The sequence below is a fragment of the Bacillus sp. CIS52 genome, assembly GCF_053545315.1.
This window is the reverse complement of sequence record NZ_JBIUFR010000005.1, coordinates 57,672-113,776: the sequence shown is the minus strand read 5'-3', so window position 1 is coordinate 113,776 and position 56,105 is coordinate 57,672. Positions and strand designations below refer to the sequence as shown.

Here is a 56,105-nt window from a genome sequence, read left to right as displayed (position 1 = left end):
AAGTGCCGGGTCTTCCCCCTCTCGTCGGACTGCCGGTCTGCCGTTCAGTCGCTGCCCTGTTCAGGACGGCTCCCTTTTTCACCTCTTCTGTGATAAAAGAAAAGACATCTTCATTCCAGCTGTTTTCTTCTCCGAGCTCTCCCATGACAGATAAATGCCAGCCGATTCCGAGAGCAACAGCCGCGTCTCCCCGGGCCAGCCGTTCCTGAAACAGCACCATATCATAAACGGAAATGCCTGCACCGCCGAAGGCCTCAGGTACCGTTAACGCCGTATATCCCGCGTCCCGCAGTCTTTCAATTTTCTCCGCGGGAAAACGGCCCTCCTCGTCATCAAGCGCGGCTGTTTTTTGAAATTCGTCTGCAAGCAGGCCGATTTTTTCCATCCATTCTCTCTGCCGTTCGTTCTGTATCCATAAAGACACTGGAATCCCCCCATTATAATTCCGATAAAGTTAATAAGTATTATAGAGATTCAAGTCCCGTTTCGCAACTGTAAGGCTGTACAAAAAAACACGCTATTCCATAGAATAGCGCGTTCAGACTGCTTCGGGGCCGCGGTCCTGCTTGAGCCCGAGATAAATCAGCATATATGTGAGGTAACCCATCGTCATCACCAGCCCGCCAAAGAAAAAGCTTGAGAAAACCGGCTCTTCAAACGCGGTAACCGCCGCAAGCACGATCCAGCTTGCATACAGGTAGATGATGAAATAACGGAATCCCGTCTTCATTTTATATAAGAGAAACAGACCCACTGTAGAAAACAATCCCAGCGCAAGCCTGAAATAAACAAGATGTTCGAATTGGAACATGAATGACACAAAGGAAAAACCAAGCAATAACACAATCGGTAATGCGGTAATAAAATTTCTCAAGTGAGCACCTCCGTCATTACCTTTATTATAAATCAAAATAGCATAAATTATTGATTTATCGTGATCTTTTTCACAAAAATGTCATTCCTTTACTTTATACCCGAACATCGCGTTTGCAAAAGCTCCACCAAGCGACGGCTAAGAAGAAGACGATATGGATAATGATAATGCCTGTCGAAAATAACGGCGTCATTCCCGCAAACAGCGGTTTCGCCCCGCTCATGTATTGCGTCAGGTCCGTATTCGCGAACAGCAGGAAGCTTCCCCATTTGTTTTGGAAGACTGACATAATCGTCACAAGTGATTTCGCGCCGTACAGGACGATAAATGACAGAATGACGGCCGTTGCGCTGTTACGGAATAAGGAAGAGCACAGCAATCCGAAGCATGCCATCGCAAATGCCTCGACCCAGTTCGTGCCGATCACTTTCAGTGTGTTCACAAGAAGTGTCCCTGATTCAGATGTCACCGACACTCCGAAGAAAGCCATACCGAACAGCAGAGACAGAATATAGTACGCCGCATACAGGTACAAGCTGACCAAAAGTACGGTAATGAGTTTAGATATAAAAATCCGCTCCCGCTTTACCGGACGGATTAACAAAAATTTAATTGTTTTCTTATCAAATTCAGCTGAAATGATCGTCGCCGCAATGACGATCGTTAATGCTTCAAGCAGAATATTGAGCCCGGGTGCGTACGCCATATAGCCGATGAAATTCTCGTCCGTTCCGGAGCTGATGACAAGCCGTTTAATGACGAGCGCCATAATAAACTGAAGAACGGCCATCAAAATCAGCGCCACTAATGAGACTTTACGATTAAAGAGTTTCATATGCTCATTCGCTGTCAATTTAAACATTCGTCTCCCCCTCCTCTTGAAGCGCCGTCGTCACTTTCATGAATTCATCCTCAAGCGATTCCGCATACGGCATGATGGAATACACGAGAAAGTCTTGTCCGACGAGCGCCCGGTTTAATTCCGGGATGTCCTTCTTCGCTACGGTGACGGTAATGCCCCCGCCGTTTTTCTCCGGAGCAAACTGCTGTTGAGACAGCCATTCGAATGCTTCATCAGCAGGCTGTATGTCGAGGACGGCTTTTTCTTCTTTTTCCGCTGCGCCTCGCAGAACGACCTCTGTTTTGATTTCACCTTTTTGAATGATGATGACACGGTCGCAAAGGTCCTCCACTTCACGCAATAAATGCGTCGCAAAAAGGATGCTCGTCCCTTCAAGCTCCGCGAGCTCTTTTAAGTGATCGCGAAAATCTTTCATTCCGCCGGGATCAAGCCCGTTTGTCGGTTCATCTAAAATGAGCAGATTCGGACGGTGAAGAATGGCCTGTGCAATCCCGAGACGCTGACGCATGCCGAGGGAATACGTTTTAACTTTGTCGTGAACGGCATTTACAAGCCCGACCCGCTCGATGACTTCCTGAAGCCTGTCCTCTTTGATGTTTTTGTGCATGTTGGCAAAGTGCTTCAAGTTTTCCCATCCCGTCAGATACGGGTAGAATTCAGGGTTTTCCACGATCGCGCCGACGGATTCCAACGCTTTTTCGAACTCAGTATCGTGCTGAAAGCCGTTAATTGTAATCGTGCCGCTGTTTTTCTTTAAAAGACCGACGATGATTCGGATCAGTGTGGTTTTTCCCGACCCGTTCGGACCGAGCAGACCGATGATCTCGCCCTGCCTGACATCCATGCTGATGTTTTTCAAAATGTGCTTTTTGCCTATTGTTTTGTCAAGGCCTTCAATATGTAAAATCGGCTCAGTCATACAGCCTTCCTCCTTTTTCAAAAAAAATAAACAGTGCCCATACATAAGGCACTGTCTGCATTATAACATTTGTCATTTATTCGTGAAGAGCAGGGGCTGTTACGTCTTCTCCGGCCCCGAGCCGGATTTTTCTTTCTCTTCATTATTGACGACATCCAGAATATCCAGCAGGAACACAAAAATCGGAATCCCGATAATCAGGCCCCAAATGCCGAAGAAATGTTCCGAGAAAATCAAAACCGTAAAGGTAAAAAAGATCGGAAGTTCCGTTTTCGCTGACATCAGTTTCGGATTGAGGAAGTACGTCTCAATCGCGTGAATGACGAAAATGACCAATACGATGTAGATAACATACGCAGCGCCGCCCGTCGTATACGCGATGATACTGAGCGGGATGAGCGAAATCACCACACCCGCCACGGGAATGAGCCCGAGGAAAAAGACCATGATGGACAGGCCGAACAGCTGCGGAAAATGCAGAATGGCCAATGCGATGAAGGTGAGGATACAGTTCACCAGCGCGATAATAAATTGTGCTTCAATCACTTTGCCGAATGTTCTCGCAAACTTGCTGCCGAAAAAAGCAAGTTCATAGTAAAAGACAGACAGCTTGCTGTGCTGAAATTTTTTCATGAATTCCGTGAGCCGCTTTTTCTCGAACAGGAAAAACATGCTGAGAATCAGTGACATCACGACCTGCAAACCGAAAGTGCTGATATCGGCCAAGTATGTATACAGTACATTAAATCCTTCTTTTACATAAGAACCGATATTAATGTCACCGAACACGCTCGATATTTCATCATAAAACGGGATGACATCGGGATGATACGCGATGTGCTTGATCTGCTTAATCAGCTGTTCAATCTGCTTGGCAACAATCGGGTAGAAGACAAAACCTCCCACAGTCGCTCCGACAGCCAGCGCAATATATAAAATGGTGATGACCACCCTCTGACTGATACGGAAAAAATGGTTCAACACGTGCCGGATGACAGTCTCCAGCCGATCCATCAGAAAAGTAAAAATAAACGTAAGCAAAATCAAATTAATCATACTTCGGAATACAACTAACACCCCAGTCAAAACAAGAAAAACGGAAAAACGTCTGACACCCGGATGCTGAAAAAATTTAAAAATAGCCGCCATTTATACACTCCTGCTAGGACAAAAAGCCCTTAGATTTCATCTTTCACTCTCTAATTGTAAATTATATAACAAAATGACGCTAAGGTCTTTGTCCACCTCCTAATAAATTTAAACAAATTTATCTTTTTTACTCATGGCAGACAAAAAAAAGAACGGCATGCCGGATGCATGCCGTTCCTCCCATTTTATACCGCCGTTTTCATTTCTTTTACGGCCTGTGTGCTTTTTGCTTCGTCAAACTCATTTTCGCTCTTGGCTACGATGATCGTGGCGATTCCGTTTCCGATCAGATTGACGATCGCCCTTCCTTCACTCATAAAGCGGTCAACACCGAGGAGCAGCGCAAGCCCCTCCAGCGGGATTACCTGGAGCGCCGACAAAGTGGAGGCGAGCACGATAAATCCGCTTCCGGTTACGCCCGCCGCGCCTTTTGATGTCAGCATTAACACGAGAATGATCGTAACCTGCTGACCGATGGAAAGGTCAACGCCGAACACCTGCGCCAGAAAAACCGTCGCCATGGACAGGTAAATCGAGGTGCCGTCCAGATTAAAGGAATATCCCGTCGGAATCACAAGACCGACAACCGATTTGGAGCAGCCGTAGCGCTCCATTTTATCCATCATCCGCGGCAGGACGGACTCAGAAGAGCTTGTGCCGAGAACGATGAGCAGTTCATCTTTAATAAACCGGAGATAGTTCCACAAACTGAAACCGAAAAGCTTGCAAATGATATTCAAAGCGACAAATACAAACAGGAACATTGTAACGTATACAGACAGCATCAGACTCGCCAGCGGCTTGATGGAATCAAGTCCGAAGTGCCCGATCGTATAGGCCATGGCCCCAAATGCGCCGATCGGCGCCGCACGCATGATGTAGCCAATGATCTTGAAAAAGACGTGCGACAGTTTATCGAAGAAATCAATAATGCTTTTGCCTCTTTCACCGAGCGCTGCCAAGCCGACTCCGAATAAAACAGAAAAGAATAAGACCTGAAGAATGTCACCTTTCGCAAAAGCGTCAACCATGTTTGACGGAACGATGTGAGTGATAAATTCAATCCAATCAATTCCCTGTCCCCCGTTTTGCGTGTACTGAGAGACATCCCCTTTTTCAAGCTTGCTGTAATCAAGCCCCTCACCGGGTTTCATGATATTGACGACCAGAAGTCCAATAATAAGGGCGATTGTGGTCACGACTTCAAAATAAATAAATGCTTTTCCCCCGACTTTGCCGACTTTTTTCATATCTCCCATCTTGGCAATGCCAAGCACGATCGTCAGGAATATGATCGGTGCGATAATCATTTTTACCGCATTGATAAATGTATCGCCGAGCGGTTTCATCTGTTTCCCGGCCTCAGGCCATACAAGCCCGACGATGACGCCGATGATGACCGCCGTGATGACTTGCACCGTGAGATTTTTGAATATTTTCATCCCTGCTCCCCCTTGCCTCTCGCTGTGTCTATGCTGAAATGATAGCGTTTTCAAACGAAGAGGGAAAGCTTATGTTCATAACGGACATTTTGGTCTTTTTGGTCTCGGCTAACGGACGAATTTATAGCGGTTAACCGGCCGGCCCACTCCCCCGTACTGAATGTCGAGCTTAATCTGACCGTCTTTCTCAAGAAAATCAAGATAGCGCCGCGCCGTCACTCTGGCGATTCCGAGCGCTTTGGCGGCTTCTTCAGCTGAAAGCGGCTCCGTCTGCCGTTTCATATAGGTTATAATTTCATTCATCGTAAAATGATTTAACCCCTTCGGCAGATCCCGGGACGGATTTTGCGGAATTTTAAGCAGCGCGTCAAGCTGGTCTTGAGACATGGTGTCATGCTGTTCCATTTTCCGTTTATATTGTTTAAAGTTTTCGAGCGCCTGTCTCATCCGCTCCAGCTTAAACGGCTTCAAAATATAGTCGGCCGCGCCGTTTTGCAGCATAAGCTGGATCGTTTCTTTGTCTTTTGCAGCCGAGACGATGATGACGTCCACTTCGAGCTTTTGTTTTCTGATTTCCTGAAGCGTTTTAATTCCGTCTTTTTTCGGCATGTACACGTCTAATACCACGAGTTCGGGCCGAAGATCTTTTATAAGCCTGATTCCCTCGTCTCCGTCAGCTGCCGTGGCAATGACGCTGAATCCTGAAACGCCGCTGATAAATTCTTTATTCACCTCCTGCACCATCGGATCATCTTCAATAAGCAGCACCTTGATGTCCATCTATCGATTCCTCCCCCTTCATCGGAAATAAAATAGAAAATGCCGTTCCCTGTCCCTGCCGTGTGTCGACTTCAATGATGCCCATCCCTTTGTCGACGATCTGTTTGACGAGGTACAAGCCGTATCCCGTGCCGCCCGTTTTATTGACGGTAAACCCTTTTTCATAAATGTGCGGGATATGCTCATCTGAAATCCCGCTTCCATTGTCTTCTATTAATATCGCAAGCACTTCTTCATTTTGCTCGATACTGATGTCAATGTGTTTGTCCTCCGTGTCGGCTGTTTCGAATGCGCCGAACGCGTTTTCGATTAAATTGCCGAGCAGGACGACGATGTCATGCTGGTCCACATGCACCGGAAATTGTGAAAAGCTGCTGTTTTCATCAATTTTCACAGAAATGCCGAGCTCTTTGCCTCTTTTGATTTTGCTTAACAGAAGCCCCGCCGCGGCGTCATTCTGAATGGCCTGATGAAGGAATTCTGTGACGCTTTCTTGTTCTGATGATGCCTTGAAAGCAAGCTGGAGCGCTTTTTCTGATTTTCCGAGCTGAATCAGTCCCGCGATGGTGTGAAGCTTGTTCATGTGTTCGTGATTTTGGACTCTGAGCGCATCGACAAAATTTTTCACGCCCGTCAGTTCTTCAGCCATTTTCGCCGCTTCCGTCCTGTCCTGGAATATGGCGACGGCGCCGATGACCTTCTTTTTCATAACGATCGGAATTCTGCTGCTCATGATCACCTTTCCGCTGACTTGGATTTCTTCGTTATATACAGCCCGGTTCCGCTCGACGATCTCCGGGAGCCGCGAATCTTTTAACACGTCCCAGATCAGCCTGCCATCGGTCTCTTGTCTGACATTGAATATCTGCTTCGCTTTTTCATTAAAAATGGTGATGTGATGCTGATTATCGATCGCGATGACGCCCTCATTCATCGAATGAAACGTAGCGGTCCGTTCCTCATACATTCTCACGATCTCATGGGGCTCCAGCCAAAACATTTGTTTTTTGATGTGGCGGGCCAGCAAAAAGGAGCCGGCCAGTCCGAACCCGAGCGCCAGCAGAACGATAAAGAGAATGTCATGTTTCAGCTGAAGAAGAATTTCACCGAATCCGGGCAGCGTTTTACCGGCCAGAACGACACCGATCTGATTCAAATCCCGGTCTTTGATGGGATAAAAAGCGCGGACGGCGGTGCCGATTTCTCCCTTTGCTTCGGAAAAATAAATGTGCTCGGCAAACGCCGCCGCTTCGTCTTCACCCCTTGAACGCTTTCCGATCATCGTGCTGACGGGATGTGAATAACGGATATGGTCCATATCCATGACGACGATGTAGTCCGCTTCATTGATGATCCTTATTTCTTCGACCGCATGGCGCACGTCTTCCCTCTGCTTTTTCTGCTCCAGGGCGCGTTTGACATCGGTCATCTCAGATACCGTCCGTGCGGTATTCATCAGCCGTTTTTTCAGCTCGCGCTCCTCTGTATGCTGAATATTTCCGATCAGCACGATGCCGACGATCAAAAAGGTAAAAAGCACGACGATATAAGAAAGTATGGTGATTTTCCAGCGGATGGTGAGCTTTTTTTTCGTCATTGGCCTCTTCCTTTCCGTCTCTTTACGAAAACGGCCCGCCCGATTATGCTTGTTATAGAAAATGGCGGAGGGGGGTTTTCGATGAAAAGCTTGCTGACGTGTCTCAGCCTGATGGTACTCGGTATCGGAACCGCTTTATTCATCGGCTTTCATGATCGTTTCCCAACGGATGAACCGTATTATGATGACGAACAGGAAGGCCTGAAAGATCAAATGGTGTTCAAATTCAGCCATGTCGTTGCTGAAAACACGCCTAAAGGGCGGGCGGCGAATAAATTCGCCGATCTGGTCTATCAAAAGTCAGGCGGAACCATTAAAGTAGAGGTGTTTCCAAACGGGAGCCTCTATTCAGATAATGAAGAAATAAACGCCCTCCAAAACGGGGACGTGCAATTCATCGCTCCCTCCACCTCAAAGCTCGGATTACTGTCGCCCGAATGGGGTGTTTTGGATCTGCCGTACGCGTTTACAAACTATAAAGCCGTACAAGAAGGCCTAAACGGCAAAATCGGGACTCGCCTGTTCGCTTCTTTAGAAAAGCATCATTTGAAAGGCCTGGCATACTGGACGAACGGATTTAAGCAGCTCACGTCGAACAAAGGGCCTATCTTCACTCCGGACGACTTGAAAGGACAGGCGCTCAGGATCATGCCGAGCAGCGTGATCGAAGACCAATACCGCCTGCTCGGCGCGCACCCGCGGCAGGATTCCTTTAATTCCACGTTTCAGCTCTTGGAAAGCAATCTCGTAGACGGAGAGGAAAATACGATTTCAAATATCTATTCTAAAAAATTTTATAATGTTCAAGATTATTTGACAATCAGCAATCACGGATACCTCGGTTATGCCGTGATGACCGACGAACATTTCTGGAATTCACAGACGGAAAAAACGAGAACCATCTTAACGGAGGCGATGAAAGAAACAACGGAATGGAACGAAACCTCCGCTGAGAAAATGAATAAAGACCAGCTTGAAGAAATCAAGAAGAATTCATCCATCAATATTCACATGCTGACGAAAGCGGAAAAGAAAAAGTGGATGAAACGCCTCGATCCGGTTTACGGACAATATGAACAGGTGATCGGCCGGGGGCTTGTGCAAGACTTGTTATCTTTGCGGCGCGATCCTTAGCAGGACCAATACGCCCATCTCCGTTTCATCCCTTTTCCTGATGGGGAAGTAAATAGGGACAAATAAAAAAGGAGATGGAGACATGTTTACACATACGAAAAAACTGCAGCATCCGGCTAAACCGGATCGTCCTGACCCGCTGTTCGCAAAAAAGATGCAGGAAATCTTGGGCGGACAGTACGGGGAAATATCCGTCGCCATGCAATATTTGTTCCAAGGCTGGAATACACGGGGCAATGAAAAATATAAGGATCTCCTGATGGATACCGCGACGGAAGAAATTGGCCATGTCGAAATGATCGCGACAATGATTGCGAGACTGTTAGAAGATGCCCCGCTGGCGGAGCAGGAGAAAGCAGCTGATGATCCGGTCATCGGGTCCATTTTAGGCGGCATGAATCCGCATCATGCAATCGTCTCAGGACTGGGCGCCATGCCGGAGAGCAGCACGGGCGTTCCTTGGAGCGCAGGCTATATCGTCGCAAGCGGAAACCTCTTGGCAGACTTCCGCGCCAATCTGAACGCCGAATCACAAGGAAGGCTTCAAGTCGCACGCCTGTATGAAATGACCGATGATAAAGGCGTGAAAGATATGCTCAGCTTTTTATTGGCCCGCGACACCATGCATCAAAACCAATGGCTTGCGGCCATTAAAGAATTAGAAGCACAGGAAGGCCCGATCGTTCCTTCCACTTTCCCGAAGGCGCTGGAAAAGCAGTCATTCTCGCATAAACTTATCCATTTCTCAGATGGAGCAGAAAGCGCTGAACAAAATTGGCTGAAAGAAAAAGCGCCGGACGGCGAACCTTTTGAATACGAAAAGGAACCGAAAGCGCACGGCGAAATAGCGAAGCTGGATCCCGTCCCGCCTTATGTCCACAACACGCTTCCCGGACGAAAATAAAAAAGCCCTCTAAAGGGGCTTTTTTTAGGTGCGCACAACTGTCCAATCCGGTTCGTATCGGATGTCCGGGTGATGTAACAGCTCGTGAATGAAAGGTTCATCCTCTTCGTACAGCATCACTTCTATTGAAAGAATCGCAGCCTTCTGCTCGTTTTCTTCGTATATGCGGTCATGTTCGTTCTCCATAAAATGATCATAGGCCTGTCTGTTCTCCCAAACGCTGATGATCTCTGCGATGAACAGACCGTCTGCGTTTTTCCGCCAGCCGCCGGCCTGTTTGACGAAGCCATTTACACGTGATAATGCTCCCCACCGTGACTGTGCTTGCGAAAATGCTTCAGCGTTTGCAGCGTCTGTTTCACATACAATCTTTTTGATCAGCACGGCAGTTCCTCTGTGATGACTGTTTTCGCATGCGTATGCTCGACACAAAGATTCACGGTTCTGACGTATGAGCGTGTACGGTGAATCGTGCCTTTCGGGATGAGCAGGCTGTCATTTACTTTGAGCACTGCAGTTTCTTTGTCCTTAAAATCGATCAGCAGCTCACCTTCAAGAACAATGAACCATTCATCTGAGTCAGGGTGATGGTGCCAGTCATATTCTCCCGTAAACACTGCGAGGCGCACACAGTGGTCATTGATCTCCGCGATTGAAAAATTGTCGTGTTTTTCTTTGACTTTATTGGCGATGGCGAGTAAATGTTGCATTTCAGACACAAGTAAAAACTCCTTTTTTCATTTATTGTACTGCAACGCCGGCTCAGATCAAGATTTTTCCAAAACAAAAAGCGATCCAGCTGATGCGCCGGATCGCTTTTGATCTGCAAGTTGTCTGCCTTTTATGCTTTTATTAGCTGCTTCGTCTGTTTCCGCCTTTTTGGCCGATTTCTTTATAAAACTCTTTGTCATGATTTTTGCTTGTAGCTTCTCCGCCTTTTTGGCCGATTTCCTGATAGAATTCCTTGTCATGGTTATTGCTTGTGGCTTCTCCGCCTTTTTCACCGATTTCCTGATAGAATTCTTTGTCGTGATTTTTGCTTGTGGCTTCTCCGCCTTTTTGACCAATTTCCTGATAGAATTCTTTGTCATGGTTATTGCTTGTAGCTTCTCCGCCTTTTTTACCTGCTTCTTCTCTGCTCATTTTGTTATTATCTTGTGCCATTTTTGAATTCCTCCTTTAATTGGTGTTGGTTGTTGGTTTCCCGATTTCAGAACTGCTAAACAAAGAAAACACATTGAATGTGTTTTCGGGTGATTTTTTATCATTCTGCATCCTTCAGCCGGCTTAGAATCCGGCGTTTTTTATAAAGCATGATGCCTGTTTCCGCGATGCTTTCTAAAGCTGAACGGTTGGCGGATGCGCCGAAGATGATGCCTGCGGCCGGAACCATTTGCAGCAGTTTTTTTGCGGCGAACGTATCGCGGTAGCTGTAAACGACTTCCCGCCAGCCCTGTATCTGCGAGGCAACACGCTGATAGGTGCGGTCGTTTTGATCATATTGCCGTAAATCCTGCAGGATCGCTTTTTTTCCGATGACGTCACTCGATACCAGCTGAAGCAATTTGACGATAAACACGCGTTCTTTTTTGTCTTTCGGGTCAAAGCCGTAGGCAATAGCGATATCCTGCAGTGTCTTTAAAGACAGACCGAGCATCGCCGGGATGTCTGCCGCAAGCGTAAACACGCCGCCGACTCCCGTTGCGGCTCCCTGCACCGTCGCGGCCTTTACGCTTGTGCGCGCCATGGCTTCTGCGATTTCGTCCATGACGGCAAGCGGCGCATTGCGAATGTCGTGAAGCGTTTGACATGTACCGTGCGGCAGCCGTTTCTGAAACTTTTTCATGATGCGCTTTTCTGATGTGAGATACTGTCCGCCTGACTGAATAAACGTTCCCGTTTCATCGAGTATGCGTCCGATTTTCCGTTGAATAAATTGCGGTGTCAGCTTGTCCAAAAGCTGAAACGGCAAGCGGGTGAATGTTTGCCAGAACATCACCCTCTGCTGCGCCTTTTCCCATTTTTGAATGTCTCTCAATTGTCTCTCCAGGTCTGTCCGCTCTTCTGTCACCCGTCCTGCACGTCCTTTCTGAATTCTTTCTTCATAGTATACCTTTATGGTGTTTTCTTACCCGACCGGGTTTTTTATTCGGAAGGGCATTCCATTATTTAATTTTCTTTAAATTCTATATATTGTATAATTTTGAATAATACGAATGAAGGAGAAGGTTGAATGCATTGGATTTATTTGAGTTTAGCGATCATTTTTGAAGTATTGGGTACGGTCAGCATGAAATTATCAAATGGTTTTACAAAACTTGTCCCCAGTATTTTATTATTATTGTTTTATATCGGCAGCCTTTGTTTTCTTACTTTGACTTTGAAATATATAAGTGTCTCCATCGCGTATGCGGTCTGGTCGGGAATGGGGATCGTACTGATTTCCTTGATCGGAATTTTTTTCTTCCATGAACAGTTCTCTGTCATAAAAGCTGTCTCTGTTCTTCTGATCATCATCGGTGTCGTTTCCTTAAACTTTATTTCTGAAAGTGAAACGTCATCAAACGGCATCAGCGTTCATACGGACAGAAACAGATGATGAAAGGCTTAAAGGTTCTCTTCCTCATTACAGATATTGGATTTATCATTTATTGGATTGTTACTTTTTTTGAGTGGATTCCAAAAAATATGGTGTTTAAAGATTATGATAACGCCATGATCATGGCTTGGAACTGGTCATTCTTTCCCTTAGATATTTTCATTTCGATAACCGGGCTGTACAGCTTGTTTCTTTATAGACAGAAACATGCGTTATGGCGCCCTTTCGCATTAATATCACTTGTGCTGACCTTTTGTTCAGGCCTGCAGGCGATTGCCTTTTGGGTATTTATCGGTGATTTTGATCTTATGTGGTGGGCATTCAACCTGTACTTGCTTCTTTATCCTTTATATTTTATTCGGAAATTGCTGGCCTCTCATAAAAATAGCTGTCATTCTTTTTGATGAGGCGGTTTTCTTTTTCTTCAGGCGGGAAACACTTTTTATAAAGGAGTGATAGACATGCCTTGGTCAATGAAGGATTATCCGCAATCATTGAAGAATCTCGAGGAACCTGTGAAGAAAAAAGCGATCGAAATCGCGAATGCGATGGTGGATGAGGGTTATGAAGAAGGACGGGCCCTTCCCATTGCGACAAGTCAGGCGAAAGAGTGGAAAGAAAATGCCTCTAAGGAAGAAATCGATCAGCTGATGAAGCACGATGATGAAACGAAGCGCGGAAATTGATCCGATATATATGGAAAAACCCCGCTCTAAAGAGAACGGGGTTTTCTGATTATAAACCGTAATAATAAGAAAGAGTGGTGACTGACACGTAGCCTGTCGCTCCGGCATACGTGACTTTCAGCCATTTATTAGAATTGGTGTAGTGGCCTTGAACATATTCACCGGTTACCCAAGAACCTGTAATTTTTTTACCGCTTGAAAATGTTGTAATTGTTGAACAGCTGACCTTAGAGCATGAGCGCATATTAGCTCCGTAAATACCGACTGTTCCCCCGCTGGCTAAAATGGAAACGTCCGGTTCAGCTTTAGGTGTAAAAGTTGCAGCTGATGCAGAGCCGCCAAAAGCGAATAAAGAAACAACAAACATCATGGCTAGAGAAAAGACCGACAAACGACGTACCAAGAAAATTCCCCCTCTTTTATCATATGGCTGGAAAGCTTTCCTGAGGTTATTATACGTTTTCACCCGGAAGACTGAAATAAGTCTAATGCTCCAACTTCTTTTCTGCGTGAATGATAAAGCGCTTTCTTTGTTTCGATAAATAACAGCGGTTTATTGGACTTGAATCACTGATATATCGTTGATTCAAACATTTATTCAGAGCGTCCGGAGTTTTTCCGGAGGTCATTTGAATGGTACAGGAAGGTTTTATCTTCCAATGGAAAGGTTCATTATTATTCTATTTACCCGGCAAAATGGAGGAAATGTGCCGTCTTTTTTCAAATCTTTGCTGGCGGACGGAAGGTTCTGACGATTTATGGGACAGTGTACTCTTTCACCCTTTTTAAAATGGAGAACCCGTGCGGAAACATCGTTGAGAACGGCATCGTTTCTTTCCGAATACGATGTCTTTTTCATTTTCGGACCTTTCTCGGGCGGGATACATATCATAGATAAAACAGGGCATACATGTACTGGTTTATTGAACATAAAGAGCTTGACATCTCATATTAGCGGATTTATGATGTAGATAAAATAATTTGCATCTAGGAAACTTTTTGTTATTTAGCTAAAAATCTATCGGAATTTAGGTGAGACATAATGAGCAAAGACATCTCAGCACAATCATTGCAAGCAAAAGCCATTCAGGATGCACTTGACGGCAAAAGCAAGGGATTCAAGCGGCTTCTGCCTTTTTTAGGTCCCGCATTTATCGCGGCGATTGCCTACATTGATCCGGGAAACTTCGCTACGAATATCTCAGCTGGTTCGAAATTCGGGTATATGCTGTTGTGGGTCATCCTCTTTTCAAACTTGATGGCTTTTTTAATTCAGGTCCTTTCCGCGAAGCTCGGCATCGCGACTGGTAAAAACCTGCCGGAAATCGCCAGAGACCGGTATCCGAAATGGGTATCCGCCGGGTTGTGGATACAGGGTGAATTGGTGATTATGGCGACTGATCTGGCCGAGTTTATCGGAGCGGCCCTCGGACTCAATCTGCTGTTCGGCATACCGATGATGGAAGCGGCCATTATCGCGGCGATCGGCTCATTCGCGATTTTAGAGCTGCAGCGCCGCGGTTACCGGGCGCTGGAAGCGGGCATTGCCGGACTTCTGTTTGTGGTGGTGATCGCCTTCGCCCTGCAAACCTTCTTCGCCAAGCCTGACGCCGCTTCCGTTCTCGAAGGGCTGTTTATCCCGAAAATTGACGGAATGGACAGTGTGCTTCTGGCAACCGGGATACTCGGCGCAACCGTGATGCCGCATGCCATTTACTTACATTCCGCACTGACACAGCGCCGTGTCGTCGGAAAAACGGATAGTGAGCGGAAAAAGATTTTTAAATTCGAGACGATTGACATTCTCATCGCGATGGTGATCGCTGGGGCGATTAACGCAAGCATGCTCATTGTCGCTGCCGCGCTTTTCTTCAAGAACGGGCTGTATGTAGAAGATTTAGACGTGGCTTATCAGCAATTCGGCCACTATATCGGGCCGGCATCAGCCGCTCTCTTCGGAATCGGGCTGCTGGCCGCGGGGCTTTCGAGCTCTTCTGTCGGCACATTGTCAGGCGACATTATCATGCAGGGCTTCATCCGTTACCGTATCCCGCTTTATTTGCGGCGTTTCATTACCATTATTCCGCCGATGGTCATCATTATCTCAGGGGTCAACGCCACAGAAGCGCTTGTATGGAGCCAGGTCGTTCTTTCATTCGGCATCTCCTTTGCGCTCGTGCCGCTGATTATGTTTACGAGCAACAGACGCCTGATGGGCGCCCTGACGAACCGTAAATGGGTGACGGCTCTCGCCTGGCTGATTGCGGTTTTGGTGATCGCGCTTAATCTGTTTGTGATTTACGATTCTTTCCGTTAGAAACACCGGCCGATATGGGCCGGTTTTTTTCTTTTGGCGCCGGCTCTCGTTCGTATCTTTTTCCGGGGGTTTTTGGTATGATAGAAGAAAAAATCGGAGTTTTGCTTATGTCAGTATTTATCCTTTTTTATCTGTGGATCGTGCCGATTGTCATCGGCATCTTCTGTTCTCTTATTGCTTATCGGACAACGGGCAAGAAACGCCTGATTCCCGGCTTTGTGATGGTCGCATTGAGCATCGTTTCCTTAATCACGGGGCTTTGGATCGGCGGAGTGAACTATCATGTGTTCATCGGGGGCATGTTTTTATTCGGTACGTTATTGGCCGGTTCCGCCTTCCCGTTTTTCTTCGCTCTTTCACGCAAAAAAAAATAAACAGGCATGCTGCCTGTTTATTTTTTTTAATTAACCCCAAATTATAAAACCGCTCCGATCATGTGGTTCCGCCTCAATCAGCCTGTACATGTATTATATAGGCTCCAGCCCATGTTCTATTTCACGAAACTGCAGCTAAAATGAATTCTGCTAAAGAAGATTTTGGATGATGAGAAAAATACTGTATAAAAATCCTATTTACCCAAAAAATACCTATTGATAGAATGGTATCTGAGAGGGAAAAATGTTCAAAGCGGATCATATAGGACCCGCCTAAATACATAGTCTTTCATTTCTCTCTACACTACATTTCTAAAGGAGGATTTCCCATTAGACACGCAGCTAAAGGCATTCTGTTTGCCGCATCTTTAGCCCTTGTAACTACTTCTTTTGTCCCCGCATCCTTAGCTAAAGAAAATCATAATAATACTGCCAATGCCACTGGAACGACCAAATCATTTTTTTATCAGACTGATACACAATTTTCCTACGGACTAAAAGCACAAAGCGATGCATCTGTGTCAAAACCCGTCAAAGATGCAATCAGAGAAGTGCTGAAAAATAAAACAAAATTATTTAATCTTGTTGAAAGATTAGCAGGAAAGAAAATAAGAAATGAACTTGAATCTGTTTTCAATGAACACATAGAACCTGTTTTAAAGAAAATGCTGAACGAGTATGTCGCCTTAAGCTGGACTGACGTGGAAAAGAATCTTTATCTTTCACTTAAAAAGTCCGGACTTTCTGACAGCCAGGCTAAAAACCTCGCTCATTTGACAACTTTAGCAATGAAAACATTTTAAACTGATTCATAAATGATCATGCAAAGTGCTGTTAGATTCACTCTAATAGCACTTTTTCATTGGAGATTTCACATGACTATCTTTTTTACTGTTTTACTCACTCTCTTATGCTGCCTTGTTATTTCATCTCTTATTTTTATGATTCTATTAAAAAAGGAAATTGTGGATACACCACCCAACCGCTTAGCTCATGCAGCATTCATAGGGCTTATCGGATTCTCCCTGTGCTTCGCTGTAACTGTACCCAGCCTAGTTATTTATTTTGCAGCTATAACTGTAAATCATTTTTTCGGAGAATATATCTTCTATGGTTCACTTTCAGACTTATACATATTTTCTGTCGTCGTCAGTATTTTAGCTTTCATTTATATGCTAATCCTTATGGCAATTGTAAAAGGAATGACTCATGTTTTTAAATTACCTGCTTGGTTAGCCTATATCCTTGAATTCATTTTTGCATGGGCTGCTGTTTACTTCTCAATTAAATATGTTTCCAATCATATCATTGAGAACATATCTATATTTCAAGGTGGAGAAATTCTTCTTTCATTCTTCATAACTTTCTTATTTTCGGGCCTGGATATTCTTTTTACTCATTTGGATAAGATCGCAAAAGAGAAATTAGGCTAATAAAGGGGGAATTGGGTATGAAGAGCATTAAATATATATCTTATTTTTCTATTTCTTTAGTTTTGCAGGTGGTATGGCTGCTGCTAATAAAAGAAACCTCTAATATATCTCTAATAGATATAATGACGATGTCCTTTTTATTCACTCTCTTTATGTTCATCTTGGATCACATTTTTAAAGAAAAGCGGGCAAAATAGGGACTGCTTTTTTATTTTAACATTCCTTCAGCTTCGCTTTCATTTTCGGTCTGTAAATTCCGCCAGCAGCCAGACCATACATTGACTTAAAAAACAAAAAACCCTCTTCGTCATGAAAAGAGCTTCATTCATCATACGGCCGATACTTTTATCGAATGTAAATGCAAATCCCCCGCATTTACGGAGGGACAAAAATGCTCATTAATTATCTTGTGTAAAGCTCACAAACACTTGGCCTAATATGCTTCGCGGCTAAACCAACAACTCCACATCTAACTGCATTTTCCCCGACGATTTTTAAGATGGAATAGCCGCTTCTATCCACATTTTTTCAAGTAATTTTTGCAGACCTCCGGAAATAAAGTCAATAATTTTTTGTTTTAAGCAACCCATATAAGATGCTGTTGGGAAATCACTGTCAGTGTTCGGAACTCAGGAACGAATTTCCCAAAGACTAATTGCTCATTCACGATGTACTTCCCATCTTTAAGGAGGGATGCTTCATCAAAAGTGAACTGAAGTGGGGGCAGGGATTTTTTGTTAAAAACTTTTGAACATGAAATTCAAAAAAATAAACAGCACGATGATCGTCACAACAATAAAGGCTTCTCTTGTGAAGTTTTTATCATCTTCTTTTTGCTGTTTCTTTCTCTTAATCTCTTCTCTATATTTTCTTTGAACCTCTTTCTTTTTCTCATCCATTATCTAAACTCCTCTGAGTCCTTTTTTCTTTTTATCACTTGCACCCCTCCTTTCAGTTACTGCCATTTTATCGCGCAACAAATAAGTACACCAGTGAAAAATGCCTTGACCATAAAGCCTTCTCGCACAGCTGAGACTCTAAAAGGTGAATTTAACGGATTAAAAAACAGCCCTCAGATGATTCCGAGCGCTGTCGCGATATTGTAGATGGCCTGCCTTTTCACCTGATAAAACTTATCACTTTTCAGGCCGAGCTCAATCATAATTTCTAAATTTTTCTTGATTACAAATATTTCTTTTGAAGAATACTGCGCTCATCTTCATCAAGACAGTTCTCTAGCGGCGCCCTATCCATCTGCTTGGCCGTCAGTGATTTTTCCGGGAAGCGGCGGCTCATTTGAGTTAAGCGCTTCATGAGAACGGTTCCGCCTTCTTATTTTTTCTTAAACAACAAACCGGTTCTAAACCAATTTAAAACATTGCATTATTTGGAATATTTGTGTAAGTTTTGTATGACAAAAATTAAAAACAGAGTGAGGGGGGAAACATATGATCATCAGGAGCGCGGAACCTTATGATGTAAACCAATTGACCGATTTAATGTATTTATATATCGTGGATTTTTATCAAAGGCCTAAACCACCGATTGAACATATACATCGTTTGATTGAAATGCTATTTGAAAAGGACAGAGGTATTCAATTCGTTGCTGAACAAGATGGAGAACTTATTGGCTTTGCAACATTATATTTTAGTTTTAGTACGACGAAAGCAGATAAAATAACAATAATGAATGATTTATTCGTGGCAGAAAAAGCAAGAGGCACAGGAGCAGCCCAAGAACTATTTAAAAGTTGTGAGGCATTTACAAAAGAAAACGGATATGCGCATATGTCATGGATAACAGCAACTGATAATTACCGTGCACAAAAGTTCTATGAAAAAATGGGCGGCTCCCTTGGAAATTGGCTGACCTATTCCATTTAACTGAAGAAAAATGATCATACGGCTCATCTGAGTAAATAGAAGAGCCTATATGCAAACAAGCTGCACGGCAAAAAAATAAACAGGCATGCTGCCTGTTTATTTTTTTATAAGCGCCGCTTTTTAAAACAGCCGTTTCAAGCTTTTCTTGAGCGACGGCATTTCGATTTTTTGGTTTTCAAAGAAGTTTTTCAGCATGTATTTGCTGAAGCCTTTCGCTTGGCCGTAAGTGATTTTTCCCGGAAGCGGCGGCTCGTCGCCAATGACGGCGTCAATGACGACCGGTTCATTTGAGTTGAGCGCTTCATGAAAAGCGGGAGCCAATTCTTCGTGTTTCGTCACTTTGATCCCTTTTGCCCCGCAGCTTTTTGCAAAAGCGGCATAATCCACATTTTGCAGATGGGTGACGTAGTCAATGTTGCCTTTGACTTGCTGTTCATATTCAATCATGCCTAAATTTTCGTTGTTTAAAATAACAACTGTAATCGGCAGTTTATATTTAACAGCCGTCGGCAGATCTTGCATGACCATTGAAAATCCGCCGTCTCCGCAAATGGCGATGGACTGCCGCTCAGGTTCGGCAAGGCTTGCGGCAATTGCTCCCGGAAGCCCGCATCCCATCGTGGCAAGCCAGCTTGAGACGATAAAGTCCTGCTTTTTCATTTTAAAATGGCGGGCCATCCATACCGTAACTGTTCCGACATCCACTGACAGGACGGCATCCTCTGCGGCCGCATCCTGGAGCCGGGCGATGACCTGCTGCGGCTTGAGCGGATGAGTCGCCTCGGTTTCATCTTTTTCGATTTCCTTCCACCAATGCTTCATGTGCTCGGTGCAGGCGTCTAAAAATCTTCTGTCTTCTTTATATTCAATGTAATCCGTCAGCTCTTTCAGGCCCAGAGCCGCATCACTGACGATTCCCGCATTGACGGGATAGCGCTTGCCGATTTTGGCCGGATCCGAATCAAGCTGGATGGCGGGCGTATCCTCCGGGAGATAATCTCTGTATGGGAACGATGTGCCGAGCATGATCAGCAGATCGCATTCCTCCATCGCTTCGTAGGCGGGCTTTGTGCCGATTTGCCCGAGATTTCCGAGAAAATGGGGATGGCTGTCAGGTATGACCCCTTTTGCCGGCAGGGTAATGACAATCGGAGCGGCCGCTTTATCGGCGAATGCGAGCAGCTCCTCTTTTGCTGACTTTAACCCTTGGCCGGCGAGAATGACCGGTTTTTTTGCGTTGTTAATATATTGCGCGCATGTCACGAGATGTTCTTTTTTCGGCTCGATATCGGCTTTTAAATATATCGGCGACGTGTAGACCGGCTCCCGTTTGATTTTTTGCGCGAATAAATCATCAGATACGGTTAAGACGGCAACGCCTTTTTTGCTGTAAGCCGTACGAATCGCCTGGTTCAGAAGATCGGGCAGCGCTTCTGCTGTATGTACTTGCTGATTGAATACCGCCACGTCCTCAAACATTTGCTCTAATTTGATTTCCTGAAAGCTGTCACGGCCGATTTCATCTGAGGCAACCTGTCCCGCAATCGCCAAAACCGGAACACCGTCCGCTTTGGCGTCGTATAAACCGTTCAGCAGATGAACGGCTCCCGGCCCTGCGATTGAAAGGCAGACACCGATCTGCCCGGTCAGTTTTGCCTCAGCCGCGGCGGCCAGGGCTGCGACTTCCTCGTGCCTGGTTTGGATGAATGTCAGGTTGTTTCGTTCATGTCTCAATTCTTCGATAAATTCATTAATGCTGTCTCCGGGAATGCCGTATATATGTCCGACTCCCCATTGTTCAAGCAGCTCTGTCATTACGTGTCCTGCTGTTTTACTTGGCATACTGCATCCTCCTTTTACCTGTATTCATCCCCTTTTTAAAACGGGTTGAAACACGGGGCTATCTGCCTGACTTTTTTCTCAGCAGATCAAGGATGGATAACAGATGCCGGTCTTTCAGCATTACCTTCATATTTGCCGCACCATTGATTCCGTCTTTTACTTGGCGTTTCCTGTTCGGCACCATGAACAGCGGCAGCCGGTTTGGGGAAAACCAGCGTAATGCGGCGGTTTCCGGCCCGTTCATCAGCGGGGTTCCGCCAGTAACGGCTCCGATGAACACGTGCTGTGTATCTTCAAATGCAGGCCTTTCATACTCACCGGATTTTTGCAGAATGGTCACGTTATAACCGGTTTCTTCGAAGGCCTCTCTGATGGCTGCGGCTTCAGGTGTTTCACCTTCTGCGATCCCGCCGCCGGGCAAATCCCATAAGGGAACGTCTTTTCGTTTTACGAGCAATATGTCCCGCCCGTCATTTTGAATGATGACAAACGCGCCTTGAGCCATGTCGTCCTCCTTTACAAAAAAGACCGCGGCACTAAGGCCTGCGGTCTTTACCGTTACTTTTTAAAATGATACGGCAGTGTAGCGACGATTATGTCCTTCTTCCAAAACAGCCGGACGCGGAGCAAGAAGGCTGATTGGTTGTGAAGGATGGTCTGCCAGCGTTTTTTCGTAATAAATTGCGGAAACAGCACCATCACGGAGAACTGTTCTTTTTTCGCTTTTTGTTCGACCGTCTCTAAAAACTTATCAAACGGGTGAACCAGACTGCGGTATGAGGAATGCAGGGTGACGAGGCGGACACCGTTATGAAGCTCTTCCCAGCGCTTTTCCACCTTCTTTTCGTTTTCCCTGTCAAAGGAAACATGAACCGCAATGACCTGATCCGATAATGATTTCGCATACTGAATCGATTTTTGGACGACCGTGGTGACACCGGCGACAGGCACGATGACGACGGTTCCCTTAATTTCCTCAGGCTGCTGATCAACGACCCGCAGCTGTTCGCTGACCGCGGTGTAGTGATTTTTAATAACGAAAAACAAAAAGACGACAGCCGGCATGAATAACAGCACGGGCCAGACAAGATTGAATTTTGTCGCGAATAAAATGCACAGCACCATAAATGAAATGGCGGCGCCGCATGAGTTGATCAGCATTTTTACAGCCCAGCCCTTCGGCTTCTGCCTGATCCACTTGATGCACATTCCCGTCTGCGACAGCGTAAACGGAATGAACACACCGACGGCATAAAGCGGAATGAGATGTTCCGTGCGGCCGCCGAATAAAAGAATAAGCAGGATGGACGCGATACCGAGAAAGATAATTCCGTTTGAAAAACCTAATCGGTCGCCGCGAACCGTAAACATTCTCGGCATATACTGATCGCGCGCTAAATTAAACGCCAGCTGCGGAAATGCGGAAAAGCCCGTATTCGCCGCCAGCACGAGAATCAATGATGTAACGCCTTGAATGAAATAATACACCGTATGGCGTCCGAAGGTTTCCGCGGCGATTTGTGAAATAACGGTCTCGTTAGGCTTCGGACCCGTGCCGTAGCCGTACGCCAGCACCGTAATCCCCGTAAATAAGATCGCCAGCAGAATCCCCATCATGGCCAGAGTGCGGGCCGCGTTTTTCGCCGGAGGATTTTTAAAGGCCGGGATCGCGTTTGAAATGGCTTCAACACCGGTCAGCGCCGAACACCCTGAAGAAAAGGCCTTCAGCAGCAAAAACAGTGTGATGCCCGCTACGGGCGTGCCGATCGGTGTATGCTCGGCCGGATGAACCTGGCCCGTCATGAGCTTAAACAGCCCGACGACGATCAAAAGGACAAGCGCCGCCACAAATAGATAGACGGGATACGCCAAAATGGACGCCGATTCTGACAGCCCTCTCAAATTTAAAATCATAATCAGAATCACAAGCAAAACAGCAATGAGCAAATGATGCGGGTGCAAAGCCGGAAATGCCGATGTAATGGCGTCAGTTCCGGCAGAAATGCTTACCGCCACCGTCAGAATATAATCAACAAGCAATGAGCCGCCCGCAATCAGGCCGGGCTTCTCACCAAGGTTTTCTTTAGAAACCATATAAGCGCCTCCGCCTTGCGGATAAGCGTAAATAATCTGTCTGTATGACAGAATCAAAGCAAGCAGCAAAATAAGAACACCGGCTGCGATCGGAATGGAATACCAAAACGCGGCCGCGCTTACCGCAGCCAAAATGATCAGAATCTGTTCCGTTCCGTAAGCAACTGATGAAAGCGCGTCTGAAGAAAGCATGGCAAGCGCCTTGAGTTTCGTCAGTTTCTGCTCTCCGGCAGCCTGTGATTTCAGCGGTTTCCCAATCAAAAATCTTTTGATTGAATGATACATTTGTTGTCTTCCCCTTTTTTTCATTTTCCGTTTGATTTACAAACCCTTACTGCTATGATGTCTCCGAATGCTGATTGCATGCCTTATTTCAGCACAGCAAAAAGACACAGAGGCAAACGGATGCCCCTGCGCCATATTCGTGCACAGGTTTCATTCATCTCCTCTCATGAACGCTTACGAGGTTAGCTGTCGGATTCGGGCTTATGAGAGTTGGCCCTACCTAAAAAGGATTCACCCCAAGCGGCATGACGCGCCGCAAATTGGTTCCCCCGCTCTGGATACAGATTAAGCGATATAGATTATAAAAGAGATCATACTCCCGTCCCGTCCGGTTGTAAAGGGGCTTTTATGCTGTTTCAAAAATAAAAAAATTACCGCCAAAAATGGAAATAAAAATACAAAAAAAGAGGCCTGTTAACAGCCTCTTTTGCTTTCATTACTCTTCACTTTTTTCATTGTCCGCTTTTCTTTTTTTCCTTCTTGCCGTCAGCCAGATCAGGCCGGCAGCAATGATCATAAGCGCCGCGAAAACAGCGATATACGTGACGTTCAGTGCTGCGGAACGGCTTTTCGTATCAGCCGATGGACTGCTGTCATCGGATTTGATTTGCTGATGGTTCGAAAACAGCTGCTTGCCGCCCGTTTCGTTGACGACGGTTGCGGCATCGCTTGTGCTGTCTAAAAAGCTGATCAGCTCTTTTGTGACAGCCGCGCCGCTTCCTGATAACGGAGCAAAAACAGCAATACTGCTGTCTGAGTCCCAAGGTGATTTCTGTGTAAACGCGACTTGTTTCGTCGTCTCATTCAGCATCTGAAACGACGAAACATCGTAAGCGCCGCTGCGGTCTGACGGCACGAGAAGCTTAGAAGCGTTTGACTTCAAAAGCGGAATTTGCGGCAGACTTCCGATAAACACAACATTCCGGCCTTTGGCGTCCGCTTCCTTCATATCTGATGCCGTCTTCACGGTAAATGACTGACGGGCGCCGTTTCCGAATGAATCGGCCACTAAAGAAAGCTCTTTAAGTGTCTGCATGGTCACGTCATCCGGGATGACGATCACAGTTTTCTTATTCACGCTACCGGCAAACGGGAGCGGCCATTGCCCGAAATCCGCTTTCTGCGCCGCATCGCTTACCGGATACGTCAGCGTACTGCTTTTATCAATATAGACCCATTTGTTTTCGTCACGGTCGATACACGGATTGTTATGTTTCAAACCTGAGGTGACAAATTGCAGATCAATGTATCTGCTGCTGCGCAAAAGTTTCGGATCAATCGGGATTGAGACGTGGTAAAAGCCGTCTTTATCCTTATTGCCGAGATCATCAAGTCGCACCGCATTCGGCTGTCCGTTGACCATGACGTTCAGTTCCGCTCTCTCGGCGTCATCACCAGAATCCGCCTTCGTCCGGACCGCTTCCGACGTCTTTAATGTAAGCGAAAACTTGACCTTCCCGTCTTTATCAACAGCGGCCGCCGCAGGGTAAAAGAAATGCTCTGACGCCGTTTTGTTTGATCCGACCGTTACATTTCCCGCGCCGAAATCGTCTAAAGTCAGTTTATTGCCTGTCTTTTCAGCAGCGGGCTGAAGACGGCCGATCAACAGTGAGTCTCCGCTCAGCTGGCCTGAATAAGCGCTGTCTGTCATGACGCGGATTTTTTCTGCCAGCGTTTTGTCTGATTGTGCCGTGACAAACAGGACGGGCTGCCGTTTATCCCCGGCGGTCAGCACCCGTTCAGCGAGAAGGAGTTTGTTGTGTTCCGCTTTGATATTCCCGCGATCGAAAAGCTCTTTTATTTTGCCGTTCCAATGCTGCCCGGCGCCGATGACAATTGACGGATTGCTGATTTTGCCGGCGGCGGATTCTTTTACGTATGACACTTTCAGCCTGCTGTCAGCCGTTTTCAGAAATCCTTCTGTTTTGACTGCGGCTTCAGCTTCCGCAGAGGTCGGTTTGTCAGGAAGAATAATATCGGTTTCTTCACCCGTATTGCCTGATTGGGCAAACGGATACGGGAAATGGCCCAGATCCGCCCCCTTTGACTTGCTTGCTTCTGAAAGCATGAGGCGGCTGTCCGGATAAATCTTTATCCAGTTGCCTGACGTATCCTGCCTGACGCAAACGCCCTCTTTTAATACGCCGTAAAATTGCAATGAGACGTTGTGATAGCCTTGGGCGGCTTGGCTTTTGCTGAGATTGAGCTTTACTGTTTTCCGCTTGGAGCTGCCGTCAAGCTTTATGGATTTGACCGGTTCATTATCAATGGCAATCGTTAAAGAAGACGGAGCTATTAATAAGTTTGACGCCTCGTAATCAATCAGGAGTGACTGATTGGCATTCGAAGCTCCCGCAGGAATCTGATAAGTCAGCTCCGAGCTGTCTTTCGCCCCGTAAAGAGTAATCAGATCGCCCGTCAGCGCCTGCTGCTCTTTTGCGCCGGCGCTTGTTCTGAGGGCGGAACCGTCCGTTTTCAGTTCCTGGGCCGCGGCCGTCTGCCCGTTATATATCAGCAGCAAAAGGCCGGTTATCAATATGATCGCTTTTTTCAAAAAGGTCACCCGCTTTTATTTTGATTGTATCGCTCCGTTTTGTACCACTTGACTTCCTGCTTGAACAAGCGGTGCTTGATCTCTGTGAATAATGACCAGATGACAAGCACGATCCAAGCCTGGGAGTATGTAAAGTACATGAGAAATACGATAAAGAAGTTTTGTTTGTTCATTTCTGTTTTTTCAATGCTTAAGGTAATCATGACCTCGGTCATAAACAGGAAAAAGGCCAGTATCCACAAAATCATCGCCAAAAACCCGACTGCCAGATGCAGGTCGTAAAAAAGATTGATAATAAAAATCGTGTTTGACATGATCACACCGAAGAAAAACAAAAAATACGTAAAAAAGAAATAAAACAGATCGAAGATGATCCGCTTGCGTTTCAGCTTAAAAAATTGGGATAAAAACTTGAGAACGACGTATTGATTGCCGCGCGCCCATCTTGTCCGCTGGCGCCACCAGACCTTCCATGTCTCAGGCTCCTGCTCCCATGTCACAGCCGCCGGGAAAAAGCGGATATGGTACCCGAGATTATAGACGCGGATCGTCAGCTCGGTGTCCTCCGCCAGCGCCTTATCATCCCAGCCGCCAAGCCGTTCGATAATGCTCCGCCTGATCGCGAAGTTTGTTCCCGGGATGGTGGCGATTTTGAACCATTTCCATCTGCCGCCCTGCGCCATCCATTGAAAACAGATGGTTTCAATATTGATAAACTTCGTCAGGAGCGTTTTGGCCGCGTTGATGACCCGGAATTTCCCGACAACCGCTCCCGCTTTCTCATCATTCATCAGACCGAGAACCAGGTAGTACACCGCCATTTTTTCCGGCGTATTGTCCGCATCATACACGCAGATCACGTCTCCGTTCGATTCGGCAAACCCTGAGTTCAGCGCCGAGGATTTTCCTTTTCCGGCGTTCGGGGGCTTTGTGACAACCATTTTAATGAAATCATACTGACGGGAAAATTCATTGACGATGTCCCCCGTCCGATCGGAGGAATTATCGTTAACGACGATGATCTCAAGCCTGTCTTTCGGATAATACAGATTCACCATCGCCTTCAGCGTCTGCCTGATAACGACTTCCTCATTATGCGCGGGAATCAGGACGCTGACCTTCGGGAGCTCCCCCGCCTTTGCGCGCCATTTCGGAATGTTTTGTTCGAAGGTCATATAATGCCTGAATCCGCCCTGCATCAGAAACATGTGATAGAGAAGCATCACCCATATTAAACTTAATGAGATAAAAAACAGAATGTTACTCAAGGGTTCTTCTCTCCTTAAAGATTCGTTTTTTTAATGTGGCGCGCAAATAAAGGACGTAGCATGCGAACATGATGATAAACAATAACACCACGCCGGAGAGAATCCAAAGCGCTTTTTCCAGAGGCGTCTGCTGATGGTGATTGAAAAAGGATGTTATCGGGTGAATCTTGTTTTCCACATGAATGATTCCGTCTCCGTTCGTTTTGATTCTGACGCTGTCCGACGTTACCGTCTGCTTCGTTTTCTTCAGATCGAGCCACTCGCCGCCGGGGATTCGTTCCATCTGATTGACGAGCTCAGGGAGGTATTTCATGCCGAGATACGGATGATAGAAACCTCCCGCCACTCCGCCGCCGAAGTCAATCATCTGCGAGATATGATCCTCCATATCTCCGAGCGGATTTTCCTTTGAGTTATCGGCATAACCGATGGTTTCAGGGTACAGCGTCATCCCGTCCAGCATAGCCGGCTTTGAGACGAACGGAGGGGCGCCCGAGGTTTTCCACGTCGTGCCGCTGAGCTGCACTTGGCCGAAAATGCTGGAGAAATAAGAAGATGCGATTTTGTACCCTTCTTCAGACATCGTATAGTGCGGCGCTTCGAATGACAGCGGATAAAGGCCGAGCTCTGTCAGGTCATCAATCGCCTGCTCCAGCTTCGTTCTCGTGTAGATTTTCTCCTTTTCACGGAAAGGCTTCACATACGCCCGGTACGCTTTTTCATTCGGAAAATCCTGTTCCTTTTCAAGCTTGACCGGAGCATCGTCCGCATTTTCTGACGTAATCGGCTGATCCGTTTTGGCATCCCAAAATTCAAAGCCTTCTCCCGTTTCGCTGTACCGGTATGCGTGCGTATAGCCGTGGATAATGATGCTGCCGCCCATTTGCTGAAGTTTTTTCAGGACGCTGACCATTTTCGGCTTGTCCGCCAGATATACTTTTTCTCCGTTTTCCGGATTGAGGTAGACGGGAATCACCGCCAGAATAAACGGTATGTGTCGTTTATGCAGGTAAGCGCCCGCTTCGTAAAGCAATGTTTCATCTGACATCGGACTGATGTCTTCAAGCCGCAAATAAAGGAGGGTGCCGCCCTCTGATTCTCCAAACGCCTTGCGCAGTTCTTTCGCGGTCAGAAACGAATCATTTAACAGGCTGGTCACACCGAAATAATAGTCAGAGCGCCCCGTTTTCCATATAAAAGGGCGGGTGCTGCCGTCACCGGACCGGTATGTATAAAGGGGCTCCCCTTTTACTCCCGCTGCACCGAGCACGGACATTCCTTTTTCAAGCGGCATGTCTGTTTTTTCTTTCTTGCTGTAAATGCGGTATACCGTTTCTTTTTCCGTGAGGGACACCCCCGCAAATTGGCGGAATTGGCCAGCGTTATAGCCGATGCTGATAAGCTGCTGCGGCATGCTGCCGATCAGCGACACAAATGGTTTGCTGAGCTTTTTCTTCGTGACGCCGTAATAGATGACGCGCCGATTCTTTTCGAGGTCGGCGGCTGTGATATCTCCGTCGCTTTTCACGGTCACGGCGGATGAGAAATGGCCCGCGATCAAATCAAGCATTTTGACTTCAGCGGTTTCTTCGCCGTCCGTGCTTGTATAAATAATGAGAATGCCGTCCTTTTTGTCTGTTGCTCCCGCCGTACGGGGAATATAAACCGCCGTAATCAGGAAGAGCGCCGAGAGTAAGAGACGTATCCATTTAGAGTTCATTCATCATCATCTCGTTTTCCAGTTCATTTAAAAATTGCTCGGCCGTCTGTAAATCCTTTCGGTACGCCAAGTAACATACACGGAAGGTGATGGAGACGTATTTACCGTTTTGCAGCCGGTACGTATCCAATTCCTTTTTCAGCTTCACCAGAACGGCCGGCATGTTTTCTTCAGGCGTATGGGTCAGCACGATGCCGAACCGTTCGGCGGACGGCCTGAATTTTTTATCTGTTTCCCGTACGCTTGACCGGATTTGACGGCTGATAAATGCCAGCAGGCGGTCGGTCTCTTTTTCTCCGTAGAGGGATTTGAATTCCTTGAAATAATGCATGTGCAGCAGCAAAAAGACAAAGGAATTGCCGTAGCGTTCCGCCCGCTTGATTTCCTCAGACAGTTCCAGCTTCATCCGGAGATGGTTGTCAAAGCCCGTCACCCTGTCGACGGCGACAAAGCTCGTGATCTCTTCCCGCAGCTGCTTCACTGAGCGCTCAAGCCCCTTGGCCAAATCGTGTATTCTTCCCGATATGTAGGAAAAAACGAGGAGCGCAATCCCCCAAACGGCCAGCATCTGCAGACCTTCGGCACCGGCAGACACCATAAAGCTCCCGGTCTGAAACCACAGAAGCAGGCTCCCGAGAACAAATAAGACGAGTAAGGTGATGACGAGCGCGTAGATCGCCCCGAACCATAAGCCGGCTCCCGCGACAAGCAATGTGATGCAGGTTATCAAAAGCCCTGCGGATTGCTGTGACACATAGTAAATAAAAAGAGACAGCAGCGCTAACATAACTGCTGTGTAGCTGCACAGTTTTTGTGATTCATTGAATGATATGTTCATTAAACAATTTCCTTTCAGCCAAAAGCGGCAGCAGGTTATCGAAAGAATGTGTATCGCTCCCGCTCATATAGCCGCCGTAATCAGGTTTCAGCGTGTCCAGCGTTTCAAATGAAGTCATTCTTTCATAAAGCGATCTGATGACAGCCGGATCAGCTTTTTGCTCTGTTAAAAAAAGAACGGCGAGAGCGTAAACGGACGGTGACTCGTATTGAACCGCCGGCTCCTTCGTGTCTGCGATGTACCGTCCATACAGCTGTCCGCGCGACTTCCATTCTTCTATCATCCATTTTGACAGCGCGGCGGCTTTGTCATCGCCCCGCTTCAGATTCACGGCAGCATACAGCTGGTCGATGACATTGACTTCGCTGTCATATTTGTATTCCTTAGTTTCGGTATTGAACGATTTCGGCAGAAAACCATTTTTCAGGGGCGCAAGATTGAGAACATCAAGGTTCCGGTTTTCCGTTTTCTCATCGATAATCCCCTGTTCTCTGAGCATCTGTAAGGCGCCGGGGCCGACATAGGACAGCGTCACGGTCTTTGATGCGGCATTTGAAGCGGCATCGTAGTAATCCGTAAAATACCCTTCATTCATATTGTATTTTTTCAGAGCCTTCCCGATCTGCACCGCTGTTTTCCCGTATTCACTGTTTCCCCACAAGGTTCCGGCCTCATTCAGACAGTTCATGATTCTGAAATCGTCAATCAAGGCATTGGTGCCGTTCGCTTTATTCCCGGCAATTTTCCACGAGACGAGGCCGTTGTCCGTCAAAAATGAATCGATAAGAAGCTGATATTGGGCTTGAAACTGCCGTTCATCTTTCCTGCCGAGCAAAAATTCCATCCATAGTCCGAGAGACTCAGATAAATATTCCGGCTCACCGGATATGTTCGTCTGAATCATTCCCCGCCCGTTCATCAATTTATGATAAATAAAATGCTCTGCGGGCTGAAGCGGTCCGGACGGTTCAGCAGCCGTCTGTTTTTCGGTGCCGGCCTCTGTGCATCCCGCCGTCAGCACGATTGAAATCAAAAGGATCATCAGACTAAAACCGAATTGCTTCACATACCATCCTCCTATTTTGTAATTCCTTTTTTATACCTATATCTTATTTTTCACAAAGCAATTTTTACTATATAAGAAACGATAAAAGAATACTAGCATATTTTCACATTGGGAAATTTTAAAATAGGGACGCCGTCGGTTCTCCTTTTCCCTCTTTGTTTGGATTTAATTCCCAATACAGTGAAAACACGACAAAAGGCAGCATTTCTTTAAAAATGCTGCCTTTCTCTGATTTATTTATCCAGGCCGAGTTTTTTCAGCTGTTCTGCCAGCGCGTTGTTCAGCGGCTCCTCTTTATTTTGGGTTTTCATATAAGAGTTGATGTCCCGCTTGGATGCGCGTCCGGATTTATCTTTCGCCTTGCGCTTTTCAAAGACGGACAGTTTCTCCCGGTGGCCGCATACACATGCGAAGGTTTGGCCTTCACCCTGGCCGCGAAGCTCCATTTTCTTATGGCAGTTCGGACAGCGGGCGTTGGTTTTTCTCGCCACCGTTTTTCGGCTGCCGCATTCCCGATCCTGACACACGAGCATCGTGCCGCGTTTGCCGTTGACTTTAAGCATCATCTTGCCGCAATCAGGGCAGGCGGTGCCTGAAATGTTGTCATGTCTGAAGGTTTGGCTGCTGTTTTTGATTTCCTTCACCGTTTTGTCCGCATATGTTTTCATGTCTTTAATAAACACGGCGGATTTCAGTTTGCCCGCTGCGATGGCGGAGAGCTTTTGCTCCCACTCGGCGGTTAACGCCGGCGATTTTAAATCTTCCGGGACGAGCTGTAAGAGCTGCTTCCCTTTTGACGTGATGAAAATATCTTTTTCTTTTTTCTCGATTAAGAAACTGTTGAACAGTTTTTCAATAATATCAGCGCGGGTGGCGACTGTTCCGAGTCCTCCGGTTTCACCCAATGTTTTCACAAGGTTCTTCTCTTCTCCCTGCATAAAGGCGCTTGGGTTCTCCATCGCGGATAACAGCGTGCCTTCATTAAAACGCGCCGGCGGTTTCGTCTGTCCGCTCGTTTCTTTCAGCGACGAGACGGACAGGCGCTGACCCTGCTGAAGGGCCGGGAGCGTCTGATCTTTATCTTCCTCATGATCGTCGTCATCCTCATACATATCGTACACGGCTTTCCATCCCGGCGATTGAACGATTTTCCCTTTTGCGGTAAATGTTTCGCCGCCGATATCGGCTGTGACCTTTGTTTCTTCGTATTCGAACGCCGGCATTAACACCGCGAGAAAACGTTTGGCGATCAGATCGTAAAGCTTGCGTTCTTTGTCGCTGAGGCTTGAAAGGATCAGCGGCTCCTCTGTCGGAATGATGGCATGGTGATCCGATACTTTCGCATCATTGACGAATCCTTTATGCGCTTTGACGCCGCGCTTCAGTATTTGATTGACGTATTGTGCGTACGGCTTGACTTCCATGCCGTTTAAACGGTCTTTTAAAGTCGGCACGATGTCGGCGGAAAGGAATCTGGAATCCGTCCGCGGGTAAGTGACAAGCTTGTGCTGTTCATACAGCTTTTGAAGCACGGACAGCGTCTCTTTTGCGGAAAAACCGAAGCGCTTATGAGCGTCCCGCTGCAATTCCGTCAAGTCGTAAAGACCGGGAGCAAAGCTTTTCTTCGCCGTTTTTTTCAATTCTGAAATGACTGCCGGCTTTCCTTGGAGATCTTTTGCCAAACGGCCGGTCACCGTCTGGTCGAACGTTCTTGTCTGCTTTGTTTTTTTATCCTGCCATGTCAGCGTCAACTGATCAGCCGCCGCGCGGAGACCGTAATATGGGACGGGTGTGAACGCCTGAATGTCCGCTTCACGCTTGGCGATCATCGCCAAAGTCGGAGTCTGGACGCGTCCGCATGACAGCTGCGCGTTAAATTTTGTCGTCAGGGCGCGGGTCGCATTGATGCCGACGATCCAATCCGCTTCCGCTCTGGCGACGGCGGAATGATACAGATTTTCGTACTCTTTGCCGCTGCGGAGCTTTTGGAATCCTTCTTTAATCGCCTTGTCTGTTACAGAGGAAATCCACAGCCGCTGAATCGGTTTGCGGACGTTTGCCTTTTCGATAATCCAGCGGGCCACAAGCTCCCCTTCCCGCCCTGCGTCTGTTGCGATTACGATCTGGCTGACGTCTTTCCGGACAAGCTGGGCTTTGACCGCGTTGAACTGCTTTCCTGTTTTTTTGATGACGACGAGCTTCAAAGGCTCCGGAATAATCGGCAGATCCTCAAGCCGCCATGATTGATATTCTTTGCCGTACCCTTCAGGATCAGCGAGCGTTACCAAATGCCCGAGCGCCCATGTGACGATGTAGCGGTCGCCTTCAAGATATCCGTTTCCTTTTTTATGACACTTCAGAACGCGGGCCAAGTCCCGGCCGACTGAAGGTTTTTCAGCTAATACAACTGTTTTTGACATGCTTTTTCACTTCTCTTTCTTTCACACTCATCCTGTTATTATAACAGACTTCCTCACGCTCTCTCTAATCGAGGACGTTTTTTGTGTCAATTTCTGAGAAAATGACGTGGGTCACGGTTTGGGCATACGGAGAGGTGCGGTCGATGAAGTGTTCGATCGTTTCCAGGCTGTCCGCGTTCATCTTCAGCATATAACACGCCGCGCCGGCAATCCGAAAACAAAATTCAATGTTGGGAATGGATTGAATGTAGGTTTTAAATTGATCGTATTTTCCGTTTTTCACTGTTGCTTCGACAATGCAGGAAACGGGAAGCCCGATCTTTTTTTGATCAATGTCCAGCGTATAGCGCTTAATAACGCCGAAAGATTCAAGCTGCCTGACACGCTCTGTGACCGACGGGGCTGACAATTTGATTTTTCTGCCCAGCTCCCGCATGGACAGGCGGCTGTCCCGCTGCAGCTCTTTGATGATGCTCAGATCAACATTATCTAGTTTCATGACTGTAGTCCTTTCTTACCTTTTTGGCTATATTATCAAGAGAAATCCGAAAAATGACAAGAATAACAATCTGAAATGAGGAAGGTTTTTTCAGGAACAGACGCGAAATGGTCATATTAGGACTGCCCATTGCTTATAGTATAGAGGAAAAAAGATGTCTGACAGGAGGGAATTGTATGTTACACACGCCGATCGGCAGGCTTCGCACGATGGGTTTTATTGAAGGCATGTCGCTTTTGGTGCTGCTGTTTATCGCGATGCCGCTGAAGTATTGGGCTCATCATCCGCTCGCCGTCACCATTGCCGGCTCCATTCACGGCGGTTTGTTTATCATTTATTTGGCAGTGCTGGCGTATGCGGCGTTTACCGTCAAATGGCATGTGAAATGGTCAGCCGCCGGTTTTATCGCGGCCTTTATCCCGTTCGGCAATTTTATTTATGATCGCGGCCTGAGAAATTATAAATGAAAAGCTCCTCTTTTTTGCAGAGGAGCTTTTTTTATGCGTTACATCCATTTCGTCACCCAGGCGATATAATAAGCGCCGGGGAGGAATACGAGCTGGGCGAGAAGCGTGCCCGCGACCCTTGAGGTCACCATCGTCAATGATGTCCATTTTAAGGAGACATAGCTGCGCTTGCCCTTCGCCACATCGTCTGCCAGTACGGATACTTTCGGATCAACAAACACGGCCAACAGCATGGTCGCAATCCCGTTGATTAAACCTGATGCCATCACCGCCGTCGTGCTGTGCTCAGGCGCCAGAAGGCCGGCATACAGAGCGGACAGGACGCCGATCGTGTAAATGGACGTAATGACCATATTAATGACAAACAAGCGTTTCGGGATCATTCGGAATTGAAGCCCTTTTAAATAGGAGACGGACGGACGTCTGATATAAGAACGCGCATGCTTCAGCCCGTTCAGTGAAAACCCTTTTTTAAATACCTGCATGACGGAGCCTCCTCCGTCCGCCAAGTGTATAATCGCCCGGGTGAATAACGCGACGAATGTCGGCAAAAGACAGATGCCGAGTATCGTTCCGACCGTGGAGCCGAAGATTAAAAACCGAAACTGAGCGCCCACAATAGAAAGAGCGTTTGATCCGGCGGCATCAATCAGGTGTCCGGTAAACGGCTGCTGGACCATGTTTGACATGCGCGATACGATGACCATGACATTAAATAATGACAGCGCGGACGCGATAAATCCGACTCTCGCGCCGGAAAGCCGTGTTGCATAAGCAAGCGTTTCAATCGAATGTATCAGCAGCAGAAAACAGAAGATAAACAGTACTTGTGAAGTCATAACGTGCAATGTATGATTCCTCCAAATCTTTTCATACTGATTAGACTCTGCAGACTGCGGCGAGGTTTCGGCCGGTCAAATAAAAAAACCGCCCGGATGTCCGGTGCGGTTTTGTCTTATTCTTTTCTTACGCAAATAAATAATATATGGTTTCCCGCCTTAGCCCGCGGGTGATTCGTAAATTACAGTTCCGAGAATCATTCTTCGAAAGTAAACACCATGGAAGTTCTTGAACACAAGACAACGAAAGCCCTACCTCTCAATCGTCACTGCGGCTCCGAAGCCGCGCCGGTGTGAATTGTAAAACAAAAAGTCTTTTTTCCATCTCTTCGTTAGGGGCGAATAGTCAGAAGGAAAAGAATAAGCTCAGCTTTTTTTCAAGCTGTCCGTTGAAGCCTGAAGCTTCTATATCAAAACAGAAAAAAGAAGTTTACTTTCTTTTTTATTTGCATGTTGTCACTTAGCAGTTAATTATAACAGATTGCCCCCGAATGATCAAATGATTTATTAAAGTTCCAGCTCGGCCGGCGTTTTTTCACCCGCGTTCATGAGCTTAATCTGCTTCGGTTCAATTTCAAGAATCACCAGGTTCGGATCGTCTTTTCCGTCAAACCAGCGTTCCAGTTTCGAATCCCACAGCTTTTCTTTTAAATCTGCTGAGTTGTTCAGTTTGGCGGTTCCGGCCACTTCCACATAAGCGTCACCGAATCCGTCACAGTCATACCCTAACAGAATATGAACATTCGGATTGTTTTCAATTTCTTCCGCTTTATGAGTGTCTTTGCTCGTCGGCGTATAAATTGTTAAGCCGTCATGGAAAAATGTCATGTAGCGTGAATGCGGCTTGCCTTGCTCTACTGTCGCAAGCGAACCGACTTTATGATGATCCAGTACTTCAAGCACTTTTTCTTTGATTTCATTTTGATTCATGAAGAATCACTCCTTTTTAACGTCTCCGCTGTTACTTTTCCACATTGGGGAGACATTTAAACCAAGAAATGTGCTCTTCTGCCGTTCTTCGCTCCATTCCCGCTTCAGCATGCTGTAATTCACCGTGTCATGGTATGCGCCCTGTACGAAAATGCCTTCTCTCGTCAGTCCTTCTTTCTGAAATCCGAGCCGTTCCGCCACCGCCCTGCTTTTCGTGTTTTTTTCAGCGGCGCTGATCATGATGCGGTTCAGCCCGAGGCCCTGAAATGCATGGGTGATAACCGCCCGGCAGCTTGCTGTGATGATGCCGAATCCTTCATGCTCCCGATCCAGCCAGTAGCCGATCTCTGCTTTTTGATTGACTGTATCGACATTATGGATGCTGATCATGCCGCAAAACCGGCCCTTTACAAAAATTCCGGCGTCGAAACCATTCTCTTCCGCGTATTTATAGCGCCATTCCGGAATGATCACATCGCGGTACGTATCGATATCAGCCAGTTCTTCCGCCCAGCTGAGCCATTCGCTGAGATGGTTTTGATTTCGCTTCATAACAGAATACAATTGGTTTGTATCTTCTTTGGTAAGCAATCTGATCGTCAGATGTTCCCGGATTTGACAGGAAAACACGATCACACCTTCTTTCCTTTATTAGCCATTATACAGGTAAATTCATTTTTTTCCATACAAAAAAAGATGAGGCGAGCAGCCTCATCTTTAAATGCGCGGGTCGGTAAAAATGTCGTGATCATCCGTGCTTGGCGATGACATTTCCGTAACGACGGCCCCATCTTCTCCCGCTTGGAACCAATGTTTCGTATCCGGCGGAATGGTGTATTGTCCGCCCGGTTCCAGCACAATTTCATTCCAGACGGTGTAGTATTCCTTATCTTCTTCCGGCGGGAGGACGCTTGGGTTCTCTGCCTTTTCGCCTTCCACGTAGAGATACACCTTCCCCCAGCGGCAGCGGAATGTCTCTTGTTTTCCCTTTTCGCCGCCGACCGGCGGATGACGGTGTTCCGGACACGTCTGGCGCGGGAAGAGCACCAATTCTTTTGAACAGTAGCGGTCGGTATTCACATAAATAAACAGCTGAAGCCCGGTTTCCTCAAGCTTGCCTAAGCCGTAATCCATGATTTGAATATCTTCGACTTCATCATCAGTCAGAACGATTCCCGCTTTTTGATAGTATGCATTTACGTCTTGCTTCGATATTGTCATGCTTCAGCCTCCTTATGTGGTCACAAATCTGCCGCCGTTGACATGCAGCGTCTGTCCGGTCATATAAGATGATTCATCTGAGGCCAATAGCACATAGCAGCCGACATGCTCAACAGGCTGGCCTGCCCGGCCCATCGGTGTATCCTGACCGAAGGAAGCGACGGTTTCTTCCGAGAATGTCGCCGGAATAAGCGGTGTCCAGATCGGTCCCGGCGCCACGGCGTTGACACGGATACCGTCGTTGACAAGCGCTTGCGCCATTGATCTCGTAAAACCGTTAATCGCGCCTTTCGTAGCCGTGTAGTCAATCAGCTGCGGATTGCCTGTGTATGGATTAATGGATGTCGTATTGATGATCGCGCTGCCCGGCTTCATGTAATCAATTGCTTTTTTAGTCAAATAAAATTGTGAGTAAAAGTTTGTCTTAAAGGTTCTGTGAAGCTGCTCGCTTGTAATGTCCTTAATGCTTTCTTTCGGATGCTGTTCCCCGGCGTTATTCACGAGAATATCAAGACGTCCGAATTCTTCAACCGTTTTTTCAACGGCTTCATTGCAAAAGTCTTCCTCACCGACATCGCCGGAAATTAACAGACATTTTACGCCTTCTTCTTCCACTCGTTTTTTTGTATCCTCCGCATCTCCGTTTTCATCAAAATAGACGATCGCGACATTTGCGCCTTCCTTTGCGTAAGCGACCGCTACGGCGCGTCCGATACCGCTGTCGCCCCCTGTGATAAGCGCGGTTTTCCCTTTTAGTTTATCAGCGCCTTTATATTCTTTGTATTCGTAAACAGGCGCCGGATTCATTTCGTTCTCAATGCCCGGCTGGCGGTTTTGTGATTTTGCAGGGAATTCCTTCGGATAGTTTTCCATGTCAAGTTCCTCCTTATTGTTCGTTGTCATATTTCTTGTCTACCTCTGCTGGCTTTTGGATAAACATGAATGAGACAGTTCAAAATGTTTTCGGAGAAAAATGTTTCACATGAAACGCAAGAAAAAAACCCGGCTGGCAGCCGGGTTTATGTTTTCAATTATGAACGTACCGCTTGTTTGCGGAGAACGTCTTTTCTCACTTTTCCAAGGTTGTTTTTCGGAAGTTCGCTGACGAACTCAATCTCTGGAATTTTAAAGGCAGCAAGACGTTCTTGAAGGAATCGGGTCACTTCATCTTCTGTCAGGCCTTCTCTGCCGTTTGTCACGATGAACGCTTTCGGTTTTTCACCGTAAAGCGGATCAGGGATACCGACAACCGCCGTTTCAAGAATTCCCGGCACTTGCTGAATGACCTCTTCAATCTGGTCAGGATAAATATTGTCGCCTCCGTAGATGATGACATCTTTATAACGTCCGGTGATATAGATAAATCCGTCTTCATCCACATATCCAGAATCGCCCGTATGGAACCAGCCGTCTTTCAGCACTTTCCGTGTCGCTTCTTCGTTATCTTCGTACCCTTTGAATAAAAACGGATTTGTCACAACGACTTCTCCGATTGAGCCTTGCGGAAGGACTTCGCCTGTTTCCGGATCTTCAATGCGGACGTCCACTTCTTCCATCGGTTTACCCGCGGAAGCGGCTTTATCCATTCCCATTTGCGGATTCCAAGAGCTGATGCCCCATGCTTCAGTGCTTCCGTATCCGTGCATGAGCGGAATGCCGATGTCGCGATACTGCTGGATCAGGCTGCTTGGCACCTTTGTTCCTCCAGTCATCAAATAAACGATAGAAGACATGTCAGTCTGGTGCTTTTCCCAGGCTTTCAGCAAGTATGTGTAATAGACAGGAAGCGCCATGATGGTTTGAATTTTCTCCTTTTCGATGAGCTTCAAGTTTTCTACAGGATCCTGATTGTCTGTCATAATGAATGTCGTTCCGCTCATCGTGCCGACCATCTGGCAGATAATCGCGCTCGTATGGTAATTCGGATGGCATGCTAAGAAGCGGACATTCTGCATTCTCCCCGTGTATGCCAATGTCGCTTTTACGTAGTTGTATATGCCGCCGTGAGTGATCATGCAGCGTTTCGGATTGCCAGTAGTACCCGAGGTAAACATCAGCAATGCCGTATCGTTTTCGGACACTGTTTCGACGTCCGGTGTATCGCCGGCGCCTGTCAATAAAGCGTCAAACTCAGGTGTTGTCTCCGCAGCTGTTCCGGTCACGACCTTCAGTTTAAGAGAAGATGCAAGCGCAGGAAGCACTTCTTCCATAATCTCTTTAAATTCAGTGCCGTAAAAAACAGCTTTCGGTTCACAGGCTGCTAAAATGCCTTTCATTTCATACGGTGTTAATTGCCAGCTGACCGGCACAACCACCGCTCCGATTTCAAGTGCCGCAAACATGACGATAGATGCCGCGTGGCCGTTTTTACAAAGCATCGCCACTCTGTCGTCTTTTTTTATTCCTTTATCAAGAAGCGATTGCGCAAGCTGGTTGATTCGTTTTCGATATTCCGCGTAAGTCAGGGTATGCGCACCGCTTTTTACAGCTTCGATCTCTTCGCTATTTGAAATGTCGTGCAGAATCAGATGCTGTAATGTCTCCATATTTTCATCTCCCATAATCATAAATCACAAAAAACTCTGTCAGATTTTCTTCCTCACGCAACCCATTTTAAACCAAAAAATATAACTTGTAAAACTATTTTGTTTTAGAACTATTCCATTCGTTAATGATACAATAGTCCCATGTTTTAGTTTCTTCCCTTCCCCTTACCCTCATACATACAGAAAAAAACACACCCCATATGAGGTGTGCGCCATCTGTTCAGCGCTGTCCTTTTTCCTGAATGAAATGATAGAACAGCCTGTTTAAACGTTTGTATAAATCGGCCTGATCCTCAGTCTGGAAGGCTTTTATACTGGCTTCGGATTCAATGATGGCCGAGCTGACCGCACTTAATATTTCCGATCCTTCAGCGGGCATATCAGCCGGCGCCATCATCACTAAAGCGCGGCCGACGGTCAGGGAATTTCCGTCCATGCCTTTGACACTGCATGGAGCTGTCAAATCATAAATTTTGAAAAAAGGCGTGACAATTTCTTCATTTTTGAGATGGTACAGCGCCATTGCCGTTCCCGGAATGCCGAGACCGCCCTGTTCTTCACGCTCTGCAAGGCGCTGTGCGGTTTTTTGGGCGTTATGAACCAATCCTTCTTCCTCCAGCATGGCAAACATACGGTTCAAAAACAGCTCATACGCCATGTTTGAATCAATGGATTTGATCGAAAAGTTCCGCAGCACGCTTTGGATAACCGCCGCATAATGCGCCATACGCCCGGCCGCTTCCAGCATATCAGGCGTCTCCGGCTGGTTCTCTTCTCTTCTGCCGTTTCTTTTCTTGTCAAGAATCAGCGGAATCTTTCTTTTGATGTACTGCTTGACCTGATCGGCGTCTTCTTCATTTAAAAGCGGACTGACCATGACATAATCAATGTTTTCATACGGGATCGGCACAGTGGACACGATCATGTCGTATGCGGCGGTATCACGGTCCTTCAGTTCAATAAGGGAAGACATATCAAAGGAACGGATTTCCGGGAGCTCTTTTTTCAGTCTGGATGCGAGCATTTTGGACGACCCGATGCCGCTTGAACAGACGATCAGCGCTTTGATTTTCGCTTCTTCCCGTTTGATTTCCAGGGCGGAGCCGAAGTGCAGAACGATGAAAGCGATCTCATCATCAGGGAAATGAAGCCCCGGAAAGAATTTTTCCATTCCTTCTTCTACGGCCATATACAGCAGGAAGTAGTCGCGTTTAATTTGCTGAGTCATCGGGTTGTACATGTCGATACTCTCTTTTACCCGGTTAATCGCAGGCTCGAGATGGGCGATTAAACCGTCGTATAAAGAGCCGTTTTCCGTCAGATCCATTTTAATTTTTTCTGAAATGAAGCCGATCAGCTGCTTTGTTTGCAAAGCCGTTTCAACTTCAATGTTCTCGGGCTTGAATTCGGTTTTGTATTGGCGGTTGGCGCTCCGTAAATGGATGGTGATATAGCCGATCTCAGCCTCCGGTATCGAAACGCCGAAGGCTTTTTCAAGCTCTTTTGCCATTTCGAGCGCGGAGCCGTATTCCTTCGTCTGCTGCAGCGCTTTTAGTTCAGAAGCCTCCATCGTGATGGTTTCTCCGAGTCTGATCCGCTCCATCGCAAAGGTTAAATGAACCGCCAGCGCCATATAGGAGCTGTCAGATAAGGCGATCGAAATTTTTTCCTTGAGCTGAATCAAGAGCCGGTCCATTTTCAAAAGTTCCGCTTTATTTACGACGCCGAACATTTTATCAGCAGCGTCGGGTTTTCCTTTAATATTCAATTCAACCGCTTCCAAAAAGCTTTGAATATCAAGGCGGTTGACCATGAGATTGCCGACGATTTTCCGTTTCGCATTTTCCGGCCCCGTCAGCTGAATGCCGAAGCCTCTTTTTCGGATCAGCGTCAAGCCGAAGGGCGCAATCCAAGTCTCCAGCTCATCAAGATCATAACTGATCGTCGCGTTTGTCACTTGGAGTTCGTTCGCCAGACTGTAGAGCTTGATCGGATCTTGGGACTCTAATAGTGAACATAGGATTAAAAGTTTCCGCTCCTCAGCGCTGTATTCTTGCTGTTCATAGGACAGGTCTGAAAGGAGCTTCTGTTTATCCTCCGGGTTTCCCACCGCTTTCAGTCCTTTGCCGGGCTGTTTATCAAGTGCCAAACCGAATGATTCCATCAGCGGTTTGATGGTTTTTAACTCGCGGTGAACGGTTCTTGTGCTGACTTGTAAAGCTTCCGCCAGTTCATGCACTGTTTCGTACCGGTTCTGCAGTAAAAGATGTTTCATTAATTTTTGTTCTCTCGCTGTCATATACATGAAACGCGCCTCCAGATTTTCTAGTTGTGGGGGATGCGGCACATAGGGGGTGCTTCCGGGGAAAGTGTTGTAATTAAAAATATAAAACGCTTTCAATGATTATTCAACCATTTTCTAATGGCAATTTGGCACTGGTCCGTGTGACAGTATTGAACAAGAAAAATGTGTCAGATAATATGCCGTGATGCTTGGTTCCTTTCATCTGAACGGCTATACTTCAAAGTGACCTTACTTGTTTTTAGACATTGCACACCACATAAACAAACGCCCGGGAAGATACCTTCCGGGCGTTTGTTTTGTTTATGGAATATCATAACCTTGGACACTTGTATAAACCCGAAACCATTGATCATGGCTGAGTGTGTAAGCTGATGCACGCACCGCGGCGGAAATGCGGCTCTGTTTTCCGCTGCCGACAATCGGCATGATGTCCGCCGGATGGGTGAACAGCCATGCGTACATGACTTCGTCAATGGACGCAGCGCCGATCTCTTCCTGTACGGAACGAAGCGCCGCGCGGATCCGGACGTCCTTATCTGATTGGCCTGTAAAAACGCTTCCGCCCGCAAGCGGTGACCACGCCATCGGCGGGATACGTTTTTCCTGACAGAAATCCAGCGTGCCGTCATGAATATTTTCCAGCTCGTAAGCAGAAATTTCAATTTGGTTCGTGATGAGCGGATCATCCAAATAGGATTCGAGCATTCTGTACTGGTGCGCTTTAAAGTTTGACACTCCAAAATATCTGACCTTGCCCGAGCTTTTCAGCGCATGAAACGCTTCAGCCACAGCTTCCGGGTCCATAAGCGGGTCAGGTCTGTGAATGAGCAGCACATCGAGATAATCCGTATTCAGATTCAAGAGCGACTGCTCAGCCGACGCTAAGATATGAGATTTCGACGTATTATAATGGTGCGGCTTGTTGCCGGGCCGTTCCGGCGACTCAATGACGATCCCGCATTTTGTGACGATTTCGATTTGCTCCCTTATCGAAGGTGAAAGGGACAAAGCACCGCCGAACAGCTTTTCACATGTATAACTGCCGTATATATCGGCATGGTCGAAGGTGGTAATGCCTTGGCTGATACACCATTCAATCAGATCCAGCAGCTCTGTGTCCGAATAATTCCATTCGTTCAGGCGCCAAAGCCCGTGTATCACTCTTGAAAATTCCAGGTCTTCAGCCAGTTGAATACGCTGCATGTGAAATCCCCCTTTTTCTTAGTGAGCCCTTGTCTCTCTGTTTTCAGGAATTGCCCATGCTGTTTCATTCTGCTTCGGCGGCTGATTTTCCTTTCAGCCCGCAAAAATCGTCATTTAATGATTCTGAAACTGTTTTTTTGCTTTTTCAACGACGTAATGGCTTCCGCCGCGTTTTTTGACGTCTTGAATCATCATCGCGATCAAGAGGTCTTTCTTTTTATAATCGTAGCCGACAAACCAGCCGTTTTCTTTGCCGTCTTTATCTTCTTTTGACGTTTTCAGCTCGGCTGTGCCGGTTTTTCCGGCTACGGTAATGCCGCTTACGGCCGGCTGATATGCAGAGCCGCGCGGATCTTCAACGACGCCTCTCAGCCCTTTTGTGATTTCTTCGGCATTGGCTTTGGATACCACTTGCTTATGCCAGATTTGCGGTGTTTTTTCTCCGTCTTTGATTAATGTCGGTTTGACGAGATTTCCGTCTGTTACAAATGCGGTATAATCAGCCGCTAAGTGCAGCGGAGACATCAGCATCTGTCCTTGGCCGTAGCCCGTATCTCCTAGAAGAATCTCGGAATCAAGCCTGCCATTTGCGATTGACGACTTTTCAATCGGGAATTGGTACGGAATGTCTTCGTCAAAGCCAAATGTTTTTAATCCCTTTGTAAACGCGTCCGCTCCGGCGTCTATGGCATTTTGCGCAAAGTAGATGTTGTCCGATGTAATCAGCGCACTTTCGAGATCCACTTCATTCAGGCGCTCTGATACGCGTGTGACATGGTAACCGCCCCAGCTTGAATCCTTCTGCCACTCTTTTCCGGTGATTTTTTTCTTTTCCGACGCTTTCAATGTGCCGTTTGTCAGGCCGACTGCCGCGGCAATCGGTTTAATCGTTGATCCCGGTGCATACAGCTTGTTGAATTTCGCTGAAAACGGATTGTCTTTATTTTCATTCAGCTTTTTCCATTCTTTGCCGCTCCAGCCGAAAATAAAGCCGTTCGGGTCATAAGACGGTGCGCTGACAAGCGCGAGGGTCTCTCCCGTTTGCGGTTCAAGGGCGACTGCCGCTCCGCTGTCATCTTTCATGGAATCATACAGCTTCGTCTGCGTTTTCATATCAATCGTTACATGAATATCCTGCCCGTTTTCGGCTTTCTTTTCAGCAATGACCTCTCCCGTTTGCGGGACGTAAATTTTCCAGCCGGTCGTGCCGCGCAGCTTGTCTTCGTATACATTTTCAAGGCCGGCGGTGCCGATTTTGGAGGTGTCGCTGTATTGGCCTTCTTTCGCTTTTTTCAGCTGCTCCGCTGTGATTGTTTTAATATATCCGGTCAGATGAGCCGCTTTTTCACCGTACGGATAGTAGCGGGAGCTGACTTTCGTTTTCGTCACGCCGTCTAATGCGAGCAGGCTTTTGACCTTGCTTTCATCATCCGGTCTGATTTTTTGAATCGGAACATAGGAGTCATCTTTTACCCAGCCCTGATTCAGTTTGCTTTTGATATCGTCTTCAGAAAGGTCCAGTTTTTCAGACAGTTTTTTGATCACGCTGTCTTTATCCTTGCCGAGTTTTCCAGGGATAATGCCGATTTCCGGCACCTCCGTATTCACGGCCAGGCCTTTGCCGTCTTTGTCGTAGATTTGCCCGCGCTTCGGTTCTTCATTTGCGATCTGCACGGTTTTGTCATCGGAAAGCTGTTTGAAAATAAAAGAAGGATTCCAGTCGATGTTCCATGATTCTCCATCGTCTGTTTTTTCTTTTTTCAGGACGGCCGTGTTGTCAAAGGCGACCTTCCCTGCTTTTGTATCCATGCTGACTTTATAATCGATGTGCTGAAGGTCATCTTTTTTCTTATCGTCTTCGTCCTGTTTTTCCGCAGTGACTTTCAGATTTTTGACCCCTGCTTGTTCATAAATGGTTTCATATCGTTTTACAAAATCCTTTTTGGATAGTTTTTTCTTTTCATCCTGGGTGAGGCTTTGGTACATTTTATCGTAATGACCGCCATTCCAGTCTTTTACGAAATCTTTCATTCTGTCTTCGGCTGACTCCGATTTCGAGCAGCCGATTAAACCTATGATTCCTGCGAGTAAAAGTAATAGGTATAATCCTTTTTTCACTGTCTATTCCCCTGCCTTCCAATTGTTATTTTCTCCTAAACCAAATGAGGCTTGCAAGGATTTTTTATTTATAGTGTTTTAAATTTTTATGTTTTTCAGCTATTTTTGTCCATATTTTTATACAATGTATCTATTAATAAAAGGGGGAGTTTCGAATGATCAGAGAAGCAGCCATGCTGCATGTAAAAGAAGGTCTTGAAGGAGAATTCGAAGCGGCATTTCGCCGGGCGGAGCCTATTATAGCAGGGATGAAAGGTTATCTGTCCCATTCCTTGTCCAAATGTATGGAGGAAACGCATAAATATTTGCTGCTGGTGGAATGGGAAACATTAGAGGATCATACAAAAGGCTTTCGCGGATCGCCGAAATATCAGGAATGGAAAGCCTTACTGCACCGTTTTTATTCACCATTTCCCGTTGTGGAGCATTTTCAGGATCTATCAAACTCAGATTACGTGAAGCGTAAAACCGATTAAAGAGATCGACCATACAAAAACGGCGGTATATATATTGAATTTCCCGGAGCTATCGTTTTCTTTCCATTTTTCTTCCAGCCCCTGAATGAACATGACCGCACCGAGAAACACGAGCATAATCGGCTGTATGACAGATGTATGTTCTGCATACGTAAATGCGGCAGCAGCAAGTATAATAATCAGCATCGCGAGTGACAGTTTTAAAACGCGCAGCAAAAAAATCCATCCTTTCTGTTAGCATTTTTTGAACACAATTCTATTTCTGTCTTTATCCCCCATTATTCTAGCGTACTTTTTACGCGGATAGAACGAAAGTCGGACAATTTTAAGTTTGTTTTAAGGAGAACGAAAAGCGCGCTCCCAATGAAAAGGAGCGCGCGGTTTATGAGCGGGCGAGGCTTCCGTATCCGAGCCCCCTGAGAACGCATGCCATGACTTCATATCCTCTGCCGTTAGGGTGTACGCGGTCATGAGAAAGATATTCGTTCAGCTTTCCTTTGAAAGCGCTGTGGACATCGGCAATTTTGACATGCGGCGCCGATGCGAGTGTGCTGAGGTGCGCATTATAAGAAGATATCCATTTCTCTGCAATGGAAATACCCGGGAAAGGGTTGTATAAATTGAAGACGCGGATCTCATAAGGAGACGGGTGCGGCCCTTTTAAGGCTGTGATCTTGGCTATCATCTTTTCAAAGTTCTCGTGACAGTGACTGGACACACTGGTGAACACCGAAGCGTCCGATGTTTGCTGATATTCCCGAACCGAATCGATCAAATCGTTGCCGCAGCCTGTAATGGTAATCATATCAGCAGCCTGAATCCGCCTCTGAATGTACGGCCAGGACATAAGCCCGAGAATTTCTCCCGTCTCAAGGCCAGATTTGGCAAAGATGGATACGTCGGTTTTTGTCTGTAAATCTTCTGCCATCATACGTCCGAACCGCTGAACAAAACCGGCGGAAAACGGGCCGGATCCCCTTCCCGTCGTCAAAGAATCCCCAAGCGCCGTATAAACAAGTCCCATTTTCTTTCCTCCACTCGTTACTATCGATATTGTAATGTACGCGAGTGAAGAAAAATTGGCTCGGTCAATAACCCAATTTCTCAGAAATATGCTGAGCGGCGTTTTTGACTTTTTCGGTTAAGTACGGCAGCCTGTCCTCTGAAAATCTGGCTTCAAAGCCGGCGATGCTGATTCCCGCAGCCACCTTGCCTTCGTGATTGAAAATCGGCGCCCCGATCGCCGCCGTGTAATCCTCTAATTCCGAATAGCTGATCGTATATCCTGATTGTAATGACGTTTCAATGGATTGAAGCAGTTCAGCCGGATTCGTCATCGTGCCTGAAGCGATTGCGGCAAGCTTTGTTTTCTGAATGTATGTGTCAATCTCCTCTCGCGGCAGAAACGATAAAATGCTTCTGGCGCACGCTCCCGCATACAGCGGCGACCGGCGGCCGATTGCAGTATACAGCCGTACGGTTTGCGTTCCCTCAATTTTATCGACGTAAATGGCTTCATCGCCGTCCCTCATAATCAGCTGAACGGCCTCATCCACTTCACCGCACAGCTTTTCCATCACTGGCTTGGCTATTTTCCTGATGTCCAGACGGTCAGAGACGAGCTGGCCGAGTTGTAAAAAGATCAGACCAAGCTGATAACGGCCATCCGCTGCCCGGGTGAGAAATCCCATTTCCTCCAGTGAACTTGCCATCCGGTGAACCGAGGTTTTCGGCATTTCCGATAGAGAAACCAGCTCATTTAAGCTCAGGCTCGGTTCGGTCAGGAATAAATGAAGCAGCTCCATTGATTTGATGACGGTTTTGTTTTTGTTTTCCATGACCTTTCATCCCCTTTGTCAGATCAGCCATTCCATTTTGAGTCTTGCTTTCAGCTCCTTCAGCTGCTGTTCTTTCTCCAACAGCAGCATTTCCGCTTCCTCCAGCGAAACAGCAGCGAACGTGATATGTTCCCCCGGCATCGTTTGGGCAGCAAGAGGAAGATCGGCGGATATGATATGCGCCATTCGCGGGTAGCCCCCCGTCGTCTGTCTGTCAGCCAGCAGTATAATCGGATTGCCGTCCGGCGGCACCTGCACCGTCCCGAATGTCACAGCCTCTGATACCATTTCAAGCGGCTCCCGCAATTCAAGCGGGGCGCCCTTCAGGCGGTAGCCCATTCGGTCGGATTGCGGCGTGACCGTATACGATTCTTGGTAAAAACACCGTTTTGCTTCTTCTGTAAATGCATGAAATTGAGCGCCTTCAAGCACGCGAATGACCGGATTTCTTTTCAGCGGCAGAAATCCTCTGCTGCTGACAGACCAATCAGGCGCTGAGAAACCATGCTGCCCGGGAGATTCGCTCAGACGGGCAGCGATCAGTTCCGAGCACTGCGTCATACCGCCGAGCGGCAGCTCATCATCTTTTTGCAGCGCTCTTCCGCAAAAGCCGCCGATCCCCGCTCTGACATACGTGCTTTTGCTTTCCATGACGGCGGGCACGTCAAATCCCCCCGCAACGGCAAGATAAGCGCGGCTCCCCATTTTGCACGGCCCGAATGAGACGACGCTTGTTTCCTTTATCAAAATCGGTTTCCACAGAGGAGCCGGTTCTCCATTAATATGAAAGGCGAAATCGGCCCCCGTGACGGCAATGACCGCCGGTTCTGAAAACTCAAAGGAAGGCCCGGGCCCCATGAGCGTAATTTCCAGCCCCGCCTCTGTTTCTTTATTTCCGGCAAGAAGATTGGCGATGCGCAGAGAGATTGTATCCATTGCACCGCTGCCCAGTACGCCGTATTTCTGATACCCTGTTCGGCCCGTATCCTGAATCGTCGTCAGAAGACCGGGCTTCATCACTTTCATGCTCATTCGGCTCCCTCCTTGATGCGGCTGTATTCTTCCGCTGAGATCCGGACGAATTTCACAGTATCGCCCGCTCTCAACAGGCTCGGCGGTTGTTCTTCAGGCCTGAAAAGCCGAAGCGGAGTGCTGCCGATCAGCTGCCAGCCGCCGGGGGTGGATATCGGATACACACCGGTCTGCATCCCTGCGATTCCTACTGAACCAGCCGGGATCGACGGCCTTGGCGACGCCTTTCTCGGCGCTCTGATCCGCTCAGACATTCCTCCTAAAAACGGAAATCCCGGCGCAAATCCGAGCATATAAACGAGATATTCGCCTTCGGTATGGATGCGGATGACGTCTTCCGTCGTCAGATCGTTCATCTCAGCGACGTCTTCTAAATCAGGACCGAAATCACCGCCGTAGCAAACGGGGATTTCCATCACCTGGCGCTCTTCCTGCCGGCCGGCCTTTATATGGCTGAGGCGTTCTGTCACTTCTTTCTTGACCAAAGCAAAAGGAGAGACGCCTTTTTTTATTTGTGAGACGGCATACACATCATAAAAGATCGTTAAGCTTGTGAATGCCGGAATACATTCAACGAAGCCCGGAAACGGCCGTTCTTCAATACAGGCGGCCGCCGCATGCACCCGGCTGTTGACTTCTTCGCTGATGTGCCCGCCAAAGCGGATGATAACGGCGGAATCACCGTGCGGCTGTATATCAAGCGCTGTATTGCCGCTATACTGCTTCATTGTCATCACCTCGTTGTTTTCTTTCTCACTTACAGAACAGCAAGCGATTCGTTCCGTATATCAGTGATCAGCATGTGCCCAGGTGAATGGGTTATCACGATATCGGGCTTTGTTTCCATGATCACCGCCTGCGGTGTAACGCCGCACGCCCAGAATACGGGAACTTCGCCTTCTTTCACCGTTACGGCATCTCCGAAGTCCGGCTGATTCAGATCGCTGATGCCGATGCTTTTCGGATTCCCGATGCGGACGGGGGCGCCGTGCACAGCGGGAAAACGTGACGTGACCTGTGCCGCGCGGACTGCCAGTCTTTCCGGAATCGGCCTCATGCTGACGACCATCTTTCCTGAAAACGGGCCTGCCGGAACACAGTCAATATTTGTTTTATACATGGGAACGTTCACGCCTTCATCAATATGCCTGATTGGAATGTGCTGATTGATAAGGGCTTGCTCGAATGAAAAACTGCAGCCGATCAAAAAGCCGACAAAATCTTCCTTCCAATATGGCGTGAGATCCGTTACCTCTTCAGTAAGCACGCCATGCCGATAGATTCTGTATTTCGGAAAGTCCGTCCGGATATCAGCTCCCGGCGCCGCTATTGCCGGAACGGGTGAACCCGCATCTGTCACGTCAAGCACCGGACAAGGCTTTTGATTGCGCTGGCAGAATAAGAGAAAATCAAAGGCTAGATCCTTTTGCAAAACGACGAGATTGGCTTGTGCGTAAGAAGCGGCCAATCCCGCCGTCGGCCCGGTCATCCGCCCTTTTCTGATAAGCTGCCTGACTTCTTCGGGACTCATGTCACTCATATGTTTTTTCATGTCATCAGCCCCATAGCTGCGGCATTTGCGAGAATAATGTATAGATGCCCATAACCGCCATGACAACGACTACGATTGCCCCGGCGATCGTCAGCCAGATCGGATGTTTGTAGTCGCCGACGATTTTTTTCTTATAAGCGCCCAACAAAATCATCGCTAATGCAAGCGGCAGAATTAAACCGTTAAGCGAACCGACCGCGACCAGAATTTTGGCAGGCTGGCCGATCGTGACAAAAATGAGAGTGGATACGATGATAAAAGCGATAATTACGCCGTTCGAATGCTTTTCGATTTTTGCCGAGAACGATTTGAAGAAAGACACTGACGTATATGCGGCGCCGATGACAGACGTAATAGCCGCAGACCACATGATGACGCCGAAAATTTTATAGCCGACATTTCCCGCCGCAAGCTTGAACACAGAAGCCGCGGGATTATCAGGATCAATGCGCAGGCCCTTTGAGACGACGCCGAGCACGGCGAGAAACAGGGCAATCCGCATAACAGATGTAATCAATACGCCTGTAACGGAGCTTTTCGTAACCTGAGGAATGACTTCCTTCCCTTGAATGCCTGAATCAAGCAAACGGTGGCCGCCGGCAAATGTAATGTATCCGCCGACCGTGCCGCCGACAAGCGTCACGATCGCCAGCACACTGATATGATCAGGCATAAAAGTTTTCACAACGGCGTGTCCGACCGGCGGAGCCGTCGTTACGGCAACATACACCGTCAATACGATCATGACAATTCCGGCGATCTGCATAAAACGGTCCATGACTTTTCCGGCTTCCTTTATGACGAAAATCAAAACCGCAATCGCAGCGCTGATTAAAGCGCCGATCTCCGGTTTGATTCCGAATAATACTTGAAGGCCGAGACCCGCGCCGCCGATGTTTCCGATATTAAACGCCAGTCCGCCGAGCACCACCAGAAAAGCAATGGCATAACCGGCGCCCGGAAGCACCATATTTGCTATCTCTTGGCCGCGCTTTCCGGAAACCGCGATAATCCGCCATACATTGGTTTGCGCGAAAATGTCCAAAATAATAGAGATTAAAATGATAAAGCCGAAGCTTGCCGCCAATGTATTGGTAAACGTGGCCGTCTGCGTCAGAAAGCCGGGCCCGATTGATGATGTCGCCATCAGAAATGTCGCGCCTAAAAGCAGCGACCATTTGCCGGAAGCCTTTCCGGCTGTTTTTTTCTTTTGCTCCATGCTGTCTTCCTCCCTCTGCTGCTCAGTCTTTTGAAAGCGCACTGATTTGAATGTCAGCCGCTTTTAATTCGTTTCTGATTGTTTTGGCGAATGTCAGCGCGTGGGCGCCGTCTCCGTGAATGCAGACGGTGTCCGCTTTCAGGCTTACAGCTTGTCCTTTACGTGATGTCACCGTGTTGTCTTTCACCATTTGAATCACTTGCCCGACCGCTTTTTTGTCATCCTGAATCAGCGCATCCGGCTGTGAACGCGGCGTCAGCGTGCCGTCTTCCTGATAGGTGCGGTCTGCAAACACTTCGCTTGCCGTCTGCAGTCCGATTCGATCTCCCGCTTTAATCAGCTCGCTTCCGGCTAGCCCGAAAAGAATGAGTCCGGGATCAAAATGAGAGACCGCCTGAGCGATGGCCTCTGACAGGCCGCGGTTGACGGCGGCCATATTATATAAAGCGCCGTGCGGCTTTACATGCTGCATCGCGACACCTTCTGCTTTTAAAAAACCTGACAGCGCGCCGATTTGGTACAGTGTCAGATCATACGCTTCCTCGGGCGTAATCGCGATCTGCCGCCGCCCGAATCCCTGAAGATCGAACAGCCCGGGATGAGCGCCGATTTTCACGCCCTTTTCCGCCGCAAGCGCAACCGTTTTGCGCATCACGCTGGGATCACCCGCATGAAAGCCGCAGGCGATGTTTGCAGATGTCACATAATCCAAAATCTCTTCATCCATCCCGATCTTATATGCACCGAAACTTTCTCCTAAATCACAATTGATGTCAATCTGAAACATAAGCTCCCTCCTGTATTGTAAGCGTTTTATATGATTATCATTCCGCTATTCGGAACGACTATTCCGAATTGTCGGATTTCACTCAATTATATCAATTCTGACACGTTTGAACATACCTTTGTCAGAAAACCTACCATGGACCTAGTCACTAATGTGACAAACAAAAAAGAGAGCCTCATCCAGAGGCTCTCTTTTTTCTATTATAATACCCAGTGGCGGATCGCTTTGGCGACTCCGTTTTCTGTGTTGACATCTGTCACCCAGTCAGCGGTTTCTTTTACAATATCCTGCGCATTTCCCATGGCGACGCCGACACCCGCTTTTTCAATCATCGCAATGTCATTCAGACTGTCACCCATAGCCATCACATTTTCCATCGTAAAGCCGAGTTTTTCCGATACCTTCGCCAGCGCAGCCGCTTTATTGATGCCGAGGGCATTGACTTCGATATTGATCGGGCTTGAGTTTGTGACTTCGAGCTCCTTGTTTTCTTTCAGCTCTTTCAGCACCTCATTCCGCACATCGTCATCCTCGATTTCAAATCCGAACTTGAGCCACTGGTGATCCGTAATCGTTTCCGGGAATTCCCCTCTCCACACTTTATCGACGGTAGAGGCCCAGAAATTCGTATTGTGCTTATTTCTCAGATCCCATAATTTTTGAATATGATCGGTATGAAGAAGCTTGCGCTCAACCAGCTCAAAGTTGGAATCCCAGATTTCGCTGCCGTTTGCCGTAATTAAAAAGGATGACAGCTCGAGAGACTCAGCCAGTTCGCGGCATGTCATCAGCGTGCGTCCGGTGCTGATGACGACGTGAACTCCTTTCGCCTCCGCTTCCTTGATCGCCCGCCGGTTTTCCTCCGGGATGAGCTGCTCGTCATTGAGCAGGGTTCCGTCCATATCAATCGCGATCAGTTTAATATCTGCGTCTTCTCTTTGTATCGGCATATATGTACCTCACTTTTTATAATGTAGTCGTCTCTATTTTAATACATATGACCCACAGGAACAAAAAACCGCTCCTGACGTTTGGCGGGGAGAACGTTGAGGAAAAGAAATATTGAGGTGATGGAGGATGAAAGAAAGAAAACAGAAAAACAAACCGAATGAAAATCCTGAACATCATGATTTAACCGATCCGATTCCGCTGGAAGAGCTGAAGGAAAACGCCAATGATGAAAAACACAAACACGACCAAAGAGACAATTCACAGAGTGAAAGAGATTATGATACAAAATAACAGGCTTGTCCGAAAGCCGCCGCTGGAGGCGGCTTTTTTTACGATGGTGCGATAAATATGCTGATCTCAGCTTCCGCTACCGGATTCCCGGCAACGGACGCTTTCGCCCGGCCGAACACAAACCCGCGCCTCGTTCGCGTGACTTCAAACAGCAGATCCAGACGGTCTCCCGGCAAAGCGGCGCCTAATCTTTCCGCTTTCTTCACCGCGGATAAAAGACCGAGGCTGTCACCGCCGGTAATTCCCGCGCAAGCCGCCGTTTGGGCCATCGCTTCAATGACGAGTGAAAACGGCATCTCTCTTTGTGATTCGGTTATAAACCAGTCATTTTCACTGATGTTTTTGTAAGCGGCCGCCCATTTTCCGGCTTCGCTGTTTGTCGTGCCGTCAATCAAAAGAAACGGAAAACGGTGGGGTAAGAGCTTTTGAGTCATCATACAGCCTCCCTTCCCCAACATTATAACAGAAGAAAAAAAAGCCGCGTCCCCCGACGCGGATTCATCTTATTGATTGAGTTTTTTGAGCACGATGCCGTGCAGCGGCTCATGCGGCTGAATACCGCAAATGTCTTGCAGAACACCGCTCGTTCCTTTTTCCGCGATAAGCTTCTGCAGTTCAACCGCTTCCGGATCATCCTGATAGTCAAAGCGCAGGGCGGCGGCGATGCCTTCCGCCAGCGCGTTCGGTTCTTTTATTTTTTTGGCAGGCCCTACTAATCTATCATTCGCTCCGAGTTTTCTGAGCGGTGATCTGGCGACTCTTGTCACATCATCCGTGATGTATTCATTTTCAAAACGGCCGATGATTTTCTTCATGTACTGCTCGTGTTCGGCTTGCTTAAAGCCGTACGCTTTCACCAAGTACTCGCCCGTTTCTGAAAGTGCATCGTACACGACACGCCGGATTTCAGGATGGTCGATGGCCTCTTTGACGGTTTTTAATCCGCGCTGATAGCCGACGTACGCTGTAACGGCATGGCCGGTATTGACGGTAAACAGCTTTCTCTCGATGAAAGGTGTAAGATCATCCGTAAATAGCGCACCTTTAAGTGCCGGCTGACCGCCGGCAAAGCCGGTTCTGTCTATGACCCATTCAAAAAACGGCTCTACGGATACTTTCAGCGGGTCTTCATGGTGCTGAATCGGCACGATCCGATCCACCGCAGAATCAGGGAAGCCGACCGTCCGGTTCACGAGTTCCCGCTCCGCTTCCGTCAAATGTCCGAAAACTTCTTTTTTCAGAAAACGGCTGCCGCCGATCATATTTTCACAGGCAATGATATTGAGAGGCTCAGAGGACGTTCTGCGCTTCAGCCCTTCCGCGATGGACGGGGCGATGAGTCTGAGAACGTTCGGGCCCACTGCCGTCGTAATGATCGCCGCGTCATTGATCAGCCTGTACAGCTCTTGTTCTTGCACCGCGCTGTTGATGGCTGAAACGGGGCCGATAATTTCTGTCTGCCGGCCGCCGTCGGCAAGCTCCACGGTATATTCCTTCTTATCATTGAGAAGGCCGACCATCGTTTCATTCACATCTGCAAAAACAACCTCATAGCCGGAATGATGGAGCAAAGCGCCGATAAAGCCCCGCCCGATGTTTCCCGCTCCGAAATGAAGAGCAATCATGTCAGTTCACCTCGCTGAAAATCGCGGCCAGTTCTTCTTCCGTCTTTGCACTGATCAGCCGCTCGATGTTTTCTTCCTCTGAGCAGATGATGGCGATGTTTGACAGAATGTCTAAGTGTTCATTGTTTTTTCCGGCAATACCGAAAACGACCTTTGCCGTATTGCCTTCACCGTATTCCACCCCGTCCGGAATCTGGATGACGGAAATGCCTGAATGAAGCACCTCATCCTTCGCATCTTCCGTGCCGTGCGGGATCGCAATGAAATTCCCCATGAACGTGGATGATGTTTCTTCACGTTCGAACATTTTTTCCACGTAGCCGTTCTTCACGTAACCGTTATCAATCAACGTCTGTCCCGCCAGGCGGATGGCATCCTCTTTTGAATTCACTGTCTGGTTCAGTTTGATGTTCGCTTTAGCCAATACTTCCATGATGAAAATCCCTCTTTCTGTTTGATTAGTTTTTAAGCTTTTCAATCAGTTCATCGTATTTCGGGCTGTTCAAGAAATTATCAACCGAAATGTGCACCGCCTGCGGCAGCTTCGCTTTCGCACGGTCAGTCAGGTCCTTATGCGTAATGACTATATCCGCGTCATTCGGAAGATTATTGATCGACGTATTTGTCACATCAATGTCAAGTTCTGCTTTTTTCACTTTGTTTCTTAAAATGGAGGCGCCCATTGCGCTCGATCCCATTCCTGCATCACATGCGAAGATAATGCGGCTGACTTTGTCAGCGGAAATATCAGCGGCACTGTTTTCCGGCTCTTCCTCTTTGTCCGCCAATGCGGCCGCTGCTTCGCTTTTCCTGCCTTTCATTTCCTGCATTTTTTCCGCAGCGGCTGTCAGATCTTCTTCTCCCGCTTTAGACGATTTCAGAATAAACGCCGAGACGATAAACGATACGGCCGCGGCAACGATGACGCCCGCCAGCACGCCGAGATAGCTTCCCTTCGGTGTCAGCGCCAAAATGGCGATGATGCTGCCCGGAGATGATGCCGCGACAAGACCCGCGTTAAAAAGCGAGAATGTGAGCAGCCCGCTCGCTCCCCCGGCGATCGCCGCGAGGATCAGCATCGGTTTCATTAAAATGTAAGGGAAATAGATTTCATGAATCCCCCCGAAGAAATGAATGATCGCCGCTCCCGGAGCCGTCGATCT

Annotated in this window: 58 protein-coding genes, 3 pseudogenes and 1 riboswitch (2 of these 62 cut by a window edge); of the genes and pseudogenes, 14 read left to right on the top strand and 47 right to left on the bottom strand. The window is 47.3% G+C overall.

Annotated features, from left to right (window positions below; translation table 11 throughout):
- The 8 genes from ACH32G_RS16405 to ACH32G_RS16370 form a co-directional block, all read right to left on the bottom strand.
- Window positions 1–424, bottom strand: partial view of an acyl-CoA dehydrogenase family protein gene (locus ACH32G_RS16405; RefSeq protein WP_016937184.1) — the 5' end (the start) only. Its footprint begins 722 nt before the window's first position; only the first 424 of its 1,146 coding nucleotides appear in the window; the start codon lies at window positions 422–424; the stop codon falls past the left edge of the window.
- A 114-nt stretch (window positions 425–538) separates the two neighbouring features.
- Window positions 539–874: a hypothetical protein gene (locus ACH32G_RS16400; RefSeq protein ID WP_099744897.1), complete on the bottom strand. Its 336-nt coding sequence runs from the start codon at window positions 872–874 to the stop codon at window positions 539–541.
- Window positions 875–968: 94 nt separating this feature from the next.
- Window positions 969–1,709 carry an ABC transporter permease gene (locus tag ACH32G_RS16395; RefSeq protein ID WP_099744903.1) on the bottom strand — a complete coding sequence of 247 codons (741 nt, stop codon included), beginning with the start codon at window positions 1,707–1,709 and terminating at the stop codon, window positions 969–971.
- A 19-nt stretch (window positions 1,710–1,728) separates the two neighbouring features.
- Window positions 1,729–2,655 carry an ABC transporter ATP-binding protein gene (locus ACH32G_RS16390; protein ID WP_264819673.1) on the bottom strand — a complete coding sequence of 309 codons (927 nt, stop codon included), beginning with the start codon at window positions 2,653–2,655 and terminating at the stop codon, window positions 1,729–1,731.
- A gap of 99 nt (window positions 2,656–2,754) precedes the next feature.
- A complete protein-coding gene (locus tag ACH32G_RS16385; RefSeq protein WP_049627924.1) occupies window positions 2,755–3,804 on the bottom strand; it encodes an AI-2E family transporter in 1,050 nt (349 codons plus the stop codon).
- Window positions 3,805–3,989: 185 nt separating this feature from the next.
- The gene (gene dctP / locus ACH32G_RS16380) at window positions 3,990–5,246 is read right to left on the bottom strand and encodes a C4-dicarboxylate transporter DctP (protein WP_047476305.1); all 1,257 of its coding nucleotides are present in this window, start codon (window positions 5,244–5,246) and stop codon (window positions 3,990–3,992) included.
- A 108-nt stretch (window positions 5,247–5,354) separates the two neighbouring features.
- On the bottom strand, window positions 5,355–6,026 hold the full coding sequence (locus ACH32G_RS16375; protein WP_049627923.1) for a response regulator: 672 nt from the start codon (window positions 6,024–6,026) through the stop codon (window positions 5,355–5,357).
- Window positions 6,001–7,623: an ATP-binding protein gene (locus tag ACH32G_RS16370; RefSeq protein ID WP_016937190.1), complete on the bottom strand. Its 1,623-nt coding sequence runs from the start codon at window positions 7,621–7,623 to the stop codon at window positions 6,001–6,003. Before ACH32G_RS16370 ends, ACH32G_RS16375 begins: the two co-directional genes overlap by 26 nt.
- Window positions 7,624–7,704: 81 nt before the next feature.
- Between ACH32G_RS16370 and ACH32G_RS16365 the strand changes: the two genes are divergently transcribed.
- Together ACH32G_RS16365 and ACH32G_RS16360 are read left to right on the top strand one after the other, a co-directional pair.
- On the top strand, window positions 7,705–8,757 hold the full coding sequence (locus tag ACH32G_RS16365) for a TRAP transporter substrate-binding protein (RefSeq protein WP_448814589.1): 1,053 nt from the start codon (window positions 7,705–7,707) through the stop codon (window positions 8,755–8,757).
- A gap of 82 nt (window positions 8,758–8,839) precedes the next feature.
- Window positions 8,840–9,661 carry a manganese catalase family protein gene (locus ACH32G_RS16360; protein ID WP_016937192.1) on the top strand — a complete coding sequence of 274 codons (822 nt, stop codon included), beginning with the start codon at window positions 8,840–8,842 and terminating at the stop codon, window positions 9,659–9,661.
- 24 nt (window positions 9,662–9,685) lie between these two features.
- On the opposite strand, the gene ACH32G_RS16355 is transcribed toward ACH32G_RS16360, so the two are convergent.
- From ACH32G_RS16355 to ACH32G_RS16340, 4 genes and pseudogenes are all read right to left on the bottom strand, one after another.
- On the bottom strand, window positions 9,686–10,045 hold the full coding sequence (locus ACH32G_RS16355) for a YdbC family protein (RefSeq protein WP_016937193.1): 360 nt from the start codon (window positions 10,043–10,045) through the stop codon (window positions 9,686–9,688).
- Window positions 10,039–10,380: a cupin domain-containing protein gene (locus ACH32G_RS16350; RefSeq protein ID WP_095242081.1), complete on the bottom strand. Its 342-nt coding sequence runs from the start codon at window positions 10,378–10,380 to the stop codon at window positions 10,039–10,041. The genes ACH32G_RS16355 and ACH32G_RS16350 overlap by 7 nt, the downstream gene beginning before the upstream one ends.
- 139 nt (window positions 10,381–10,519) lie before the next feature.
- Window positions 10,520–10,825 (bottom strand): annotated as a pseudogene (gene gsiB / locus ACH32G_RS16345) (glucose starvation-inducible protein GsiB); the annotation flags it as partial.
- Between the two features lie 100 nt (window positions 10,826–10,925).
- Complete coding sequence (locus ACH32G_RS16340; RefSeq protein WP_029575266.1) at window positions 10,926–11,732, bottom strand: EcsC family protein; 807 nt, start codon at window positions 11,730–11,732, stop codon at window positions 10,926–10,928.
- Between the two features lie 162 nt (window positions 11,733–11,894).
- On the opposite strand from ACH32G_RS16340, the gene ACH32G_RS16335 reads away from it, so the two are divergent.
- From ACH32G_RS16335 to ACH32G_RS16325, 3 genes and pseudogenes are all read left to right on the top strand, one after another.
- Entirely contained in the window at window positions 11,895–12,260 is a 366-nt protein-coding gene (locus ACH32G_RS16335) for a DMT family transporter (protein WP_016937196.1), read from the top strand.
- Complete coding sequence (locus ACH32G_RS16330; RefSeq protein ID WP_045927191.1) at window positions 12,257–12,664, top strand: DUF5360 family protein; 408 nt, start codon at window positions 12,257–12,259, stop codon at window positions 12,662–12,664. The genes ACH32G_RS16335 and ACH32G_RS16330 overlap by 4 nt, the downstream gene beginning before the upstream one ends.
- Window positions 12,665–12,721: 57 nt before the next feature.
- Window positions 12,722–12,937 (top strand): annotated as a pseudogene (locus ACH32G_RS16325) (DUF2188 domain-containing protein); the annotation flags it as partial.
- Window positions 12,938–12,995: 58 nt separating this feature from the next.
- Here the strand turns inward: ACH32G_RS16325 and ACH32G_RS16320 are convergent.
- Window positions 12,996–13,349 (bottom strand): SH3 domain-containing protein, encoded by a 354-nt coding sequence (locus ACH32G_RS16320; protein WP_016937199.1) that lies wholly within the window; start codon window positions 13,347–13,349, stop codon window positions 12,996–12,998.
- A 636-nt stretch (window positions 13,350–13,985) separates the two neighbouring features.
- Between ACH32G_RS16320 and ACH32G_RS16315 the strand changes: the two genes are divergently transcribed.
- From ACH32G_RS16315 to ACH32G_RS16295, 5 genes are all read left to right on the top strand, one after another.
- Window positions 13,986–15,263, top strand: coding sequence for an Nramp family divalent metal transporter (locus ACH32G_RS16315; protein ID WP_099744384.1), 1,278 nt, complete (start codon window positions 13,986–13,988; stop codon window positions 15,261–15,263).
- Window positions 15,264–15,370: 107 nt separating this feature from the next.
- Window positions 15,371–15,637 carry a hypothetical protein gene (locus ACH32G_RS16310; protein ID WP_029575267.1) on the top strand — a complete coding sequence of 89 codons (267 nt, stop codon included), beginning with the start codon at window positions 15,371–15,373 and terminating at the stop codon, window positions 15,635–15,637.
- Between the two features lie 518 nt (window positions 15,638–16,155).
- A complete protein-coding gene (locus ACH32G_RS16305; RefSeq protein ID WP_016937203.1) occupies window positions 16,156–16,440 on the top strand; it encodes a hypothetical protein in 285 nt (94 codons plus the stop codon).
- A gap of 72 nt (window positions 16,441–16,512) precedes the next feature.
- Window positions 16,513–17,070, top strand: coding sequence for a hypothetical protein (locus ACH32G_RS16300; protein WP_045927244.1), 558 nt, complete (start codon window positions 16,513–16,515; stop codon window positions 17,068–17,070).
- Window positions 17,071–17,087: 17 nt separating this feature from the next.
- Window positions 17,088–17,267, top strand: coding sequence for a hypothetical protein (locus ACH32G_RS16295; RefSeq protein ID WP_045927243.1), 180 nt, complete (start codon window positions 17,088–17,090; stop codon window positions 17,265–17,267).
- A 540-nt stretch (window positions 17,268–17,807) separates the two neighbouring features.
- Here ACH32G_RS16295 and ACH32G_RS16290 read toward each other — a convergent pair.
- Window positions 17,808–17,969: a hypothetical protein gene (locus ACH32G_RS16290; protein WP_007410191.1), complete on the bottom strand. Its 162-nt coding sequence runs from the start codon at window positions 17,967–17,969 to the stop codon at window positions 17,808–17,810.
- Between the two features lie 173 nt (window positions 17,970–18,142).
- Window positions 18,143–18,339 (bottom strand): annotated as a pseudogene (locus tag ACH32G_RS16285) (ArpU family phage packaging/lysis transcriptional regulator); the annotation flags it as partial.
- 179 nt (window positions 18,340–18,518) lie between these two features.
- Between ACH32G_RS16285 and ACH32G_RS16280 the strand changes: the two are divergent.
- Window positions 18,519–18,956, top strand: a complete 438-nt coding sequence (locus tag ACH32G_RS16280; RefSeq protein WP_188154767.1) for a GNAT family N-acetyltransferase — start codon at window positions 18,519–18,521, stop codon at window positions 18,954–18,956.
- Window positions 18,957–19,076: 120 nt separating this feature from the next.
- On the opposite strand, the gene ACH32G_RS16275 is transcribed toward ACH32G_RS16280, so the two are convergent.
- The 10 genes from ACH32G_RS16275 to ACH32G_RS16230 form a co-directional block, all read right to left on the bottom strand.
- Complete coding sequence (locus ACH32G_RS16275; RefSeq protein WP_326351757.1) at window positions 19,077–20,798, bottom strand: pyruvate oxidase; 1,722 nt, start codon at window positions 20,796–20,798, stop codon at window positions 19,077–19,079.
- A 58-nt stretch (window positions 20,799–20,856) separates the two neighbouring features.
- A complete protein-coding gene (locus ACH32G_RS16270; protein WP_448814588.1) occupies window positions 20,857–21,303 on the bottom strand; it encodes an NUDIX hydrolase in 447 nt (148 codons plus the stop codon).
- A gap of 53 nt (window positions 21,304–21,356) precedes the next feature.
- On the bottom strand, window positions 21,357–23,177 hold the full coding sequence (locus ACH32G_RS16265) for an APC family permease (RefSeq protein WP_016937210.1): 1,821 nt from the start codon (window positions 23,175–23,177) through the stop codon (window positions 21,357–21,359).
- Between the two features lie 156 nt (window positions 23,178–23,333).
- Window positions 23,334–23,479: riboswitch (cyclic di-AMP (ydaO/yuaA leader) on the bottom strand.
- 134 nt (window positions 23,480–23,613) lie between these two features.
- The gene (locus ACH32G_RS16260; protein WP_448814587.1) at window positions 23,614–25,731 is read right to left on the bottom strand and encodes a cellulose biosynthesis cyclic di-GMP-binding regulatory protein BcsB; all 2,118 of its coding nucleotides are present in this window, start codon (window positions 25,729–25,731) and stop codon (window positions 23,614–23,616) included.
- A gap of 5 nt (window positions 25,732–25,736) precedes the next feature.
- On the bottom strand, window positions 25,737–26,999 hold the full coding sequence (locus ACH32G_RS16255; protein ID WP_016937212.1) for a glycosyltransferase family 2 protein: 1,263 nt from the start codon (window positions 26,997–26,999) through the stop codon (window positions 25,737–25,739).
- Window positions 26,992–28,719 (bottom strand): DUF2334 domain-containing protein, encoded by a 1,728-nt coding sequence (locus ACH32G_RS16250; protein WP_448814586.1) that lies wholly within the window; start codon window positions 28,717–28,719, stop codon window positions 26,992–26,994. Before ACH32G_RS16250 ends, ACH32G_RS16255 begins: the two co-directional genes overlap by 8 nt.
- Complete coding sequence (locus ACH32G_RS16245; RefSeq protein ID WP_448814585.1) at window positions 28,709–29,557, bottom strand: diguanylate cyclase domain-containing protein; 849 nt, start codon at window positions 29,555–29,557, stop codon at window positions 28,709–28,711. Before ACH32G_RS16245 ends, ACH32G_RS16250 begins: the two co-directional genes overlap by 11 nt.
- Window positions 29,538–30,623 (bottom strand): lipoprotein YdaJ, encoded by a 1,086-nt coding sequence (locus tag ACH32G_RS16240; RefSeq protein ID WP_448814584.1) that lies wholly within the window; start codon window positions 30,621–30,623, stop codon window positions 29,538–29,540. The genes ACH32G_RS16245 and ACH32G_RS16240 overlap by 20 nt, the downstream gene beginning before the upstream one ends.
- Window positions 30,624–30,856: 233 nt before the next feature.
- On the bottom strand, window positions 30,857–33,043 hold the full coding sequence (locus tag ACH32G_RS16235) for a DNA topoisomerase III (RefSeq protein WP_049627906.1): 2,187 nt from the start codon (window positions 33,041–33,043) through the stop codon (window positions 30,857–30,859).
- Window positions 33,044–33,107: 64 nt separating this feature from the next.
- Window positions 33,108–33,542, bottom strand: coding sequence for an Lrp/AsnC family transcriptional regulator (locus tag ACH32G_RS16230; protein ID WP_045926223.1), 435 nt, complete (start codon window positions 33,540–33,542; stop codon window positions 33,108–33,110).
- A gap of 176 nt (window positions 33,543–33,718) precedes the next feature.
- On the opposite strand from ACH32G_RS16230, the gene ACH32G_RS16225 reads away from it, so the two are divergent.
- Window positions 33,719–34,009, top strand: coding sequence for a DUF3817 domain-containing protein (locus ACH32G_RS16225; protein WP_013351048.1), 291 nt, complete (start codon window positions 33,719–33,721; stop codon window positions 34,007–34,009).
- Between the two features lie 38 nt (window positions 34,010–34,047).
- Here the strand turns inward: ACH32G_RS16225 and ACH32G_RS16220 are convergent, their stop codons facing one another.
- The 9 genes from ACH32G_RS16220 to ACH32G_RS16180 all read right to left on the bottom strand — a co-directional run bounded on the left by ACH32G_RS16220 (window position 34,048) and on the right by ACH32G_RS16180 (window position 45,171).
- Window positions 34,048–34,857, bottom strand: coding sequence for a lipid II flippase Amj family protein (locus ACH32G_RS16220; RefSeq protein WP_045926225.1), 810 nt, complete (start codon window positions 34,855–34,857; stop codon window positions 34,048–34,050).
- 498 nt (window positions 34,858–35,355) lie between these two features.
- Window positions 35,356–35,778: a pyridoxamine 5'-phosphate oxidase family protein gene (locus ACH32G_RS16215; RefSeq protein WP_016937218.1), complete on the bottom strand. Its 423-nt coding sequence runs from the start codon at window positions 35,776–35,778 to the stop codon at window positions 35,356–35,358.
- Window positions 35,779–35,784: 6 nt separating this feature from the next.
- Window positions 35,785–36,408, bottom strand: a complete 624-nt coding sequence (locus ACH32G_RS16210) for a GNAT family N-acetyltransferase (RefSeq protein ID WP_448814583.1) — start codon at window positions 36,406–36,408, stop codon at window positions 35,785–35,787.
- Between the two features lie 87 nt (window positions 36,409–36,495).
- Window positions 36,496–36,999 (bottom strand): D-lyxose/D-mannose family sugar isomerase, encoded by a 504-nt coding sequence (locus ACH32G_RS16205; protein ID WP_045926228.1) that lies wholly within the window; start codon window positions 36,997–36,999, stop codon window positions 36,496–36,498.
- Window positions 37,000–37,011: 12 nt separating this feature from the next.
- Window positions 37,012–37,872, bottom strand: coding sequence for an SDR family oxidoreductase (locus ACH32G_RS16200; protein ID WP_016937221.1), 861 nt, complete (start codon window positions 37,870–37,872; stop codon window positions 37,012–37,014).
- Window positions 37,873–38,030: 158 nt separating this feature from the next.
- Complete coding sequence (locus ACH32G_RS16195) at window positions 38,031–39,545, bottom strand: class I adenylate-forming enzyme family protein (protein WP_448814582.1); 1,515 nt, start codon at window positions 39,543–39,545, stop codon at window positions 38,031–38,033.
- Between the two features lie 220 nt (window positions 39,546–39,765).
- Window positions 39,766–41,850: a BglG family transcription antiterminator gene (locus tag ACH32G_RS16190; RefSeq protein WP_099744422.1), complete on the bottom strand. Its 2,085-nt coding sequence runs from the start codon at window positions 41,848–41,850 to the stop codon at window positions 39,766–39,768.
- A 300-nt stretch (window positions 41,851–42,150) separates the two neighbouring features.
- Entirely contained in the window at window positions 42,151–43,053 is a 903-nt protein-coding gene (locus tag ACH32G_RS16185; RefSeq protein WP_016937225.1) for an aldo/keto reductase, read from the bottom strand.
- Between the two features lie 114 nt (window positions 43,054–43,167).
- The gene (locus ACH32G_RS16180; RefSeq protein WP_448814581.1) at window positions 43,168–45,171 is read right to left on the bottom strand and encodes a penicillin-binding transpeptidase domain-containing protein; all 2,004 of its coding nucleotides are present in this window, start codon (window positions 45,169–45,171) and stop codon (window positions 43,168–43,170) included.
- A gap of 155 nt (window positions 45,172–45,326) precedes the next feature.
- Here ACH32G_RS16180 and ACH32G_RS16175 point away from each other — a divergent pair, with 155 nt between their 5' ends.
- Entirely contained in the window at window positions 45,327–45,647 is a 321-nt protein-coding gene (locus ACH32G_RS16175) for an antibiotic biosynthesis monooxygenase family protein (protein WP_016937227.1), read from the top strand.
- Here the strand turns inward: ACH32G_RS16175 and ACH32G_RS16170 are convergent.
- The 9 genes from ACH32G_RS16170 to ACH32G_RS16130 all read right to left on the bottom strand — a co-directional run bounded on the left by ACH32G_RS16170 (window position 45,618) and on the right by ACH32G_RS16130 (window position 53,025).
- Complete coding sequence (locus tag ACH32G_RS16170; RefSeq protein ID WP_395941101.1) at window positions 45,618–45,833, bottom strand: YczI family protein; 216 nt, start codon at window positions 45,831–45,833, stop codon at window positions 45,618–45,620. The two genes, ACH32G_RS16175 and ACH32G_RS16170, sit on opposite strands and share 30 nt — an antisense overlap.
- Window positions 45,834–46,029: 196 nt before the next feature.
- Window positions 46,030–46,671, bottom strand: coding sequence for a GDSL-type esterase/lipase family protein (locus ACH32G_RS16165; RefSeq protein ID WP_016937229.1), 642 nt, complete (start codon window positions 46,669–46,671; stop codon window positions 46,030–46,032).
- A gap of 64 nt (window positions 46,672–46,735) precedes the next feature.
- Window positions 46,736–47,485 carry an IclR family transcriptional regulator gene (locus tag ACH32G_RS16160; RefSeq protein WP_448814580.1) on the bottom strand — a complete coding sequence of 250 codons (750 nt, stop codon included), beginning with the start codon at window positions 47,483–47,485 and terminating at the stop codon, window positions 46,736–46,738.
- A gap of 18 nt (window positions 47,486–47,503) precedes the next feature.
- Window positions 47,504–48,517 carry a 5-oxoprolinase subunit C family protein gene (locus tag ACH32G_RS16155; protein WP_448814579.1) on the bottom strand — a complete coding sequence of 338 codons (1,014 nt, stop codon included), beginning with the start codon at window positions 48,515–48,517 and terminating at the stop codon, window positions 47,504–47,506.
- On the bottom strand, window positions 48,514–49,245 hold the full coding sequence (gene pxpB / locus ACH32G_RS16150) for a 5-oxoprolinase subunit PxpB (protein ID WP_448814578.1): 732 nt from the start codon (window positions 49,243–49,245) through the stop codon (window positions 48,514–48,516). The genes ACH32G_RS16155 and pxpB overlap by 4 nt, the downstream gene beginning before the upstream one ends.
- 29 nt (window positions 49,246–49,274) lie before the next feature.
- On the bottom strand, window positions 49,275–50,069 hold the full coding sequence (locus ACH32G_RS16145; RefSeq protein WP_047476258.1) for a putative hydro-lyase: 795 nt from the start codon (window positions 50,067–50,069) through the stop codon (window positions 49,275–49,277).
- A 4-nt stretch (window positions 50,070–50,073) separates the two neighbouring features.
- Complete coding sequence (locus ACH32G_RS16140) at window positions 50,074–51,288, bottom strand: NRAMP family divalent metal transporter (RefSeq protein ID WP_045926236.1); 1,215 nt, start codon at window positions 51,286–51,288, stop codon at window positions 50,074–50,076.
- A gap of 22 nt (window positions 51,289–51,310) precedes the next feature.
- Window positions 51,311–52,075, bottom strand: a complete 765-nt coding sequence (locus ACH32G_RS16135; RefSeq protein ID WP_047476256.1) for a 5-oxoprolinase subunit PxpA — start codon at window positions 52,073–52,075, stop codon at window positions 51,311–51,313.
- 200 nt (window positions 52,076–52,275) lie between these two features.
- Window positions 52,276–53,025, bottom strand: coding sequence for a Cof-type HAD-IIB family hydrolase (locus ACH32G_RS16130; RefSeq protein ID WP_327815911.1), 750 nt, complete (start codon window positions 53,023–53,025; stop codon window positions 52,276–52,278).
- A 127-nt stretch (window positions 53,026–53,152) separates the two neighbouring features.
- Here ACH32G_RS16130 and ACH32G_RS16125 point away from each other — a divergent pair, with 127 nt between their 5' ends.
- On the top strand, window positions 53,153–53,317 hold the full coding sequence (locus ACH32G_RS16125) for a hypothetical protein (RefSeq protein ID WP_003156294.1): 165 nt from the start codon (window positions 53,153–53,155) through the stop codon (window positions 53,315–53,317).
- 38 nt (window positions 53,318–53,355) lie between these two features.
- Here the strand turns inward: ACH32G_RS16125 and ACH32G_RS16120 are convergent, their stop codons facing one another.
- The 4 genes from ACH32G_RS16120 to ACH32G_RS16105 form a co-directional block, all read right to left on the bottom strand.
- Window positions 53,356–53,751: a 3-hydroxyacyl-ACP dehydratase FabZ family protein gene (locus ACH32G_RS16120; RefSeq protein ID WP_016937238.1), complete on the bottom strand. Its 396-nt coding sequence runs from the start codon at window positions 53,749–53,751 to the stop codon at window positions 53,356–53,358.
- A gap of 69 nt (window positions 53,752–53,820) precedes the next feature.
- On the bottom strand, window positions 53,821–54,942 hold the full coding sequence (locus ACH32G_RS16115; protein WP_448814577.1) for a mannitol-1-phosphate 5-dehydrogenase: 1,122 nt from the start codon (window positions 54,940–54,942) through the stop codon (window positions 53,821–53,823).
- A 1-nt stretch (window position 54,943) separates the two neighbouring features.
- On the bottom strand, window positions 54,944–55,375 hold the full coding sequence (locus tag ACH32G_RS16110; RefSeq protein ID WP_012116817.1) for a PTS sugar transporter subunit IIA: 432 nt from the start codon (window positions 55,373–55,375) through the stop codon (window positions 54,944–54,946).
- A 25-nt stretch (window positions 55,376–55,400) separates the two neighbouring features.
- On the bottom strand, window positions 55,401–56,105 hold the 3' end of the coding sequence (locus tag ACH32G_RS16105; protein WP_448814576.1) for a PTS mannitol transporter subunit IICB. 729 nt of this gene lie beyond the right edge of the window; 705 of the gene's 1,434 nt are visible here — the last part of the coding sequence; its start codon lies off the right edge, out of view; it ends in the stop codon at window positions 55,401–55,403.

What these genes read in the sequence shown, in the direction of transcription:
- ACH32G_RS16395 (WP_099744903.1), bottom strand. Translation starts at nt 1,709, where the DNA reads ATGAAACTCTTTAATCGTAAAGTCTCATTAGTGGCGCTGATTTTGATG.
- ACH32G_RS16120 (WP_016937238.1), bottom strand. Translation starts at nt 53,751, where the DNA reads ATGACTCAAAAGCTCTTACCCCACCGTTTTCCGTTTCTTTTGATTGAC.
- ACH32G_RS16250 (WP_448814586.1), bottom strand. Translation starts at nt 28,719, where the DNA reads ATGAACTCTAAATGGATACGTCTCTTACTCTCGGCGCTCTTCCTGATT.
- ACH32G_RS16275 (WP_326351757.1), bottom strand. Translation starts at nt 20,798, where the DNA reads ATGCCAAGTAAAACAGCAGGACACGTAATGACAGAGCTGCTTGAACAA.
- ACH32G_RS16200 (WP_016937221.1), bottom strand. Translation starts at nt 37,872, where the DNA reads ATGGAAAACTATCCGAAGGAATTCCCTGCAAAATCACAAAACCGCCAG.
- ACH32G_RS16165 (WP_016937229.1), bottom strand. Translation starts at nt 46,671, where the DNA reads ATGGGACTTGTTTATACGGCGCTTGGGGATTCTTTGACGACGGGAAGG.
- ACH32G_RS16190 (WP_099744422.1), bottom strand. Translation starts at nt 41,850, where the DNA reads ATGTATATGACAGCGAGAGAACAAAAATTAATGAAACATCTTTTACTG.
- ACH32G_RS16335 (WP_016937196.1), top strand. Translation starts at nt 11,895, where the DNA reads ATGCATTGGATTTATTTGAGTTTAGCGATCATTTTTGAAGTATTGGGT.
- dctP (WP_047476305.1), bottom strand. Translation starts at nt 5,246, where the DNA reads ATGAAAATATTCAAAAATCTCACGGTGCAAGTCATCACGGCGGTCATC.
- ACH32G_RS16245 (WP_448814585.1), bottom strand. Translation starts at nt 29,557, where the DNA reads ATGAACATATCATTCAATGAATCACAAAAACTGTGCAGCTACACAGCA.
- ACH32G_RS16290 (WP_007410191.1), bottom strand. Translation starts at nt 17,969, where the DNA reads ATGGATGAGAAAAAGAAAGAGGTTCAAAGAAAATATAGAGAAGAGATT.
- ACH32G_RS16370 (WP_016937190.1), bottom strand. Translation starts at nt 7,623, where the DNA reads ATGACGAAAAAAAAGCTCACCATCCGCTGGAAAATCACCATACTTTCT.
- ACH32G_RS16175 (WP_016937227.1), top strand. Translation starts at nt 45,327, where the DNA reads ATGATCAGAGAAGCAGCCATGCTGCATGTAAAAGAAGGTCTTGAAGGA.
- ACH32G_RS16125 (WP_003156294.1), top strand. Translation starts at nt 53,153, where the DNA reads ATGAAAGAAAGAAAACAGAAAAACAAACCGAATGAAAATCCTGAACAT.
- ACH32G_RS16235 (WP_049627906.1), bottom strand. Translation starts at nt 33,043, where the DNA reads ATGTCAAAAACAGTTGTATTAGCTGAAAAACCTTCAGTCGGCCGGGAC.
- ACH32G_RS16135 (WP_047476256.1), bottom strand. Translation starts at nt 52,075, where the DNA reads ATGTTTCAGATTGACATCAATTGTGATTTAGGAGAAAGTTTCGGTGCA.
- ACH32G_RS16385 (WP_049627924.1), bottom strand. Translation starts at nt 3,804, where the DNA reads ATGGCGGCTATTTTTAAATTTTTTCAGCATCCGGGTGTCAGACGTTTT.
- ACH32G_RS16215 (WP_016937218.1), bottom strand. Translation starts at nt 35,778, where the DNA reads ATGAATCAAAATGAAATCAAAGAAAAAGTGCTTGAAGTACTGGATCAT.
- ACH32G_RS16265 (WP_016937210.1), bottom strand. Translation starts at nt 23,177, where the DNA reads ATGTATCATTCAATCAAAAGATTTTTGATTGGGAAACCGCTGAAATCA.
- ACH32G_RS16330 (WP_045927191.1), top strand. Translation starts at nt 12,257, where the DNA reads ATGATGAAAGGCTTAAAGGTTCTCTTCCTCATTACAGATATTGGATTT.
- ACH32G_RS16225 (WP_013351048.1), top strand. Translation starts at nt 33,719, where the DNA reads ATGTTACACACGCCGATCGGCAGGCTTCGCACGATGGGTTTTATTGAA.
- ACH32G_RS16140 (WP_045926236.1), bottom strand. Translation starts at nt 51,288, where the DNA reads ATGGAGCAAAAGAAAAAAACAGCCGGAAAGGCTTCCGGCAAATGGTCG.
- ACH32G_RS16295 (WP_045927243.1), top strand. Translation starts at nt 17,088, where the DNA reads ATGAAGAGCATTAAATATATATCTTATTTTTCTATTTCTTTAGTTTTG.
- ACH32G_RS16310 (WP_029575267.1), top strand. Translation starts at nt 15,371, where the DNA reads ATGTCAGTATTTATCCTTTTTTATCTGTGGATCGTGCCGATTGTCATC.
- ACH32G_RS16110 (WP_012116817.1), bottom strand. Translation starts at nt 55,375, where the DNA reads ATGGAAGTATTGGCTAAAGCGAACATCAAACTGAACCAGACAGTGAAT.
- ACH32G_RS16300 (WP_045927244.1), top strand. Translation starts at nt 16,513, where the DNA reads ATGACTATCTTTTTTACTGTTTTACTCACTCTCTTATGCTGCCTTGTT.
- ACH32G_RS16160 (WP_448814580.1), bottom strand. Translation starts at nt 47,485, where the DNA reads ATGGAAAACAAAAACAAAACCGTCATCAAATCAATGGAGCTGCTTCAT.
- ACH32G_RS16145 (WP_047476258.1), bottom strand. Translation starts at nt 50,069, where the DNA reads ATGAAAAAACATATGAGTGACATGAGTCCCGAAGAAGTCAGGCAGCTT.
- ACH32G_RS16390 (WP_264819673.1), bottom strand. Translation starts at nt 2,655, where the DNA reads ATGACTGAGCCGATTTTACATATTGAAGGCCTTGACAAAACAATAGGC.
- ACH32G_RS16130 (WP_327815911.1), bottom strand. Translation starts at nt 53,025, where the DNA reads ATGCCGATACAAAGAGAAGACGCAGATATTAAACTGATCGCGATTGAT.
- ACH32G_RS16195 (WP_448814582.1), bottom strand. Translation starts at nt 39,545, where the DNA reads ATGGAGACATTACAGCATCTGATTCTGCACGACATTTCAAATAGCGAA.
- ACH32G_RS16280 (WP_188154767.1), top strand. Translation starts at nt 18,519, where the DNA reads ATGATCATCAGGAGCGCGGAACCTTATGATGTAAACCAATTGACCGAT.
- ACH32G_RS16115 (WP_448814577.1), bottom strand. Translation starts at nt 54,942, where the DNA reads ATGATTGCTCTTCATTTCGGAGCGGGAAACATCGGGCGGGGCTTTATC.
- ACH32G_RS16155 (WP_448814579.1), bottom strand. Translation starts at nt 48,517, where the DNA reads ATGAGCATGAAAGTGATGAAGCCCGGTCTTCTGACGACGATTCAGGAT.
- ACH32G_RS16270 (WP_448814588.1), bottom strand. Translation starts at nt 21,303, where the DNA reads ATGGCTCAAGGCGCGTTTGTCATCATTCAAAATGACGGGCGGGACATA.
- ACH32G_RS16365 (WP_448814589.1), top strand. Translation starts at nt 7,705, where the DNA reads ATGAAAAGCTTGCTGACGTGTCTCAGCCTGATGGTACTCGGTATCGGA.
- pxpB (WP_448814578.1), bottom strand. Translation starts at nt 49,245, where the DNA reads ATGAAGCAGTATAGCGGCAATACAGCGCTTGATATACAGCCGCACGGT.
- ACH32G_RS16230 (WP_045926223.1), bottom strand. Translation starts at nt 33,542, where the DNA reads ATGAAACTAGATAATGTTGATCTGAGCATCATCAAAGAGCTGCAGCGG.
- ACH32G_RS16360 (WP_016937192.1), top strand. Translation starts at nt 8,840, where the DNA reads ATGTTTACACATACGAAAAAACTGCAGCATCCGGCTAAACCGGATCGT.
- ACH32G_RS16375 (WP_049627923.1), bottom strand. Translation starts at nt 6,026, where the DNA reads ATGGACATCAAGGTGCTGCTTATTGAAGATGATCCGATGGTGCAGGAG.
- ACH32G_RS16170 (WP_395941101.1), bottom strand. Translation starts at nt 45,833, where the DNA reads ATGCTGATTATTATACTTGCTGCTGCCGCATTTACGTATGCAGAACAT.
- ACH32G_RS16185 (WP_016937225.1), bottom strand. Translation starts at nt 43,053, where the DNA reads ATGCAGCGTATTCAACTGGCTGAAGACCTGGAATTTTCAAGAGTGATA.
- ACH32G_RS16205 (WP_045926228.1), bottom strand. Translation starts at nt 36,999, where the DNA reads ATGACAATATCGAAGCAAGACGTAAATGCATACTATCAAAAAGCGGGA.